The 57,671-nt window shown below is 37.9% G+C and carries 55 protein-coding genes (2 of these 55 only partly in view); 29 read left to right on the top strand and 26 right to left on the bottom strand.

Annotated elements, in window-relative coordinates; all coding sequences use genetic code 11:
• Positions 1 to 778, bottom strand: the 5' portion of a protein-coding gene (locus OQX64_RS06995; protein ID WP_265818181.1) for a sensor histidine kinase. Its footprint begins 284 nt before the window's first position; only the first 778 of its 1,062 coding nucleotides appear in the window; the start codon lies at positions 776 to 778; its stop codon lies off the left edge, out of view.
• A 186-nt stretch (positions 779 to 964) separates the two neighbouring features.
• On the opposite strand from OQX64_RS06995, the gene OQX64_RS06990 reads away from it, so the two are divergent.
• The 4 genes from OQX64_RS06990 to OQX64_RS06975 all read left to right on the top strand — a co-directional run bounded on the left by OQX64_RS06990 (position 965) and on the right by OQX64_RS06975 (position 4,259).
• Entirely contained in the window at positions 965 to 2,065 is a 1,101-nt protein-coding gene (locus OQX64_RS06990) for an acyltransferase family protein (protein ID WP_265818180.1), read from the top strand.
• An 11-nt stretch (positions 2,066 to 2,076) separates the two neighbouring features.
• Positions 2,077 to 2,298, top strand: coding sequence for a hypothetical protein (locus OQX64_RS06985; protein WP_265818179.1), 222 nt, complete (start codon positions 2,077 to 2,079; stop codon positions 2,296 to 2,298).
• A gap of 101 nt (positions 2,299 to 2,399) precedes the next feature.
• Complete coding sequence (locus OQX64_RS06980; protein ID WP_265818178.1) at positions 2,400 to 3,539, top strand: AraC family transcriptional regulator; 1,140 nt, start codon at positions 2,400 to 2,402, stop codon at positions 3,537 to 3,539.
• 78 nt (positions 3,540 to 3,617) lie between these two features.
• Positions 3,618 to 4,259 (top strand): DUF2306 domain-containing protein, encoded by a 642-nt coding sequence (locus OQX64_RS06975; protein WP_265818177.1) that lies wholly within the window; start codon positions 3,618 to 3,620, stop codon positions 4,257 to 4,259.
• 183 nt (positions 4,260 to 4,442) lie between these two features.
• Here OQX64_RS06975 and OQX64_RS06970 read toward each other — a convergent pair whose 3' ends face one another.
• The 3 genes from OQX64_RS06970 to OQX64_RS06960 all read right to left on the bottom strand — a co-directional run bounded on the left by OQX64_RS06970 (position 4,443) and on the right by OQX64_RS06960 (position 9,066).
• On the bottom strand, positions 4,443 to 7,097 hold the full coding sequence (locus OQX64_RS06970) for an outer membrane beta-barrel protein (RefSeq protein WP_265818176.1): 2,655 nt from the start codon (positions 7,095 to 7,097) through the stop codon (positions 4,443 to 4,445).
• A gap of 307 nt (positions 7,098 to 7,404) precedes the next feature.
• Positions 7,405 to 8,385, bottom strand: a complete 981-nt coding sequence (locus tag OQX64_RS06965; protein ID WP_265818175.1) for a FecR family protein — start codon at positions 8,383 to 8,385, stop codon at positions 7,405 to 7,407.
• A gap of 93 nt (positions 8,386 to 8,478) precedes the next feature.
• Positions 8,479 to 9,066, bottom strand: a complete 588-nt coding sequence (locus OQX64_RS06960) for an RNA polymerase sigma factor (protein ID WP_265818174.1) — start codon at positions 9,064 to 9,066, stop codon at positions 8,479 to 8,481.
• A gap of 299 nt (positions 9,067 to 9,365) precedes the next feature.
• On the opposite strand from OQX64_RS06960, the gene OQX64_RS06955 reads away from it, so the two are divergent.
• Both OQX64_RS06955 and OQX64_RS06950 read left to right on the top strand, forming a co-directional pair.
• Entirely contained in the window at positions 9,366 to 10,061 is a 696-nt protein-coding gene (locus OQX64_RS06955; RefSeq protein ID WP_265818173.1) for a DUF92 domain-containing protein, read from the top strand.
• Positions 10,062 to 10,239: 178 nt separating this feature from the next.
• Positions 10,240 to 11,340, top strand: a complete 1,101-nt coding sequence (locus tag OQX64_RS06950) for a serine hydrolase domain-containing protein (protein WP_265818172.1) — start codon at positions 10,240 to 10,242, stop codon at positions 11,338 to 11,340.
• A 472-nt stretch (positions 11,341 to 11,812) separates the two neighbouring features.
• On the opposite strand, the gene OQX64_RS06945 is transcribed toward OQX64_RS06950, so the two are convergent.
• From OQX64_RS06945 to OQX64_RS06935, 3 genes are all read right to left on the bottom strand, one after another.
• Complete coding sequence (locus tag OQX64_RS06945) at positions 11,813 to 12,937, bottom strand: CofH family radical SAM protein (RefSeq protein WP_265818171.1); 1,125 nt, start codon at positions 12,935 to 12,937, stop codon at positions 11,813 to 11,815.
• A gap of 63 nt (positions 12,938 to 13,000) precedes the next feature.
• Positions 13,001 to 13,678, bottom strand: a complete 678-nt coding sequence (locus tag OQX64_RS06940; RefSeq protein WP_265818170.1) for a hypothetical protein — start codon at positions 13,676 to 13,678, stop codon at positions 13,001 to 13,003.
• A gap of 1 nt (position 13,679) precedes the next feature.
• Positions 13,680 to 14,309, bottom strand: a complete 630-nt coding sequence (locus tag OQX64_RS06935; protein ID WP_265818169.1) for a hypothetical protein — start codon at positions 14,307 to 14,309, stop codon at positions 13,680 to 13,682.
• Between the two features lie 165 nt (positions 14,310 to 14,474).
• Between OQX64_RS06935 and OQX64_RS06930 the strand changes: the two genes are divergently transcribed.
• Positions 14,475 to 15,719, top strand: a complete 1,245-nt coding sequence (locus OQX64_RS06930; protein WP_265818168.1) for a M16 family metallopeptidase — start codon at positions 14,475 to 14,477, stop codon at positions 15,717 to 15,719.
• Positions 15,712 to 16,983, top strand: a complete 1,272-nt coding sequence (locus OQX64_RS06925; protein WP_265818167.1) for a M16 family metallopeptidase — start codon at positions 15,712 to 15,714, stop codon at positions 16,981 to 16,983. The genes OQX64_RS06930 and OQX64_RS06925 overlap by 8 nt, the downstream gene beginning before the upstream one ends.
• Positions 16,984 to 17,043: 60 nt before the next feature.
• Here OQX64_RS06925 and OQX64_RS06920 read toward each other — a convergent pair whose 3' ends face one another.
• From OQX64_RS06920 to OQX64_RS06910, 3 genes are all read right to left on the bottom strand, one after another.
• The gene (locus OQX64_RS06920) at positions 17,044 to 17,325 is read right to left on the bottom strand and encodes a pyrimidine/purine nucleoside phosphorylase (RefSeq protein ID WP_265818166.1); all 282 of its coding nucleotides are present in this window, start codon (positions 17,323 to 17,325) and stop codon (positions 17,044 to 17,046) included.
• Positions 17,326 to 17,441: 116 nt separating this feature from the next.
• Complete coding sequence (locus tag OQX64_RS06915) at positions 17,442 to 18,515, bottom strand: HmuY family protein (RefSeq protein WP_265818165.1); 1,074 nt, start codon at positions 18,513 to 18,515, stop codon at positions 17,442 to 17,444.
• An 11-nt stretch (positions 18,516 to 18,526) separates the two neighbouring features.
• Entirely contained in the window at positions 18,527 to 20,605 is a 2,079-nt protein-coding gene (locus OQX64_RS06910) for a TonB-dependent receptor plug domain-containing protein (RefSeq protein ID WP_265818164.1), read from the bottom strand.
• Between the two features lie 153 nt (positions 20,606 to 20,758).
• On the opposite strand from OQX64_RS06910, the gene OQX64_RS06905 reads away from it, so the two are divergent.
• From OQX64_RS06905 to OQX64_RS06865, 9 genes are all read left to right on the top strand, one after another.
• A complete protein-coding gene (locus OQX64_RS06905; protein WP_265818163.1) occupies positions 20,759 to 21,709 on the top strand; it encodes a helix-turn-helix domain-containing protein in 951 nt (316 codons plus the stop codon).
• A gap of 100 nt (positions 21,710 to 21,809) precedes the next feature.
• Positions 21,810 to 22,904: an MBL fold metallo-hydrolase gene (locus OQX64_RS06900; protein ID WP_265818162.1), complete on the top strand. Its 1,095-nt coding sequence runs from the start codon at positions 21,810 to 21,812 to the stop codon at positions 22,902 to 22,904.
• A 49-nt stretch (positions 22,905 to 22,953) separates the two neighbouring features.
• On the top strand, positions 22,954 to 23,316 hold the full coding sequence (locus tag OQX64_RS06895) for a hypothetical protein (RefSeq protein ID WP_088301459.1): 363 nt from the start codon (positions 22,954 to 22,956) through the stop codon (positions 23,314 to 23,316).
• A gap of 52 nt (positions 23,317 to 23,368) precedes the next feature.
• A complete protein-coding gene (locus tag OQX64_RS06890; protein ID WP_265818161.1) occupies positions 23,369 to 24,166 on the top strand; it encodes a hypothetical protein in 798 nt (265 codons plus the stop codon).
• Between the two features lies 1 nt (position 24,167).
• Complete coding sequence (miaA, locus tag OQX64_RS06885; protein WP_265818160.1) at positions 24,168 to 25,094, top strand: tRNA (adenosine(37)-N6)-dimethylallyltransferase MiaA; 927 nt, start codon at positions 24,168 to 24,170, stop codon at positions 25,092 to 25,094.
• Positions 25,095 to 25,210: 116 nt separating this feature from the next.
• The gene (locus OQX64_RS06880) at positions 25,211 to 25,732 is read left to right on the top strand and encodes an outer membrane beta-barrel protein (RefSeq protein ID WP_265818159.1); all 522 of its coding nucleotides are present in this window, start codon (positions 25,211 to 25,213) and stop codon (positions 25,730 to 25,732) included.
• Positions 25,733 to 25,883: 151 nt separating this feature from the next.
• Positions 25,884 to 26,432, top strand: coding sequence for a hypothetical protein (locus OQX64_RS06875; protein ID WP_265818158.1), 549 nt, complete (start codon positions 25,884 to 25,886; stop codon positions 26,430 to 26,432).
• 96 nt (positions 26,433 to 26,528) lie between these two features.
• Positions 26,529 to 27,059, top strand: coding sequence for a DUF3347 domain-containing protein (locus OQX64_RS06870; protein ID WP_088301561.1), 531 nt, complete (start codon positions 26,529 to 26,531; stop codon positions 27,057 to 27,059).
• A gap of 134 nt (positions 27,060 to 27,193) precedes the next feature.
• Positions 27,194 to 28,483: a citrate synthase gene (locus OQX64_RS06865; RefSeq protein ID WP_088301454.1), complete on the top strand. Its 1,290-nt coding sequence runs from the start codon at positions 27,194 to 27,196 to the stop codon at positions 28,481 to 28,483.
• 157 nt (positions 28,484 to 28,640) lie between these two features.
• Here the strand turns inward: OQX64_RS06865 and OQX64_RS06860 are convergent, their stop codons facing one another.
• The 5 genes from OQX64_RS06860 to OQX64_RS06840 all read right to left on the bottom strand — a co-directional run bounded on the left by OQX64_RS06860 (position 28,641) and on the right by OQX64_RS06840 (position 33,799).
• Positions 28,641 to 29,762, bottom strand: coding sequence for a DUF3667 domain-containing protein (locus tag OQX64_RS06860; RefSeq protein ID WP_265818157.1), 1,122 nt, complete (start codon positions 29,760 to 29,762; stop codon positions 28,641 to 28,643).
• A 19-nt stretch (positions 29,763 to 29,781) separates the two neighbouring features.
• Complete coding sequence (locus OQX64_RS06855; RefSeq protein ID WP_088301452.1) at positions 29,782 to 31,167, bottom strand: nucleoside permease; 1,386 nt, start codon at positions 31,165 to 31,167, stop codon at positions 29,782 to 29,784.
• A 156-nt stretch (positions 31,168 to 31,323) separates the two neighbouring features.
• Complete coding sequence (locus OQX64_RS06850; RefSeq protein ID WP_265818156.1) at positions 31,324 to 31,938, bottom strand: bifunctional nuclease family protein; 615 nt, start codon at positions 31,936 to 31,938, stop codon at positions 31,324 to 31,326.
• A 75-nt stretch (positions 31,939 to 32,013) separates the two neighbouring features.
• The gene (locus OQX64_RS06845) at positions 32,014 to 32,982 is read right to left on the bottom strand and encodes an electron transfer flavoprotein subunit alpha/FixB family protein (RefSeq protein WP_265818155.1); all 969 of its coding nucleotides are present in this window, start codon (positions 32,980 to 32,982) and stop codon (positions 32,014 to 32,016) included.
• A 79-nt stretch (positions 32,983 to 33,061) separates the two neighbouring features.
• A complete protein-coding gene (locus OQX64_RS06840) occupies positions 33,062 to 33,799 on the bottom strand; it encodes an electron transfer flavoprotein subunit beta/FixA family protein (RefSeq protein WP_029284248.1) in 738 nt (245 codons plus the stop codon).
• 62 nt (positions 33,800 to 33,861) lie between these two features.
• On the opposite strand from OQX64_RS06840, the gene OQX64_RS06835 reads away from it, so the two are divergent.
• Together OQX64_RS06835 and chrA are read left to right on the top strand one after the other, a co-directional pair.
• A complete protein-coding gene (locus OQX64_RS06835) occupies positions 33,862 to 34,197 on the top strand; it encodes a tetratricopeptide repeat protein (RefSeq protein ID WP_088301450.1) in 336 nt (111 codons plus the stop codon).
• A 41-nt stretch (positions 34,198 to 34,238) separates the two neighbouring features.
• Positions 34,239 to 35,456 carry a chromate efflux transporter gene (chrA, locus tag OQX64_RS06830; RefSeq protein ID WP_088301449.1) on the top strand — a complete coding sequence of 406 codons (1,218 nt, stop codon included), beginning with the start codon at positions 34,239 to 34,241 and terminating at the stop codon, positions 35,454 to 35,456.
• A 194-nt stretch (positions 35,457 to 35,650) separates the two neighbouring features.
• Here chrA and dnaB read toward each other — a convergent pair whose 3' ends face one another.
• Positions 35,651 to 37,231 (bottom strand): replicative DNA helicase, encoded by a 1,581-nt coding sequence (gene dnaB, locus OQX64_RS06825; protein WP_265818154.1) that lies wholly within the window; start codon positions 37,229 to 37,231, stop codon positions 35,651 to 35,653.
• Between the two features lie 346 nt (positions 37,232 to 37,577).
• On the opposite strand from dnaB, the gene rlmB reads away from it, so the two are divergent.
• On the top strand, positions 37,578 to 38,348 hold the full coding sequence (gene rlmB, locus OQX64_RS06820; RefSeq protein ID WP_265818153.1) for a 23S rRNA (guanosine(2251)-2'-O)-methyltransferase RlmB: 771 nt from the start codon (positions 37,578 to 37,580) through the stop codon (positions 38,346 to 38,348).
• Positions 38,349 to 38,450: 102 nt separating this feature from the next.
• On the opposite strand, the gene OQX64_RS06815 is transcribed toward rlmB, so the two are convergent.
• On the bottom strand, positions 38,451 to 39,542 hold the full coding sequence (locus OQX64_RS06815; RefSeq protein ID WP_088301446.1) for a mannose-1-phosphate guanylyltransferase: 1,092 nt from the start codon (positions 39,540 to 39,542) through the stop codon (positions 38,451 to 38,453).
• Between the two features lie 14 nt (positions 39,543 to 39,556).
• Positions 39,557 to 40,525, bottom strand: a complete 969-nt coding sequence (locus tag OQX64_RS06810; RefSeq protein ID WP_265818152.1) for a KpsF/GutQ family sugar-phosphate isomerase — start codon at positions 40,523 to 40,525, stop codon at positions 39,557 to 39,559.
• A gap of 91 nt (positions 40,526 to 40,616) precedes the next feature.
• Between OQX64_RS06810 and recQ the strand changes: the two genes are divergently transcribed.
• The 3 genes from recQ (at position 40,617) to OQX64_RS06795 (ending at position 44,420) form a co-directional block, all read left to right on the top strand.
• On the top strand, positions 40,617 to 42,806 hold the full coding sequence (gene recQ / locus OQX64_RS06805; protein WP_088301444.1) for a DNA helicase RecQ: 2,190 nt from the start codon (positions 40,617 to 40,619) through the stop codon (positions 42,804 to 42,806).
• 82 nt (positions 42,807 to 42,888) lie between these two features.
• The gene (kdsA, locus tag OQX64_RS06800) at positions 42,889 to 43,701 is read left to right on the top strand and encodes a 3-deoxy-8-phosphooctulonate synthase (RefSeq protein WP_265818151.1); all 813 of its coding nucleotides are present in this window, start codon (positions 42,889 to 42,891) and stop codon (positions 43,699 to 43,701) included.
• Between the two features lie 2 nt (positions 43,702 to 43,703).
• On the top strand, positions 43,704 to 44,420 hold the full coding sequence (locus OQX64_RS06795; RefSeq protein ID WP_265818150.1) for a YqjF family protein: 717 nt from the start codon (positions 43,704 to 43,706) through the stop codon (positions 44,418 to 44,420).
• Between the two features lie 28 nt (positions 44,421 to 44,448).
• Here OQX64_RS06795 and OQX64_RS06790 read toward each other — a convergent pair whose 3' ends face one another.
• Together OQX64_RS06790 and OQX64_RS06785 are read right to left on the bottom strand one after the other, a co-directional pair.
• The gene (locus tag OQX64_RS06790; protein WP_265818149.1) at positions 44,449 to 46,335 is read right to left on the bottom strand and encodes an OmpA family protein; all 1,887 of its coding nucleotides are present in this window, start codon (positions 46,333 to 46,335) and stop codon (positions 44,449 to 44,451) included.
• Positions 46,336 to 46,372: 37 nt separating this feature from the next.
• Positions 46,373 to 46,996: a 7-carboxy-7-deazaguanine synthase QueE gene (locus tag OQX64_RS06785; RefSeq protein WP_088301440.1), complete on the bottom strand. Its 624-nt coding sequence runs from the start codon at positions 46,994 to 46,996 to the stop codon at positions 46,373 to 46,375.
• Between the two features lie 105 nt (positions 46,997 to 47,101).
• Between OQX64_RS06785 and OQX64_RS06780 the strand changes: the two genes are divergently transcribed.
• Positions 47,102 to 47,437, top strand: a complete 336-nt coding sequence (locus OQX64_RS06780; protein WP_265818148.1) for a Rieske (2Fe-2S) protein — start codon at positions 47,102 to 47,104, stop codon at positions 47,435 to 47,437.
• A gap of 235 nt (positions 47,438 to 47,672) precedes the next feature.
• Here OQX64_RS06780 and OQX64_RS22540 read toward each other — a convergent pair whose 3' ends face one another.
• The 6 genes from OQX64_RS22540 to OQX64_RS06755 form a co-directional block, all read right to left on the bottom strand.
• Complete coding sequence (locus OQX64_RS22540) at positions 47,673 to 47,918, bottom strand: PIN domain-containing protein (RefSeq protein WP_416240468.1); 246 nt, start codon at positions 47,916 to 47,918, stop codon at positions 47,673 to 47,675.
• A 15-nt stretch (positions 47,919 to 47,933) separates the two neighbouring features.
• Positions 47,934 to 48,194: a DUF6364 family protein gene (locus OQX64_RS06775; protein WP_265818147.1), complete on the bottom strand. Its 261-nt coding sequence runs from the start codon at positions 48,192 to 48,194 to the stop codon at positions 47,934 to 47,936.
• Between the two features lie 147 nt (positions 48,195 to 48,341).
• Complete coding sequence (locus OQX64_RS06770; protein WP_265818146.1) at positions 48,342 to 49,223, bottom strand: bifunctional 5,10-methylenetetrahydrofolate dehydrogenase/5,10-methenyltetrahydrofolate cyclohydrolase; 882 nt, start codon at positions 49,221 to 49,223, stop codon at positions 48,342 to 48,344.
• A gap of 86 nt (positions 49,224 to 49,309) precedes the next feature.
• Positions 49,310 to 51,097: a translation elongation factor 4 gene (gene lepA / locus OQX64_RS06765; protein ID WP_088301437.1), complete on the bottom strand. Its 1,788-nt coding sequence runs from the start codon at positions 51,095 to 51,097 to the stop codon at positions 49,310 to 49,312.
• Between the two features lie 239 nt (positions 51,098 to 51,336).
• A complete protein-coding gene (locus OQX64_RS06760; RefSeq protein WP_265818145.1) occupies positions 51,337 to 52,761 on the bottom strand; it encodes an MATE family efflux transporter in 1,425 nt (474 codons plus the stop codon).
• Positions 52,762 to 53,096: 335 nt separating this feature from the next.
• Entirely contained in the window at positions 53,097 to 53,516 is a 420-nt protein-coding gene (locus OQX64_RS06755; protein ID WP_265818144.1) for an acyl-CoA thioesterase, read from the bottom strand.
• Positions 53,517 to 53,598: 82 nt separating this feature from the next.
• On the opposite strand from OQX64_RS06755, the gene OQX64_RS06750 reads away from it, so the two are divergent.
• The 5 genes from OQX64_RS06750 to rpe form a co-directional block, all read left to right on the top strand.
• Positions 53,599 to 53,802 carry a hypothetical protein gene (locus OQX64_RS06750; RefSeq protein ID WP_265818143.1) on the top strand — a complete coding sequence of 68 codons (204 nt, stop codon included), beginning with the start codon at positions 53,599 to 53,601 and terminating at the stop codon, positions 53,800 to 53,802.
• 9 nt (positions 53,803 to 53,811) lie between these two features.
• Complete coding sequence (locus OQX64_RS06745; protein ID WP_265818142.1) at positions 53,812 to 54,288, top strand: hypothetical protein; 477 nt, start codon at positions 53,812 to 53,814, stop codon at positions 54,286 to 54,288.
• A gap of 286 nt (positions 54,289 to 54,574) precedes the next feature.
• Entirely contained in the window at positions 54,575 to 54,859 is a 285-nt protein-coding gene (gene rpsO, locus OQX64_RS06740; RefSeq protein ID WP_029285581.1) for a 30S ribosomal protein S15, read from the top strand.
• A 176-nt stretch (positions 54,860 to 55,035) separates the two neighbouring features.
• Positions 55,036 to 57,171 (top strand): polyribonucleotide nucleotidyltransferase, encoded by a 2,136-nt coding sequence (pnp, locus tag OQX64_RS06735; RefSeq protein WP_265818141.1) that lies wholly within the window; start codon positions 55,036 to 55,038, stop codon positions 57,169 to 57,171.
• A gap of 296 nt (positions 57,172 to 57,467) precedes the next feature.
• On the top strand, positions 57,468 to 57,671 hold the start of the coding sequence (gene rpe, locus OQX64_RS06730; protein ID WP_265818140.1) for a ribulose-phosphate 3-epimerase. The gene runs 468 nt beyond the window's last position; the window shows 204 of its 672 coding nt (coding positions 1-204); it begins with the start codon at positions 57,468 to 57,470; its stop codon lies beyond the right edge, outside the window.

The following is a 57,671-nucleotide window of genomic DNA, read 5'->3' as shown; positions in this document are numbered from 1 at the left end:
GCGGGATGGTATTGCTGCGGGTGATATTTTCCGTTTTTGTAATCTTTAGCCGGTCATCATACCTCAGTTTTTCCAGGCCAATGTAATCATCAATGATGCTAAGTTCATCTTCAATGGGTACCAGTTTTTTCTGTCCTTTATGAAGGATATAATCCAGGATATCAGAAAGCCTGCTGATCGACGCCGAAGTATATTCAGAATTGCGGATGGCGAGTGAATAAATATTATTAAGGGTATTAAATAAAAAATGTGGATTTAGCTGGGTTTTTAAAACCTTCAATTCCAGTACCGATTTTTCTTGTTGAAGTTGTAGCACATTTTGCTTTTCATACTGGTACTGCAACATGTACATGATGGCTATAAAAATGAATGATCCCGTTACGATAGGGAAAATATAAACAAACAGCAGGTATCTCAGATCTGTGAAAATCGCGATCATGCTATCCTTGGGTTGATTGATGAAAAAAGGTTCCGCCAGGTAGATCACAAAAATACGATTGAATACCCCCAGTAAGTATAGACTGCAGAGCAAAGACACCAAAAAAGTCATGTATTTTTTGCAATCAAAAAGCTTTCTGATCAATACAAAAAAAATAAAATTGGCACCAATCACCTGAAAAATCATGTGGCACAATTCATAACAAAATATTTCCTTTACAATGGGTTCCTGGTACTCACCGGATGTTTTGGCCAATCCAAAGGCGAAAAGCGCTGTCCAAAATACGATCTGATAGCCAATGTCTTTTCTGAAATGACGGTTTGCGTCTGTTTTCACCATCTTCAAAACTAGCGATTAAATCATTTAAATGCCCGGATAAATGCAAATGACAAGATTTTACATGCGAACGACATCATTTAGCATTTAAAGGGGGCATGTGGTTATCCGCATTTAAAATCATGGCGTATAAACGCAGTTGTTCCGAAACATTTTGAAAAGCAGAATCTTTGCTGGAAAAAGAAACGAATGGAAGAAAAGAAATTTCATGGACTGGATCATTTGAGGGCTCTAGCCATTTTAATGGTACTGACGTATCATTACCGGGCTTTTAAGCATCCTGCATGGATTGATACCATCGGATCGGTAGGGTGGACTGGTGTAGACCTGTTTTTTGTATTAAGCGGATTTTTAATTTCGAATCAATTATTTAAAGAATTTAAAAAAACTGGTGCCATAAAAATGAATCTTTTTCTATTAAAAAGGTTCTTCAGGATTCTTCCACCTTATCTATTTACCCTGCTGCTATATATCTACATTCCTGTTTTCAGAGAAAAAGAAACTTTACCACCCATCTGGAAATTTTTGACTTTTACTCAGAATTATGGATTAGACGTGATACATAAAGGAACTTTTTCTCATGCATGGTCGCTATGTATAGAAGAACAGTTTTATCTTTTGTTGCCCTTATCATTAGGCGTTTTAATCAGAATCAAAGGATTTTCTTATTTAAAGTTAGGCATTATGCTGCTGCTGCTGATTTCCATTTTTATCCGGGCCTTTTCCTGGTATGAAATTATCTTACCTCACCTTAATTCTCCAGATTTTTGGAAACAGTGGTATCAGTATATTTACTATCCCACCTATACGCGATTGGATGGATTGGCCATTGGTGTTTTAATCGGGCATTTATATCAATATTCCAAGCCGTTCAAAAAAATGCTTGATACCAAAGGAAATCTATTACTGTTAACCGGAATGATCGCTATCTCATTTTCTTTCTGGTTTTGCCAAGATCAAACTTTAGCAAGTGCTTCTATTTTGGGCTTCTCTTTAGTCGCCATCAGTTACGGCATCATTTTAATGGGGGCTATATCCAGCTCATCTTTCCTGGCGAAAAATAAATCTGTTATTACCTCACAACTGGCAATGCTTTCTTATGCTATCTATTTATCGCATAAAGGGGTAATACACCTCACACAACGGTTCGTAGAAAAAAACCATATGGTTATTTCTGATGGTGTGTTGCTGTTATGCTGTTTTCTACTGTGTCTGGCGGTGGCTGTTTTTTATCGGTTTTTTATCGAAAAACCAGCCAGTATATTTAAAAATAGAATAATAAACCTTTAAAAATAAATCCGATGAGAATTATTATTATGATGATCTTTTTACTTCAACTGTTCAAGCCGTCGTTTGCTCAAGATCACCATCAGGAAAAAATTAAAATTAAAGAAGTGGTACAGCAATTTATGCAGAGTACCCCTACAAAAGATTCGGCTACCTTTAACAGTTTATTTCATGAACAGCCAGTATTATGGGTGGGTGTATTAAAGGATAAAACCCAGGGCAAAATCTTGGAGTAGCATCCTGGTAATACCTTGAAATAGGAAAAAACAGCATACCAAAGCGAATTCTATATGTTGTCATTTTCCTTTATATTTACGGATATTTTAGCAGTTAGCGCATGTGGCATCTCATAGGGATCATTATTTCTTTTTTCCTTTCCATCCTTCTTTTTACCAAAAGGGGCAAATCTACAGCAGATTTGGTGCTGGCCTGTTGGTTATTTCTCATTTCATTTCACCTGCTCACTTATTACTTGCTTGCTACAGGAAAGTTTCTTGAATTTCCATATTTATTGGGTCTTGAAATTGCGGTTCCATTTGTTCACGGTCCTTTTTTATATCTGTATACTGCATTATTAACCGGAAAAAAAATCGCTACACTACCGGGTGTTTTTCATTTTATTCCAACTGTTTTAATCTATGGGATTTTATCACCATTTTTTCTGCTGCCCGTATCAGAAAAAATTCTGGTTTATGAAAATAATGGTGCCGGTTATACCACTATACTCAAAATCATCCATTTTGCAGTTATACCATCAGGAGTGGTATATATCGTGCTTTCCTTATTTTTATTAAAAGAACATCAACAAACCATTTCCAATCAGCTGTCGGATATAGAAAAAATCAATTTAAACTGGTTAAATAAACTAATGGTTGGCATGGGCTTAATCTGGTTGTCTGTTCTTTTTGGCAAGGACACCACTACTTTTACCTGTGTTGATCTTTTTATTCTGTATATTGGCTATTTTGGTATAAAACAAGCGGGCATCTTTAACGATAAAATTGAGATTCATTCCCCGTACAATGAAGCGATCACATTCCCGGTTAAATATCAGAAATCTGCAATAGGGGAAGGGCACTTATCAGAGATACACTTGGAGCTTTTAACACTCATGGATCAAAAAAAACTTTTTAAAGATCCGGCACTATCTTTAAGCGAGCTGGCCAGGCAGTTGAACATTCATTCCAATAGCTTATCTCAGGTCATCAATAGATTAGAGCATAAAAATTTTTATGATTATGTCAACGCGTTAAGGATTGATGAATTTAAAACAATTGTCGCTTTTCCTGAAAACCAAAAGTTCACCTTGCTGTCACTGGCTTATGAGGTGGGCTTTAATTCTAAAACATCCTTTAACAGGAATTTCAAAAAAATAACGGGATTATCACCCACAACCTATTTAAAACAACATAAGATTGAACTTCAGGCACAGTTTGATCAAGAAATGAGTGCCACCTTACATAGTGGAACCATTTAAAGGCCACTATCATGCATTTTTGTGCATCATACCGGGCAGATGATGGATGGCCCGTTTGGTTTTCAATGATGAATTAAAATGAAAAAAAAGATTTTCCAGTTGCTGTTCGCTGTATTCGCTATTCTGATCGGATTATATCCGCTTAAATATTTATTAAATCATGGGAAAACAGGAATATTAAGTGGCAAGCCAGATTGGCTGCTGCATAGTGAGGTCTGGCAATTTTCCTTTTATAGCCATATTGTTTTTGGTGGAGTAGCTTTATTAATTGGATGGATTCAGTTTAATGCAAAGCTCAGGCACAATAAACCTCGTATTCATCAGTTTATTGGCAAAATTTATGTGGTATCCGCTTTAATGAGTTCTTTTTCGGGCTTTTATATTGCGTTGTTTGCAGACCAGGGATTTTGGGCTTCGCTTGGTTTTTGCTGCCTGGCCATCATTTGGTTTTGTGTTACTTTGATCGCTTACCTGACTATCAGGAAAAAACAAATTTTAAAACATCAACATATGATGATCTATAGCTATGCCGCCTGTTTTGCTGCTGTAACACTGAGAATATGGTTGCCTGTTCTCATTGTGATTATTGGCCATTATGGTACCGCTTATCTTATGGTAGCCTGGTTATCGTGGATTCCTAATTTGTTCGTTGCACACTTCATCATTATAAAAGGTGAAGTCCTACATGAAGGAGAGACTAGGCAGGTGCCGGCAAACTGAATTTTAAAGGAGTAATAGGAGACATTTATTAAAAGGGAGACAGAAGTGAAGTGACAGTATCATTCGAACACTATTCATCCTGGAAATATTTATGGTGATTTATTTTCCTTTGTGAAACATAGAAATTCATCGGCATCTGTTTTGAAATGCCGATGAGAAAAGGTTTTGCCTTTTCAACTATTGCTATTGGCCTTTTATCCGTGCTTTCTCAATATCGGCACTGCCAACGGCTCTCTTTTTATTTGTATTGTTACTACCAAAGTTATAATTAAAGCCAATGGAAAAGGTTCGCTGATAAAATCTATTTTTAAAGGTTGAATTGGCGTTAGGTATAAAATTGGTCATTCCATCTGCAGTATAAGTATTTAATATATCTCTGGCACTGAGTTTTATAGCTCCTTTATTGGCCCATATTTTTTTCTGCAAACCGGCATTCAGTTGTCCGGTAGCATAGTTTATGAATTGTCCTCCAGCTCTTCTGGTAATTCCCCAGCCGCTTATCTCTGCGCTCCATCCGCGGCCAAGTGTAAATTGATTGGTCATATTCATTTCTCCAAATGTAGAAGACTGATCAAGTGCATTTCCAAACAAATCACCCTGAAACCTATTGTTAAATACCTGAAGGTAGGTAGAAAAAAACCACCATTTGGCTGGTGAAAGGTTTGCGTTCACTGAAGCACCAAAATAGGTTGCTTTTCCAATATTGCCTGTTCCATCTATAAAAATATCTTCCTGCTGACGGATTACCTCATTCTGGAGGTCGTTCACGTAGAAATAATAGAGTGAGGCACTGAATGCACTTTTGTAATGGTAAGACAATTTATAGTTATTGGAAAATTGCGGCCTGAGATAGGGATTTCCGGAAGAATAGGTAAAAGGGTCTGAAATCGTAATAAAGGGATTGAGATCCTGATAATATGCACGACCAATTCTTTTACTATATGAAAGAATTAGCAGGCTATTTCCAGCGCTATCCAGCTTATAGGACATATATGCCGTAGGAAACAGGTTGGTGTAATGATTCCTGAAAGCTGAATCCGGCACTACCGCGTTGCCCAGCTGATGCCCGCTCGCATTGGTGTTTTCCAGGCGAAGGCCAGCCTGAAAAGCAAATCTATTCAGGCTTTTGTTTAAATTGAGATATATGGCATTGATGTTTTCCCCATAAAGAAACTGGTTGGACAATGTGTTGTCTACTGTTCTAATACCTTTATTAACATTGAAATAATTGGCAGCATTATCGGTATTGACATAACTGGTTTTAAATCCGGCTTCTATCTTTGCCTTACCTGTAAGCGGCTGTGAATAATCCGTTTTAAGGGAATAAATATGGATGTCGGTTGGCAGATGGCTGATCATATTTCCGGATCCGGTTAAATTTCCTGTTGAAGAAAAAGATTGATTAAAAAAGGATTGATTTGTTTTAGAATCGTATTTCAGATAATCGATGTCAACACTGATTGATCTTCCAATACTATCAAACTGATGCATATAATTCAGGTTTATGCCATGATTTCTAAAATTTCCCGTACTATAGTTGTCTGCAATAACGGTATTTGTTAATGCTGCCTGACCATCAAAAAGACTGTTCACAGAGGGGTTTCCGGTTTGGTTTGCCGTATTAAGGCCGGTAAGAACGATTCCCCAGGTGGTCCTGGCTGAACTAAAATAGTCCATCCCCAATTTAATATTAAAGGCATTGGCTACCGGCTTTATATACTGAACCTGTGAGAATATGGATTTTAATGAACCATCAGTTTCAAAGTAATGTCTATCCAGATCGAGTTTTCTAAACCCTTGATTCAGGCTATAGGACAGGTTGCTGAATAGGTTTACTTTTCCTGTTCTGTAGTTGAGATTTGCACTCTCACTGGTTTGCGCTTTATGTGCCTGTGCAAAACTGGCCGCAATCGAGCCGTTGAGGCCTATAGCTTTTGATTTCTTTGTTTTGATGTTGATCACTCCGGAATTACCGCCGGCATCGTATCTGGCCGGAGGATTATCCATGAGCTCAATCTGGTCAAGCGTGGAAGAGGGAAGTGATTTGAGGTATCCGGCAAGGTTGTTTCCGGAAAGATAAGTCTGTTTACCATCAATTAAAACCATTACACCAGATTTTCCTTTGAAAGTGATGTTGCCATTGGCATCTACCACTACGCCAGGTGATTTTTCCAATACCTCCAAAGCGTTGGCACCTTCATTTGAAATCAGGGCACCAACATTAATAACTGTGCGATCAATTTTTTGTTCGATATATGCTTTTTTGCCTACAATAACCACCTCAGCAAGATGATTGGCATGGGTACTCAATACGATATCTTCCAGTGAGACCCTTATTTGATCAGAAAGCGTGAGGCTTATCGTTAGGCTATCCATACCAAGGGCAGAAACTGCAATGATATATTTGCCTTTTTCCGGAACCCGGAGCATGAAATAGCCGGTACTATCGGACTTGGCTTCCTGCACAATATTTGTGGCATCTGCCAAGCGGATACGCACTGTAGCATGGTCAATGGGTATCCTATCCATTCCGATAACACGCCCCTTTATCTGATAATGGCTTTGATTTTTTTTCTCAATAAGGATACTGCCTTCAATTTGTCGAAAGGTGAGTTCCGTTTCCTTCAGCAATGCTGTAAGTACCTGTTCAATAGTTCTGGTCTGTAAACTCAGGTTCAAACCGGTCATGGATTTGATATCTGCATTCCTGTAGAAAAATCTAAATGTAGTTTTAGATTCTATTTTTTTGATCGCCTGATGCAGGCTTTCATGCTGAAGTCCGATCGTAATTTTTTCAGTGACTATAGACTGGGCATTTCCACTCGTAGCATGAAGCATCTGGAGAAAGCAAAGTAAAATAGAAAATGAAAGCAAGCTTACGCGCATGAATGGAATAGATAAGAGGTGTGTAATATAGAGCTTCTTGCTAAAATTTATACATAGCTGTTTCAGCCACTGCATTGATGCAGAAAAATTCATACTTTTAAACGTTTAATTGATTGTCAGATTGATTATACAGCCCGGATGATCCAGGCACCCTGCAGACCGGTTGCACCCGGTTTGCAGCTTTTTCGCTATCCCCATCCGCCTTGCAGACGGGTAGCCATTCACTTTTGATTAGCTCATGTTTATTGCCAATGTTTTTTTATTTGCAGCCATTTCCAGTAATGATGAACTGACCGTTTGAGTTTTTGCTGTAGCCCGCCTGATTAATGGCACATATCATGGTTAAAATTTCATCTAGACTTTTATCTCCTAAAGCGGTTCCGGAGAAACGGCATCCTTTTATGTTTTCATTGGCAAAAGCAATCCTGACATTAAACCGTTGTTCTAAACGTTTTGCAGCCTCTTCGAAGGTTGTATCATCGAAATATAAATCGTCCCGCCAGCTAATGGTCTTTTGGGCATCTACTGTTAATTTTTCATTATCAGCTTTTGAGATGTGATAAATTAACTGCTGATTAGGAGTAACATAAGCCAGAAGATGATTCTGGTCAGCAACTCCCACCTTTCCGCGGGTAACGGTTACGATGATCCGGTTGGCAGCTTTCAGGGCTTTAATGTTAAATGCAGTTCCAAGTACGGTGGTTGTAATATTTCCTGTCCGCACAATGAAGGGCTTATTCTGTTGATGCTGAATATCAAAATATGCTTCTCCGGTCAGGTGTACTTCCCGCGTTTTTCCATCAAATGATTTCGGATACTGCAGTTCTGATGATGCATTGATCCACACGGTGCTGCCATCTGGCAATAGTATTCTTTTAGTCTGGTGTTCGGAAACGTTTAACGTGGAGAAATTTCTGGCTTCAATCTTATCTTTTATGGAAGTCCAGTTGATGGTTACATAAAAAATGATGGCGATTAAAGCGGCGGCGGCGGTAAGTTTTCTCCACTGTATGATTCTCACTGACCGCGAAGGGACTACGGTTTTTGACCTTATACTTTTCTGGATATCATTTCTTAGCTCCGTGATCCATAATTCACGACCAGTATTATCCAGGTGGTTCCATTGGGTATCCTCGGGCTTCATTTTGGCGAGCCAAATTTCTACCTGTTCATTTTCCGTAACGCTGGTTTCACCACGTTGATAGCGGTTTAGCAATTCATCAAAATTTGGATAATCCATAATAGCTCAATTTCTCAGTTGTCGTATAACTGCGGAGATGGTACTACAAAAAAAAAATAAATTTTAAATGGCAAGCCTAAAGGTTTTCATTGCCTAATGAAACCATAGGTATACCAGGGCACCCGCAAGTAGATTGTTGTTAATGGATGTCCGCAAGTGCTTAAGTGCCGAACTTAATTGATTTTTTACAGTCTGCTCTGATAGGTTAAGTATTTTGGCAATTTCAGAAATGCTTCGGTGCTCAGTTCTGCTTAGCAAAAAGATTTGCCTGGTGCGGCGGGGTAGTGCTTCTAAAGACTTATCAATGGATTTTTGCAGTTCCTCCGCCTCCAGCTGATCCTGTGCGGTGTATTGTTGTGTTGTTTTATTAACCTGCTCTTTGGCTGCATGTTTTTCCCTGATCAGGTTCTCTCTGATTTTATCAATTACCTTATACCTGACAGCTGAATATAAATAGGTCTTTAGGTTTGTGTTAATTTCAATGGAATGCCTATCCTCCCAAAGTTTGACAAACAAATCATGTAGCAGATCCCTGGCCACCTCCAGATGATACAATCTGGAGCCTGCAAATGCTGCAAGCGTGACCGCATATCGATCATAAATTTCGGTAAACGCGTGGTGATCATCTTGTTTTAACAAAATAAACAGTTCATTGTCGCTTAGGAGTTTTATATCAATCATTTTATCCGTGACGAATATACTAATACCAATGATATAGTTTTGGACTTAAGTTTTAGATTGAATTTACTGCATCTGATTCACATGACGAAATTTTACAAACAATATGAAGCCAGAGATGCCATCTCTTATTGTTTCCTGTTCATAGATAAAAATTAAAAATTTAGCTTGCTGCAACATTATCATTGGTTTTAGGCAACAAGCCGGTTTTTATCAGCTTGTTAAGACTTAAATACGCCCATGGTTTTTTGCATGAATACAAATTCGGATATATTTGCACTATGTTTAATAGCGGCATCTTGATGCCTATCATCATTGTATTCGGTATGGCCTACAGTATTCTGGCCAGAAAGCTGACTGTTTCAGCCGCTTTTACCGGCGCCTTACTGGCCATTATTATTTTTAGTGCTGCCGGTTATACCGGACTAGCCATGATGACCACATTTTTTATCTTGGGTTCTGCCGCCACATCCTGGCAAAAGCATCAGAAAATGGTTTTTGACAGCGGTGAGGGAACCGAAAAAGGCCGCAGTATGCTACAGGTGCTGGCCAATGCTGGTACGGCTGGGCTTGCAGGTCTGGTGGTTATTTTGTGTCCCCGGCTAGCCCATCTGTTATTGCCTGCGGTGGCTGCGGCTTTTGCCTCCGCAACAGCAGATACGCTCTCCTCTGAGCTGGGGATGGTTTACGGAAGAAAATTTTTTAATATTATTTCTTTTAAGCCTGACACTTGCGGTAAGGATGGTGTGATCAGTCTGGAAGGTACCCTGATCGGTATTTTGGGAAGTTGCATAATAGCCGGCATTTATGCGCTTGGATGGGGCTGGGGCATCAGCGTTTTGTTTATCGTGCTTTCAGGAACAATAGGTAACATGACCGATTCTGTATTGGGGGCTTTGCTGGAGCGGAAAGGGTTGATCGGAAATAATGCGGTTAATTTTTTGAATACGTTGCTTGCAGCGGGCGTGATGTTGGCACTCGAAGGGATTTTTGATTAGTATCTATCTTTGGTATAATGTTGCCTTTCTGTACTGAGACATAACCAAAAGACGGATTGAAGTGTTAAGTTGAACTTTTGTGCTTCTATCAAAAATTTTTATATTTACTGAACTGAGGGAACCAAATCCCGTCCTTCGGCAATAACTGCCCTGCTAAGGCAATTCTAAAGAAGATACCATGAGAAGAACATTTTTACTGATTACAATTGGGCTTTTAGTATTTAATTTCACATTTGGTCAATCAGTGAAATATAAGCAACTTGACAGCTTATTTAATGCTCTTTTTAAGCAGAAAATGTTTAATGGAAATGTGTTGATTGCAGACCAAGGGAAAATCATATTTGAAAAAAGTTATGGCTTTGCCAATGAGAAAACCGAGCAAAAAAATAATAACCAAACCATATTTGAGTTGGCATCTGTTTCCAAACAATTTACTGCTATGGGAATTGTTTTGTTGGAAAAACAAGGAAAACTGAACTATGACGACAAAATTTCTAAATATATTCCTGAACTGGCTTTCTACGGAAACATCAGCATAAGAAATTTACTTAACCACACTGGCGGGCTTCCTGACTATATAGAGATTTTTGAAGAAAAGTGGGATAAAACAAAATTTGCTACCAATCAGGATATTGTAAATGTTTTTGCGAAATACAGGCCAAAAGTTATTTTTCAGCCTGGCGAAAAATACCAGTACAGCGATACAGGTTATACTTTATTAGCATTGATAATAGAAAAAGTATCAGATAAGACATTTGGACAATTTTTAAGTGAAAACATCTTTCAACCATTAAAAATGAGAAATACGTTTATCTATAGACGTAGATTTGAACCAAAAGAAATAAAGAATTATGCTCTTGGTTATGTTACAGATAGCTTAGGATATAAAGTGCTTCCTGATAGTTTTGGAAAAGAATTTTACACTTATTATCTAGATGGAATCGTGGGCGACGGAACCGTAAACGCTACAACAGAGGATTTATTTAAATGGGACAGAGCACTTTATACCGATAAATTGATAGATTCAAAAGATAAAGAACTCATATTTAATTCTGTAAAAACCAAAGATGGCAAAGAAACTCATTATGGATTTGGGTGGTTCGTAGGGAATTCAACAAAAAATGGCAAAATCGTATATCATACCGGAGGTTGGCCAGGGTATTCTACTTATATAGAAAGGCATTTGGACAGTGATAAAACGATAATAATCCTGCAAAATCATTCTGAAGCCAAAATAAATTCATCTTTGCAAAAAGTAAGAACGATATTATATAATTAATCTTAAAAAAAGATGTATTCTTTTTAAGGGGAGGCTATGATTGTTGTTAGATCTAAATTTTAGCTTTTAAACTTTTCAAATACCCAGTGTTTTTTTGTGCTTGAAAAGTTTTAAAATTCAACACGATATCCATAGTTTACTATATTCATCAAATAATATGCTCTTTATATGGCTTATCATTTTGCCCATTCTGCTTTTTTTAATTCTGGCATATCTCTGAGTAGTTCTAATGCTTTTATGCCCGATATTTACTCACATCTTAAAGTGGAATTTAATATATTCAATATCAAGACATCTACATTGCGGTCGAGGTGACGAGGTGTGCTTTGCCAAGGTTTATTTTTCCTTTACAAGTTAGCTTAAACCTCGTGTCTCACCATCTCCTATAACATACCCTTTCCCTTCCGGGGGATATATGCCAATTTCACATCGGTAAAGGTGCCAATAGGTGCGTAGGGACTTTTACCAGTTTTTAATAAGTAATTACCTGTTCTTCTAAATGTTCAGGTAAATCACGATAATTATATTTTTGTCCACGTAATTGTGGTTCAAACCCAGCAGCTTTAATAGATTGCTGAATGCCATTTGCTGTAAAACGATGCGGTGCACCTGCAGCAGAAACCACATTTTCCTCTATCATGATTGATCCAAAATCATTTGCGCCGGCATGTAAACACAATTGGGCAGTTGTTTTACCAACTGTTAACCAGCTTGCCTGAATATTTTTAATGTTCGGCAGCATGATTCTGCTTAAAGCGATCATCCTGATGTATTCATCAGCAGTTACATTATTACTAATACCACGTAATCTTTTTAACAAAGTGCCATCATCCTGAAAAGGCCATGGAATAAAGGCCAGAAAACCATTGGCATCAGCAGGCTTTTCACTTTGAACCTGACGAATCCAAACCAGGTGTTCAAATCGTTCTTCAATGGTTTCTACATGGCCAAACATCATGGTTGCAGAAGTGGTAATATCCAGCTGGTGACAGGCCCGCATCACATCCAGCCATTCCTGTCCACCACATTTTCCTTTAGAGATTAAGCGGCGAACACGGTCGTTCAGAATTTCAGCACCCGCACCAGGAAGCGAATCCATCCCGGCTTCTTTTAATACACTTAAAACTTCGGTATGGCTAATGCCTTCTAATTTCGCTACGTGGGCAATTTCCGGCGGGCCTAAAGCGTGAAGTTTTAAATCGGGATATAATTCTTTTAACTTTCTAAATAAATCAGCATAAAAATTCAACCCTAAATCCGGGTGATGGCCACCTTGAAGTAATAACTGATCGCCACCTAAACGAAAAGTTTCTTCAATTTTTACTTTATAAGTTTCAATGTCAGTGATGTAACTTTCATCATGACCAGGTCTTCTGAAAAAGTTACAGAATTTACAGTTCGCAATACAAACGTTGGTGGTGTTAACATTTCTATCTATCTGCCAGGTTACTTTACCACTCGGAACCTGAATTTTTCTCAGTTCATTGGCTACAAACATCAATGATGAAGTATCGGCATGGTGGTATAGGTATACGCCTTCCTCTTGCGTTAAAAAATCAAAATGTAGCGCCCGTTGCAGTAAATCGGCTGTATTCATGAAGCAAAAATACTCGAAATAAGTAGCACTATAATCACAGTTTTATAAAAAAACAATGTAGCCTTAATTATTTTTAGTTGTATCTGCTTTACGTTTAAACAGGTTTCGCAAATTGTTTCCTTGGTTTTTTAATTCTTCTAAACGTTTTTTTGCGCTGTCGTTAACTTTTGTTAAACTTTCATTGGCCTTAATTACATTGTTTTTAACTGTATTTTGCCCGGTAGTAACCGCATCAGAAACTTGTTTAACCGTTTGCTCACCAGTTTTTATAGCGCCCGAAACTTGTTTTATTTTTTTATTGGCATTTACTTTACCACTGTCTATAAACTTTTTAGCTGCAACAGCCATTGGCGTTTGTTCTAAATTACTCAATGGTTTAGAGGTTGTTACAGGTGGTGGTAAGGCTATAGTGGTTGTATCATCAACAGGTTTACCTAAAGCAGTATTTGTTTTACCAAGTAATTGCTCATCTTCCGGTTTTACTATGCCACCATTTGCGGTATAATAGGTTTTACTTTTTAAATAAGTTGTTTTGGCGGTTTCTAACTGTACTTTTGCGGCTGCTATTCTTGCGGCATCGTTACTTGCAACAGCTGCATCATAATTTAACTGGGCATCGGTAAGTGCGAGGGCCGCAGCTTCATAAGATTTAGTAAAGTCAATTTTTTCTTCGTTCTTTGTTGCGGTATTACATGCTGTTAGACTGAAGGTTAACAGACAAATTAAAAATATATTTTTCATATTATTTTGAGGTAGTAAATTGGCTAACTATTTTCTTTAAAGAACTGGTTTCCTGATCTTCTGTTATGTTCCCACCCAGTCTTTCAATCTCTAAATTGTTAATACTCTTAGCGAATTCCAAATATTTTAAGTATCTGCTAAGGATTTCTATTTTCGTTCCATTGTTGGTTTGTTCAGTATTGCTAAGGTTTTTAACGAAGGTTTCCATGTTATCTATACAAACAATATAAGCTTGAAAAGCATTTGGTGTAAAGTAATCATTAACCAAATTATTGGTTTCGAGTTGTGGGTATAATTTCGGCAATGTAACAGGTGTTTTCTTCAAGGTTTCAGTCAAGTTGACTCCGAAATTTGAAGTGTTTAAATACATTCCCTTGGTTTTCATCTGGCAATTTTCGATGGCTAAATTGGTGGTGTTAAGTAGCTTAATTAAGTTATTCTTTTGGTTGATGTTATCCAGAAAAGTATTTACAGCTAATGCAATAAATAATCCTGTAAAAGTAGAAATAAGGGAGATAATAAAACTAAACGTATCATTATTGTTTTTACGCCAAGGGCTATTTCTTTTAAAATTGAGTAAAAAAAGACTTATAGCAACTAAAATGAGCGATATTATCACATATGTCAGCATATTTTTTTTGGTTTAATTTTTCAATAAATTTAAAGAATTAAATGTAATAAAGAAATTACAAATGGTGTTTTCATCATTTAACAAATCATAAAAATTAATCATCCATTGGCTGTTTAAGTGATTAAACAATTCAGCAATTCAACAATTCGTCTATCTTTGTTGGCTATGGTAGATTTTAATCGTTTTACACTGGCTAACGGATTAAAGGTTTTGGTTCACGAAGATCCGACCACTCCAATGGCAGTTTTAAATATTTTGTATGATGTGGGTGCCCGTGATGAGGACCCTGATAAAACTGGTTTTGCTCACTTATTTGAACATTTAATGTTCGGTGGATCGGTTAACATTCCCAGTTATGATGAACCTTTACAAAGGGTAGGTGGTGAAAATAATGCTTTTACCAGTAATGATATCACCAATTATTACATTACACTCCCTGCAGAAAATATAGAAACGGCATTCTGGCTGGAAAGCGACCGTATGTTAAGCTTAGCTTTTTCTGAGAAAAGCCTGGAAACACAAAGGAACGTGGTTTGTGAAGAATTTAAACAGCGTTATCTTAATCAACCATATGGTGATGTTTGGTTAAAATTACGCCCTTTAGCATATAAAAAACATGCTTATCGGTGGGCCACCATTGGAAAAGAACTTTCGCACATCGAAAATGCAACCATGGATGATGTGAAGGCTTTCTTTAAAAAACATTATACACCCCAGAATGCTATTTTAGTGGTTGGTGGAAATGTAAAAACGGAAGATGTTAAAAAACTGGCAGAAAAATGGTTTGAACCTATTCCGGCTGGAGAGAAATATGTCAGAAACCTGGTACAGGAAGATGTTCAAACTGAGGCCAGAACTGAAACTGTAAAAGCCAGTGTACCCTTAAATGCTATTTATATGGCTTTTAAGATGCCAGGAAGGCTTAATTCCAACTACTACGCATTTGATTTGCTCTCAGATATTTTATCGCGCGGACAATCTTCACGTTTATACAACAGCCTTTTAAAGGAGCAAAAATTATTTAGTGATATCAATGCTTATATTTCCAGCAGTCTGGATGCCGGATTATTTATTGTAGAGGGCAAACTGGTAGAGGGGGTGGCGATGGAAACTGCCGAGAAAGCCATCTGGAAAGAATTGGATCAGCTTAAAGCCGAACTCGTATCTGCAAATGAATTAACGAAGGTCAAGAATAAGGTAGAGTCGGTATTGGTGTTTTCTGAAATGAGCTTACTGGATAAAGCCATGAACCTGGCCTATTATGAGCTATTGGGCGATGCTACCCTATTGAATCAGGAGGCAGGAGAATTTTTAAAAGTAACAGACGAAGATATTAAAAGAATCGCAAACGAGACTTTTGGCAGGGAACAATCATCAACTTTATATTATTTAACTGAAAAAGATGCTTAACAGACAATTAGCGCCTGATTTTAAGCAGGTATCAACCATCAATTTTATACAGCCCATTCATCACAAATTGGATAATAGTATTCCGGTTTATACCGTTTATTCTGGTGAGCAGGATTTGGTACGTATAGAATTTATTTTCAATAACGTAAACTGGAATATTGAAAAACCGCTGCAGGCCATTGCCGTTAGTGCCATGTTAAATAATGGAACCAGTAAACTTTCATCAAAAGAAATTGCAGAACAAATTGATTTTTACGGTGCATTTTTTCAAACGGAATATGTACAGGATCAATCAACGGTGACACTTTATACCTTAAACAAGCACCTGGCAGCTGTATTGCCCATTTTAAAAGATGTAATTACTGACAGCCAGTTTCCGCAGGCTGAAATGGATATTTATATTCAGAATCAGAAGCAAAAACTGCAGGTAAACCTGCAAAAGAATGATATTGTCGCCAGAAAGGAATTTGCACAGGCACTTTTTGCAGATACGGCTTATGGTGTAAACATTGAAGAGCGGCATTATGACGAACTGAAAAGGGAAGATTTAATTGCTTATTTCAAGGCTGCCTACGCACCGGATAACTGTATGATTGTAGTGTCGGGTAAATTTGAAAACGAAAGCTTTAACCAGCTAAATGAACAATTTGGTCATCATTGGGAAAATGGCAAGGCTGTGAAAAATAATTTTAAATTCAACATCCTGCCCCGTAAAGTTATTTATAAAGAGCGTCCTGATGCTTTACAATCTGCCATTAGAATAGGAAAGCTGGCCGTCAATCGTACGCATGAAGATTTTCCGGGCTTACAGATTTTAAATACCATTTTAGGCGGATATTTCGGTTCACGCCTGATGAACAATATCCGTGAAGATAAAGGATATACTTATGGTATCGGTTCTGGAATATCATCCCTGCAGGATGCAGGTTACCTGTTTATCGCAACTGAAGTAGGTGCTGAAGTTTGTGCTGATGCCCTGGTTGAAATTTATAAAGAGATTGAATTGCTTAAAAACGAGCTTGTTATGGAAGAGGAGCTTATGCTTGTTAAAAATTATATGCTCGGGTCAATGCTGGGTAGTCTTGAAAATGTTTTTTCTCACGCAGATAAGTTCAAAAACATTCATTTATTTGGTTTGGGTTATGATTATTATGAAAACTACATTAAAAAAGTAAAGTCAATAACGGCCGAAGAAATCCGTTCTTTAGCCAATCAGTATTTTAATCTGGAAGATTTTACAGAAGTGGTAGTAGGGAAGAAGTAATTAATTTAGAAAGCTATATCTAAACCTATAAGGTGTTTAAGACCTTATAGGTTTTTTTTATTATCTGTACTGGCAAAGATAAGCTGTAGGAACCTCTGTTTTAACTTTGAACCTGGAATTGGCCGGAACTTCGAAACTATTTCCAGGTTCAAAATGCTGCCAGTCGGTTTGATCGGGCAGCAATGCTGATAGTTTTCCTTCCACAATATGCATAATTTCTTTGTCCGCCGTCCCAAATTCATATTCACCGGGATTTATAATTCCTAGAGTAGATTTTCCTTCTGCGGTTTCGTAACCAAGAGATTTAACGTTTCCGTTAAAATAAGTATTTTCTATTATCATCGTTTGATCTTTTTGTAAAGCTATAAAATTTGAGATAATGGTAAAGCCTGTAAAAAGATAAAGCTCCCCATCGCGGGGAGCATCTATCCAACTAACAAAACATATTTTTTAGGTTACTATCCTTTTTTAACTAATTTGTATTCAATTACGGGTTTGCCGCGTTCGCCGCCATCGCTACCAACACCCATGCTTACAAATCTTAATTTGTAAATGTTACCTGCACTGTCTTTTATTAAATAAAAGTATTTTTTAATGATTCCCGTACCTGTTGTTATTCTCCAGTTGCTCCCAATAACATCTCTTGAAGTTAAAAATGTCAGTCCAGCCAGGTTAGCTTCAGTAAAATTTGTATATGTTATTGAGGCTGTTTCTTCAAATTGAAGTGCGCTTACGCCACCTAAATTATTGGTCGTGATAAAGTCCTGGTAAAAATATGGATTGGATTCCGGGTCACTGGCTAAAGATCTATAGGTACTGAAGCTCCAATGAAAATCCCACTCTGCTTTTTTAGGCTCTGCGTTGACTACAACTCCATCATTATTATTTCCGAGAGAGACAAACGACAAATTAAAATCGGCATTTTTTGAAATACTTACAGTTTTAAAAGTAGTTTCCTGAACTTTTGCATATTGTAACGTATAGCCAGTTGTGCCATTTCTTAATACCCTCACTTTGTAAAGATTTGGTTCTGTATAAGTTCCGTTTAAACCTAAAATATATACTTTATTTTCGGCATCAGTTGCAGATACTGCAGCTATAGCAGTGCGATTTAAGCTCCCGTTATAACTATCAACTAAACTAACCGCATTTACCAATGGGGGAGATGCTTGTAAACTCATATTATAAACCATTGAGGCTTTAGCATCATTCAATGTTACGGCATTAATATCAGTTTTATTAACAACCTGGGCTAGCGCCTGAAAGGATTGATTAAGTACGACTTTAAAATCAGCGCCGTTATAAAATCCTAAAGCCCAGCTTTTTCTATTAACCGACGTTGATTTATCTGTACTTAAATCTGCATACACAATGTTAGCATAATTAGACTCAGCGGTTTTACCACTTAAAGTTAGCGTACTTCCACCTGATGGTGGTACAACAATTAGAGGTTCATCGTTATCTTTTTTACAAGCAGTAAAAGTGATCGCCAAAACGGCGATTGCAATCATAGAGTGAAGTTTATTCATCATTTTTTGTTTTATTATTTGTTCCAGTTAAAAGTTATTCCGAGTACATAAGAGCGACCATAGCTGTAGGGCACCGCACCACCGCCTGTGCTATGGGCACCGCCTGATGCCGTAGAAGAATTGGTGAGTTGAGTAACATCAAACATATTTTTTACCCCTGCATTAATCGTGAAGTATTTATAAAGACTTTTGTTAAACATTAAATCGGCTAAACTAAAATCACCGATTTCAACCAGCTTATAATCTGCTGCATTGGCACCATTGTTTTGATAGCTGGGTAACTTGCCGGTGTATTTGTAAAATAAGCTGATGTTTCCTTTAAGCTGAGGCAGGTTATACATTATTGTTGCCGTAATTTCGGGAGACCATGAGAATGCTGGAATAGTCAGGCTTGGGTTTTCCACCAATTGTTCGTTATATCGGCCAATGTAAGAAGCACCAATAGTGGCATTGATATTTTTATAAATGACTGTATTATCTACGGTAAAGCCTGTAGTTTTAAATTTTGATAAATTGAATAATGTGGTGATTGTTGCATTTTGCACTGATTGTGCAAATGTGATGCGGTTTTTGAACAGGTTATAAAAGGCAGCTAAAGTTGTACGAAGTTTAAATTCGGAGGTATTATGGGCTTCCCATGTTAATGAACCGTTAAAACTGTTTGATTCTTCTGCCTTTAAATCCGGATTGCCGAGAATATTATGACTGGCATCTACAAAATCATAATACAATTCGCGCAAAGCTGGAGCCCTGAAGCCGCGTGCATATGCCAATCTTAAATCTAATTTTCTACCTAATGCAAACTTGGTATTGATTGATGGAATGACTGGTGGCGCAGTGTAAACAGAATTTTTAATGATCCTTAATCCTGGTCTGATATTAATGCCAGCTATTGGTTTGATTTCTGATGATATAAAGAAAGCATAATCATTGATTACGGGTGTACCATTAATTCTTTGTCCGCCGGCTGCATCCCTGTTGTATTCCATCCCGGGCTGAAAGGATACTTTATCGTTCAGGATATACTGAGCAGTAGCCCTGAAAATTGCCGAATTGAATTTAGCAGTATCCTGTTTACCCTGATCTGTACCTAAAATGTCTGTTCCGGTGCTAAAATTATGGTTGACTGTTTTGGTTAATCTTTTTAAGTCAGAATAGCCTGCAATTGCCGTAATTTGAAGAGAAGGACTTAATTTCCATTCCGATTGTAACTGGTTAGTATAACGGGTAGTTTTATAGGTTTGCCATTCTGCAATATAATTTAAAGGATTCATCCCTCCGCGACTGATAATTTCTTCCTTTAAACCATCCAGCCTGTACCAGATATTAAAATTTTCATTGCGATAGCCGAATTTAGTATTGGCCAGCCATTGTTCTTTTGGCTTCCAGCGGTTTCCATTGGCCAGATCCTGATCTACGATATCTCTTGGCGTGGTACTGGGTTTAATATTCCAGCCGCCAAAATCATTATGCGTAACACCAGCCAAAGCACTCCATCCCTTATTTTGCCAGCTCAAACCAATGTTTTGAACATGATTGCCTTTACCAGAAAATGGAGTATATTCTTTCCCTACTGTTTCTTCCTGTACTCTTGCTGTAACATTTAAGTTCGATTTTCCGGCTCCCTTCGTGATGATATTGATCACTCCGGCCAAAGCGTCTGATCCATACACGACTGACATCGGGCCTTCTACTATTTCTATTCGCTCAATGGTATTGATATCAATTTGATTCAAGCTTTCTCTGGTATCAGACCGGTCAATCATCGGAACACCATCCAGCAATACTTTTACGTTCCGGCCACTCATGCCCATTACAGTAACATCAGCGGTGCCTAAAGTCAGGTCATTGCTGAACCTGAAGCCTAGTTCTGTATTTAAAACCTGTTGAATATTCAGCGCACCCCGCAGTCTGATTTTTTCTGCACTTATCGTTCTTACCTGGTAAACTGAATTTTTTATCGATTGTGGTCCATACTGACCGGTTACCACAACTTCCTTTAAATCATTTACCCCCAAGGTATCAACTTTAGCATGCTGAGCTACAGCTGATAATCCACATAAAACGAAGGCAAACGACAGATATATTTTCATTTATTTAGACTAATTATAAATAATTATGCAAATTTGTACATAATCACAAAATGGAGATAACGCAAGGCGGATAATTAATGCCGTTATACGGATTAAAAACAGCATATGATAAAGACGCTAATGCCTGTGATAACCTTTATAAAATTTAACTAAATGAAAATTAAACTCTCAGCGTATGCATCACAACATACCATCCATGAACAGGTTTACAAGGATAACTTCCAGATCAAGGAGGATATAGAAGAAATGGAGAAGCAAATTCAAACCCATAATTATCAGATTAAATTAAAGGAAAAATGGTTTGACGGAGTTCACATCAGCAGGGTTGAAATAGCCAATCAGGGCGTTGAAGATTTTTTATATGAATCTTCAGCTCATCATATCGGCTTCCTTTTTTGTATAGACGGTAAGATAAGTTTTAATAAGTCCACCAATACCGGTTATTTACTCAACATAGCTAAAAACCAGTATTATGTTTTATCAGGCCGGCTTGAACCCCTGGTAATTCGTGCTGTCAAAAAGGCTTGTTACGTATATGTTCAGCTAACAACATCTTATTTTCAAAATCTTACCAATCAGGAGTTAAAAGATCATCAAACGATTCAACAACATCTATTAACCCCAGAAGTAGGCTTGTGGCTTAATCGTTTAGAAAGTTATTCATACCAGGGACGGGTGGAGCGGATTTTTCTGGAATCCAGAATGTTCGAATTGATTATTTTTTACCTGCAGAAAAAAGAGCCTGCAGCTGTACCAATTAAGGAAGATGATATGATGAAAATTATGTTTGCCAAACAGCTGGTTGAAAATAATTTGCAGCGTCCGGGTTCATTGATTGAGCTATCCCGTCGGGCCGGGATTAATGATTTTAAACTCAAGAAAGGTTTTAAAATACTGACTGGCTATACTGTTTTTGGTTATCTCTATAAATTAAGGATGGAAAAAGCACAGCACCTGCTCCTGCAGGAGAAGAAAACAGTAAACGAGGTTGCTTTTCTGGTAGGATATAAAAATGCACAACATTTTATTACGGCTTTTAAAAGACAGTATGGAATTTCGCCGGGAAGCCTGAATAAAAATAATCTGATCCAAATAGATGAATAACTAGTTTTTTGTAAGAATAAAGTGAAAAAGCACTGAACGATCAGCTTGTTGTACATAATACTTTTCTGCAATAACTACATTTACGGATTAATTATAGAACATGATCATCCTTTATATTATTGTAGCCATTGCCATATTGGTTTTAATTGTTATCAATCTACCTGTTTTCGGAAGCTTACCCAGTGGTTTAAGGCTAGATAAAATTCGTCATTTACCGAATTACCGCAATGGTGCCTTACAAAACTTATCTGTTACCCCCATGCAGCCGGAAGGGATTAGTTTCTTTACCATAATGAAAGCATTTTTCTTTGAAGATCATCCCAATAAAATTCCAGTTAAAGCATTAAAATCTGTTAAGCCTGATATAGATGCTGTACCGGATCAACATTTGCCGGAAGTGATCTGGTTTGGACATTCGTCTTACCTGATTAAAATAAATGATCTCCGCATTTTGGTCGATCCTGTGTTTAGTAAAGTACCCTCACCTTTTTCATTTATAGGAAGTAAGGCTTTCCCGGGAACAGATTTTGTGAAGGCCGCGCAATTTAAAAATATTGATGTCTTGCTCATCACGCATGATCATTATGATCATATGGATTTTCAAACAATCTCAACCCTTGTACCTCATGTTAAAAAATTCGTCACTTCCATTGGTGTGGGTTCGCATTTACAAAGATGGGGGATATCTGCTGATCAAATCCATGAACTTTGCTGGCATGAAACGGTTTCATTAGCTGAAGACCTAAAGTTTACAGCAGTGCCTGCCAGGCATTTTACAGGAAGGAAGTTTAAACGAAATCAAACCCTGTGGTCTGCATTTGTATTGGAAACCTCCCAATCAAAACTGTTCCTTGGTGGAGATTCCGGATACGATACCCATTTTACTGAAATAGGTAAAGCGCATGGTCCGTTTGACCTGGCGATTTTAGAATGCGGGCAATATGACGCCTATTGGCCATATATTCATATGTTTCCGGAGGAAACGGTGAAAGCTGCAATTGATCTTCAGGCTAAAGTTTTATTACCGGTGCATTGGGGAAAATTTAGTTTGTCCATGCATCCCTGGAACGATCCGATAAACAGGGTGGTAAAGGCCGCAAAGGAAAATGGATTGCGTTTGGTGACACCGAGGCTGGGTGAAACCATCCGGTTAAATAGCTATCTGCCTGATACAAATTGGTGGCAGGAAGAATAAATTAAACAATAATGCTCACACTGTGTTTAATTTTAAACGCAGCTAAATTATGAAAACAGACCTTATAGAAATTTTTCAAACCATTAGGGCCGGAGTACAACCTTATGCCACACGCGGTTATACCGTTCATGAAAATTCTGAAACCGGATATGACCTCTACAGCGAAAAAAATATCGAAACTTCTGAAGGAAAAATCACAGAACGTTTCTTTATAGGCATTTATATCAATGGAGATCAAGTTGAAGTGAAGCTGAATACAGCAGAATTTACGGCTGATATATCTGGCTTGCACCAGTTCGATGATCATAAAACCGGATTTCAAATTACTGCTTTAGACGATCATAAATTAAGTGAGGTACAAAACTTTATTGAAATTATTCACACGAACTTTAAAGAAAAAGAGTGGATTTAATGATTTGATAGCTAAATTTGCTGACACATTATTGTTGCATAAAATAGCATCTTTGAATTACCTTTCATCTAAAAATAACATCGAATGGCATGATCAACTGAAATCCAGATTAGAGGATTCGGGATTGAAATGCCATTTTTTTGTTGAAGATAATTTCAGCTTAATTTTATTCAGCGAAAATCACATTGCCATTCATCTAATCAATCTTAAGAATCATTTTCGGCCTGCTGACCTTATTCAGTTGCAGGAAAAATACAATAATTCCGGAATGAAACTCATCCACCTTTGGGAAGATATCTGGATAAGCCGGCCAGCACAGGTATTGGCCAGAATAAAATCATTGCTTGGGCTAAATGAACGGATTCATGGCAGAAAAACAAAGGTGAATAAAATTGCAAAGCCAATTGCTGATCATTTTATCAATGAAAATCATTTGCAGGGCGCAGTGAGCAGCCGGTATAAGCTGGGCTTATTTGAAGGGGGACACCTGGTTGCAGTAGCTACTTTTTCGGCACTGCGGAGAATGAACCACACCGAAAATTATCAGTCAGCGGAGTTAATCAGGTTTGCCGTAAAAGCGGGTTATACAGTTACAGGTGGTTTAAGTAAGCTGATCTCGCATTTTCATGCCATTCAAAAACCCAATGATTTAATGACTTATGCCGACAGAGACTGGTCGGCGGGTGAGGCTTATGCAACACTTGGTTTTAAACCAACTGGTTTACTTGAACCTCAGGAATTTCTATTGGATGAACACCTGAACCGGAAACTCAGGAAGGACCAGGTGTCTGTTTCATTTCATCCTTTGGTTTTTAATACGGGTAGTTATAAATTTATCCTAGAGTTTTAAAATGGCAGATTATAATTTAATCATTATTCTGGGTGCAACGGCATCAGGAAAAACCAGGCTCGCCGTACAGGTAGCCGGTCAGTTAAACGGCGAGGTGATCAGTGCAGATAGTCGCCAGGTTTTCAGAAAAATGAATATTGGAACCGGAAAGGATCTCCATGAATATGAAATCAACAATAAAATTATTCCGCATCACCTGATTGATATCCTGGATCCTGGCGAACGTTATCATGTAGATGCATTCAAAAATGATTTTTATCGTGCATTTGAAAAGATTAAATCAAAAAATAAATGGCCAATTCTATGTGGTGGAACCGGAATGTATATCCACAGCTTGCTGCAAAATCAGCCATATACTGCTATCCCCATAAATGATGCCTTAAGAAGTGAATTGTTATCTTTTGAAAAGGATCGACTGGTGGAGCTGTTAAGCAATTATCCGGAAGCACATACAGCTCATGCAGACCGATCTTCCAGAAAGAGATTGATCAGGGCAGTAGAAATTGCAGCTTACTTAAAAAACCATGATATTAAAGAGAAGATAACACCTGAAATTAGGCCCGTTATTTTTGGTTTAAAAAATCAAATTGAAATTACCAGGGCAAAGATTTTATCGCGTCTGGATCACCGGCTTGAAAATGGGATGATAGAAGAAGTGGAGTCGTTAATAGCCGGTGGTGTTCCGAAAGATATTTTAGTCTTTTATGGTTTAGAATATAAATTTATAACCAATTATCTGGATGGACTGCTCAACTATCAGGAATTAAAGTCTGCACTTGGCATAGCCATTTGCCAATATGCCAAGAGGCAAAATACTTTTTTCAGAAAGATGGAGAAGGATCAGGTGAACATTCACTGGCTTGATGCATCTTTTCCTGCCCAGGTGCTCACACAGCAAATTACGGATAAAATCTACTCAAAAGTATAAATATCTTAAAATAAGGATGTTTGGTCTTTAAATTCCTAAAAGTTGTTTTGACATTGCTTTTGGCATAGGTTTTGTAACTATGATGATATATTTATTTAACTTAAAAATAATATTTCATGAAAACATTTACTAAAATTATTGCTACTTCAGCAGCTGTAGTGGCATTATTTTTCTCGACTAATGCAAATGCACAATCACAAAAATTAGGAATAGGACTAACTGCAGGTATCCCAACAAATGATGCTTATAATTTTGTTGGTGGGGTGGATGTTCGTTATCAGTTCGATGTTGATAAGCAATTATCAATTCCTGTTACTGCTGGTTATACTCGCATGTTTGCTAAAGACTTCACAGTAGGTAATGCAACTGTTGATGGTCCGGATTTTGGTTATATCCCTGTAAAAGTTGGTGCAAAGTACTTTTTTAATGATTCTGGGGCAGGTGTTTACGGTTTAGCAGAACTGGGTGCTGGTTTTGGTACTAATTCTGGAAGCAAGACCTCATTCGTATATTCTCCAGCTGTAGGTTATGCTTGGAGTAATGGTTTAGATTTAGGCGTTAAATATGAAGGTTTATCAAGAGACGGTGGTAGCATTGGTTTCTTTGGCTTACGTTTAGCTTATGGATTTAATTTGTAAGATCATATAATTCATTACAGAAAGCCCCGGCAACAGTCGGGGCTTTTTTTATTTATCATCATTTCTGAAAAAAATGAAAATAAATAAATCTGGATGAAATTATTTTACGTATATCTATCAAAACCTTATTAATAACTTAAATTTATCTGATATGAAAACGATTACTAAAATCTTCGCAACAGCAGCAACAGCTGTTGCAATTTTTGCTTCAACAAGCTTAAGTGCCCAAACAATGACAGAACCTGATCCAAATCCGGCTCCGAAGGGTATGGCCTTCAAAGTGGGTGTGGGGATTAATGGCGGTGTTTTTCGCGATAAATCGCCAATGGATTATGCATATGGAGCAGATCTGAAATTACAATGGGACTTATCTCCTTACGTAGCAGTTACTGCATCAGGTGGTTACACTAAATTAATTGCTAAAGACAATGCGGTAGATGCTGATTTCATTCCGGCAAAAGGCGGTGTAAAAGTATTTCCTATTAAAAGAATGTATCTGGCTACTGAAGCTGGTGCAGGTTTCGCTATCCAGGATGGTGCTAAAACAAACTTTATCTACTCTGGTGGTTTAGGCTATGAATTTGGCGGTTTTGATGCCGGCATCAGGTATGAAGGTTATGTTAATGACAGCGCTTCAACAACCTATTTCAGAAAAACAGGTCAGTATGCTTTAAGACTGGCTTATAATTTCAAATTATAATTAAAACATCATATAATTTGAAAGCCTCGCAATTTGCGGGGCTTTTTTCGTTTATTTAATATTAAATTACCTATTTTGAACCCAAAACCAAATACCATGAAACAAATATTCGGACTTGCCATACTCTTCACTTTTATTGCTTGCAACCAATCAGAAAAAAAGTCGGCAGGTAGAACTGATTCTATACAATCAGATACATTGAGTAAAAATAACCAGGTTTCTATTAAAGATAAAAAGAAAGAAGATATCCTGATCAAGTATGTGAATCTAAAAAATGCCCTGGTTAAATCAGATGAGAAGCTTACTCAAAAAAATGCCGCAGATTTACAGAAGAGCCTGGCTGATTTTGAAGGGTGTGAACCTACAGCTGAGGTTGCCGGTAAAATAGCAGGCAGTGGAAATCTTATTGATCAGCGGAAAGGTTTTACCATTTTAAGTTCTGACCTGATTGCATTGATGAAAAGTGCAGAAATAGAAAAAGGAACAATTTTTGTTCAACACTGCCCTATGGCTAATAAAGGAGATGGCGGCGATTGGCTATCTACAGAAAAGGAAATCAGAAACCCGTATTATGGAAATGAAATGCTGGAATGTGGTAGGGTTACAGAAGAATTAAAAGCAAATTAGAAAATCGGTTTTATATTAAATTAAGCATGATTGTTACGTCTTTCTGACTAATTGTTCATATTAATTTAACAGATTTGTTATGCACGTATATTAATTTTATATAATTTAGAAAGCTATAAACACAATACAATAATATGTCAGATATTGCAGAGATTAAAGTTGATGGTAAGACGTTAGAATTGCCAGTAATTACAGGAACTGAGGATGAAAAAGCCATAGATATTTCGAAATTAAGGGATCTTTCTGGTTTTGTAACCTTAGATACTGGTTTTAAAAATACAGGTTCAACTAAAAGTAAAATCACATTTTTAGACGGTGAAAAAGGTATTCTTAAATACAGGGGCTATTCAATTGAAGAGCTTGCCGCAAAATCCAGTTTCTTAGAAGTAATTTATTTGATCATATACGGAGATCTTCCAACACAAACACAGGTAGAAGATTTTCAGGCAGAAATTAACAGGCATACCCTCATCCATGAGGATATGAAGAAATTTTTTGACGGATATCCATCACGATCTCATCCCATGGGGCAGCTGGGCTCATTAATATTCTCGTTATCAACTTTTTATCCGGAATGTTTAAAGCCAAATCAGACTGCAGAAGAGCAAAACCTGACCATCATTAAGCTTTTAGCTAAATTTCCGACGATAGTTTCGTTTGTTTATAAAAAATCGTTGGGTCACCCGCTGATTTATCCGAAAAATAAATATGATTATGTAACCAATTTTCTTTGGATGACTTTCGGACAACGTACGGAAGATTATGATGTAAACCCAATCGTGGTAAATGCCATGAATAAATTGCTGATTCTACATGCTGATCATGAACAAAATTGTTCTGCATCAACTGTTCGGATCGTTGGTTCATCAGATTGTAATTTATACGCATCTATTGCTGCAGGTATCGCTGCATTGTGGGGTCCGCTTCACGGTGGCGCAAACCAAGCTGTTATTGACATGTTGGAGTTAATTAAAGCTGACGGTGGAGATACAGAAAAATGGATTAACAAAGCTAAAGATAAAAACGATCCTTTCCGCATGATGGGATTCGGACACCGGGTTTATAAGAACTTTGACCCGCGTGCTAAAATTATTAAAAAAGCCTGTGATGATATTCTAGAAAACCTGGGAATTGATGATCCAATTTTAGAGATTGCGAAGAAGCTGGAAGAAGCTGCTTTAACTGATCAATACTTTATTGATAGAAAGCTTTATCCGAATGTAGATTTCTATTCAGGTATTATTTACCGTGCGTTAGGTTTCCCTTCCGAAATGTTTACGGTATTATTTGCCTTAGGCCGTTTACCTGGATGGATTGCACAATGGAAAGAAATGCATGAAAACAAAGAGCCAATTGGTCGTCCACGTCAGATTTACGTTGGTGAAACCGATAGAGAATTTGTTGAATTGAAAGACAGAAAATAATTATGATAAATCATAAAAAACCCACTTGATAATGTCGAGTGGGTTTTTTTATGACGTTAAATCTTGAACAGTCGTCTCTCTGAATTTATTTCAGGGTCTTATTATATATGTTGTACAGCATAAAAGATGCTGAAACAGTTCAGCACGAATATTAAGTCTAAGTAGCTACATAATAAATTAAATTAATCATCGCCATTTCTGATAGCTTAAAGGCAACTGCATAAAGAATTAAAATCCAAAAGATTTTAAAGACTGTGCTCCACGTTTTACGCTGATAAAAAACGGTAAGTGCTTTAAACATATACCAAAATAAATAAATGGTCACGCCGATCTCCATAATTTTAGTTAAAAAAGAATCCTCTCCAAATACCTGTATCATGATTGGCTTGGTTATAATGGAGACGATAAAATAAACCATCATTCCGTGGATAGTAAAAATCAGGTGATCTAAATAGTAAATATGATTTTTTCTAAAATTGAGCATGATGAACCCTGCCAGCAAAGGCATCAATAAAAAATATTGTTTTGGCCTGTTATGTTCTAAAGTCTCCTGGATAACTTCAGATTTCTCGCCAATAGTAATTGCCCTTTTTTTAATCAGTTTTTCATACCAACTGTCTTGCTCGGCTAAAGACATTTTTTTCTGTCGTAGAAGATAGGCAGCATAGGTACTGTCGTTCCTTTCAATATGGATCTCATTAAAATCTTCAATCCTATTTGCTATAGAATCAGATTTTAACCTGGTATTTTCTGCTTTTAGTCTGTTTAATTCTTTTTCCTGATCGGCAAAGCCCAATGCAATAAATTCTTCTTTCTTGATTGCCTCATCAATCGATTTAGTGGCTTTATTAGCAATTTTTTTAGGTATTCCAGTAAGTTTTAATGCTTTGTTTACACTGTCTGTTACATTTTGATTCTTTTTCTTTTCAATATTAACATGAACATTGTCCGTATCTTTTTCGCCATGTTTTGGAGAATATACCACCAAAAAATATACAATAGATACGAAAATGTACATACTTACCGGATTGATGTACCGGGCTCTTTTCCCAGCTAAATAATCAAGTGTAACCTGACCTGGCTTTGTTAAGAGAGGGGAGAGTGTTTGGAAAAACTTATTATCAAAATGGAAATAGTGTGCAATACTGTGGCTAATGAAGCCCCAGAAACTTTCTTTAAGTTCTAAATTGGGTTGGCCACATTGGCTACAATAGTGTTTCTCTACATGTGCGCCACAATTGAGGCAATCATGTTCTTTTCTATACTTACCAGATGACATATGTAATTTTGAGCGTTAATTAATGACTAATGGCCTCAATAGCTTTCTCTTCAGCTTTGGTATGTTTGTGTTTAAAAATAAGTACAAAAACAATGGCAATGACCAGTACATATATAGTGAAAGCAAGCCAGATATTATGCCAGTCTTTAACATCTAATGACCTGCTTAAATCGCCATTTTTTAAAACACTGATCCCTTTGTCTTTTAAAAATTTAAGCAAGTGAATGTTGTCTTCATTACTTTTTACATACCTGGAAAGTGAACCAATATTGCTGTAATAGGTTGTAAAATATTTATTAATCATCCAGCCGGAAACCAGGCTTCCGAATACAGCTCCAAAACCATTGGTCATCATCATAAATAAACCTTGCGCAGATGAACGGTTTTTAGGCGTGGTAGAAGTTTCTACGAATAATGATCCTGAGATATTAAAGAAGTCGAAGGCCATGCCATAGACCACGCAAGAGGTAATGATCATCCATAAGTTGGCCGACGGATCACCAAATGCAAACAAACCAAAGCGTAACACCCAGGCAAACATCGCAATTGCAATTACCCATTTAATTCCGAATCTTTTCAAAAAGAATGGAATAGCCAGAATGAAGAGTGTTTCTGATATTTGTGAAATGGATAAAATAATGGTGGAATAACGGATGACAAAAGATTCTGCAAAAACAGGAAATAATTTAAATTCATCCAAAAAAACATCGCCATAGGCATTGGTTAATTGTAAAGCAGCACCCAAAAACATGGAAAAGATAAAAAACAAAGCCATTTTATAATCTGCAAAAAGCCTGAATGATTCCAGTCCTAATTTTTGGGCGAATGTTTTTTTCTCACTAATCAGATTCAATGGTTTACAGGCCGGGAGTGTGAATGAATAAATACCCAGAAACAAAGCACTTATGCCTGCAATGTAGAATTGATTTGCGCTGGCTTTATTGCCTGTTAAGTTCGTAATCCACATGGCTACGATAAAACCCACTGTTCCCCATACACGAATGGGCGGAAAGTGCTTTACCACATCGAAATTTCCATTTTTTAGGGTAGTATAACTGATGGAATTACTTAATGCAATGGTTGGCATATAAAAACACATGGCCACCAATATCACCCAAAAAAATGTATGGGGATCATTTACCTGCGGAAGGTAAAACATGGTAGCAGCGTAGAGAAGATGTAAAATGGCATACAGTTTTTCTGCGTTGATCCATTTATCGGCCAGGATGCCTGTGATGGTTGGCATAAACAGCGATGCAATACCCATTGTAGAAAAAATAATTCCAAAATTAGCACCATCCCATTGTTTGGTACCAAACCAGTAATTTGCAATGGTAATTAACCAGGCAGCCCACACAAAAAATTGCATGAAACTCATTATAGTTAAGCGAAACTTAACGTTCATAATAATAGTTTAGTTTGATTTTTTAAAGTAAAGGCTGAATATAGAACTAATTTGAAACATTATTCAAAAATAAACCCAAATTATTTAAAATAATCTGGGCAATTTTAACTTTTGGTTATTTTATGAAAAATACCGGATTTACTGTCATCATGCGAGTTATGATGTACCTCTTTTATTCAATTCGTCTCTTAACCTTGCCGCTTTTTCATAAGCTTCATCAGCTATGGCTTCCTGTAATTTTTGCTGCAGTTCTTCCACTGATAAATCATTGAAGCCCTGTTGTTTGTTTATGGTTGGTGTGCTATCTGCTTCAGGTTCTTTGGCGATGGAATCCATATTCTCCAGAAACAAAAAGTCATTGCCTTCAATAACAATCCCTGCAGAAGAAAGGATAAACTCATAGGTGTAAATCATGGCATCAAAACGAACAGCCAAAGCAATGGCATCTGATGTTCTCGCATCTATCTCATGCTTGTTTTTACCGTCATTGCAGATCAACTTGGCATAAAAAACACCATCAACCAGGTTATAAATGATAATTTCCTCGATGTTGATATGAAAAGTATTGGCCATTGACTTAAATAAATCATGTGTTAAGGGCCTGCTGGGTGTCATCTTCTCAATCTCTATCGCAATGGCTTGCGCTTCAAATGCACCAATAATGATGGGCAAACGTCTCCGTCCATTTACTTCTCCTAAAACAAGGGCATAGGCACCAGATTGGGTCTGGCTGTAAGATAAACCTACGATATCTAACTTAACTTTTTTCATATTTGCTGATGTCATGTTGAGCTTGTCGAAACATTTTGGATAATCCTTCGACAGGCTCAGGATGACATGATTGGATTATCCCTTATGGGCTTTTAAAGCTTCAATTAATTTAGGTACTACTTCAAAAGCATCACCAACAATGCCATAATCCGCTACTTTAAAGAAAGGTGCCTCCGGATCTTTGTTGATCACTACAATCACTTTAGATGAACTTACACCTGCAAGGTGCTGAATCGCACCGGAAATCCCGATAGCAATGTACAAATTCGGACTAATAGAAATTCCGGTCTGACCAACGTGCTCAGAGTGAGGTCTCCAGTCTGCATCAGATACTGGTTTTGAACAAGCTGTTGCTGCCCCCAGTAAGCCTGCTAATTCTTCAATCATTCCCCAGTTTTCAGGTGCTTTTAAGCCTCTTCCTGCAGAAACCACTAATTCTGCATCCGGCAATGAAACTTTATCAGTAGCCCTAACAATCTCCTTGATAACAGTTCCGAGGTCTGATTGTTTAATGTCTGCAGCAAAGTTTTCAACTGTCACTTCTGTTGGATTTTCTTTTACTCCAAATGCATTCGGGTTCAGTGCAATCACTTTATTGGCAGAAGTCAGTTCTGTAACGGCGAAAGCCTTTCCGGAAAAGGCTGTTTTCTTAACCGAAAATTTACCATCATTACTGGGTAGTTCAACGGCACCATCAGCCAATCCAGCTTTAAGTTTTACTGCAATCCTGGGAGCCAAACCTTTTCCGGAGAATGAGTTGGATAATACGATAATATCAGCACTTTCTTTTTCAGCCGCGGCAGCGATTACACTGGCATAAGCCTGATTAACAAAAGTTTTTAACTGGTCTACACTTACATTTAATACTTTAGCAGCACCGTACTTTCCCAATTCTTTTAATTCACTTTCAGCCACATCACCAATGGAAATAGCAGTTAAATTTGTTGACTGTTGATCGGCAATGGCTTTGGCATAAGAAACTGCTTCAAAAACAGATTTTTTAAATTTACCTTCAGCCTGTTCTACATATACTAATACTGACATATATTTATTTCTTGATCCTTATTCGGATGTGTGTAAACGATTTGATTATTTAACTAAGTTCCTTTTCGGGCTTTAGGCATTAAATGACTTTAGCTTCGCTGTGCAATAAGCCAATCAGCGATTCTACCTGATCTGCAGGAACTAATTTAACAGAGCCGCGTGGGGCAGGGGTTTCATATTTGGCAACTTTAGTTACCTCTTCAATCGCTACGGCTTCTACTACATTTAAGGGTTTGGTTCTGGCGCTCATGATTCCACGCATGGTTGGAATTTTTGGCTCGGCAACACCCTCGGCGCAGCTTGCCACAAATTTGCCTGAAACGGTCACGACTTCTTTACCACCTTCAATTTCTCTTTCAATGGTAGCCGAGCTTCCATCATAATCCAGTTTCTTGATGATGGAAACAGAAGGGATATCTAAAAACTCACCCACCATTGCTGCAACCTGGTTCCCGTTGTAGTCAATAGATTCACGACCAGTTAAGATCATGTCGAAATCTTTATCTTTGGCATATTCTGCAATTTGTTTTGCAACAAAGTAAGCATCACGCGGCGCGGCATTTACACGAACAGCATCATCAGCACCAATGGCAAGTGCTTTTCTAACCGTTGGATCATTAGCTGCTTCACCAACATTGATCACGGTTACTGTACCTTTGCCACCTTCAGTTAGTTCAATTGCTCTTGATAAAGCGATTTCATCGTAAGGATTAACAATATATTGCACTCCTGCCGTATTGAATTCGGTATTATCGTTGGTAAAAGTTATTTTTGTCGTCGTGTCGGGCACGTTACTGATACAAACTAATATTTTCATATTTATTGAGATTTATATATAAGGTCTTTCTGCAAATTTAATTAAAAAAGCAAGGAAATAAAATGTCATCAACCCGTTTAGTCAAGTTATTGGAGTTTTTAGAAAGTGAACCTAATGATCCATTTATCCTATATGCCTTAGCCACAGAGTATAACAACCAGAATGATAAGGAAAAGGCCTATTCTTTTTACCTTCAGTTAACGGATAAACACCCTGATTATGTGGGGACTTATTACCATTTAGGGAAACTATATGAAAAAGACGGGCAAAAAGAGAAAGCAATCGAAGTGTATCAGAAAGGAATGGTAACTGCCAGAAATAAACGTGATATGCATGCTTTTTCGGAACTTCAGGGTGCTTATAATTCTGCTGCAGGCCTGGATTATGAAGATGATTAGTTTTTGCAATAAACCATCTTCACATTTATTAATCTCTTCAAATGCAACTTAAACCCATCTCAGCTAAGAAGCAATGGTTATTTATCCGTAATGTATTGTTTTTTACTTTTACCTCCTTTGGTGGCGCACAGGCACACCTGGCGCTTTTATTAAAATATTTTGTGCACAGCACCAGGTTTATTTCAGAGGAGGAATTATTAGAATTAAATGCACTGGCGCAGGTTTTACCAGGCCCGGCATCTACGCAGACTTTGGTTGGTATTGCCTGGAAAGTAGGTAAGCTGAAACTGGCTATTATTACCTTCCTTATCTGGATTTTACCCACTGCTGCAATCATGACCTTTGCAGCGATAAGCTATGCCTTGCTTGATCAGAAGCAAAAGTTTAATGACGTACTGGAATATATCCAACCTATTGCTTTAGGTATTGTAGCCTATGGTGCCTGGAAACTAGGCAGAAAAGTATTAACCTCACAAGTGTCACTGTTTTTAGCTGTCGGATCGGTAGTGGCTACATTTGTATTAAGAAATGCTTATGTATTTCCTCTAGCCATTTTGGTAGGCGGAATCATTTCTTCTGCCGTAGAAACGCCAAAAGAAGAAGCGGAATTGAGGGTGAAGCTATTTGCTAACTTAAATCCTAAAAAGATGATTTATTTTTTAGGTGCATTGCTATTGTTTGCTTTGGTGGGCGCAATCATCAACCGGACGTCTCCCTTCAGTTTGCCTATTCGTTTACTGGAGAATTTTTACCGTAACGGTATCCTGGTTTTTGGCGGTGGTCAGGTGCTTGTTCCATTGATGTTTACTGAGTTTGTTGATATGAAGCATTATTTGGCTGCACCTGGTTTTTTATCGGGTTTTGCATTACAGCAAGCACTCCCGGGACCAACATTTTCATTTACCAGTTATCTGGGGGCATTAAGCATGAAAAATTTTGGTTATGGCTTGTCAGGACAAATTTTGGGTGGTTTGATCGGAGTGGTGGGGATTAACCTGCCGGGATTAATTCTGGTATTGTTTATAGTTCCATTCTGGGATGACCTGAAGAAAATTTCCAGGATACGGCATAGTCTTAGTGGAATCAATGCGGTTAGTGTAGGTTTTATCATCGCCGCATTTATTTTATTGCTGGTTCCTATGGCAACAAACTGGCTCTTTTTAATAATTATGTTAATTACATTTTGCCTGCTGAATTTCACGAAAATTAGTCCGCCGGTAATTGTTTTGGCTGGAATTTTAATCGGGTATATTTTTTGAGAAGTAATTCTTCAAAAAAAATGATACTGAATATGAACGGGAGATTCTGTTCTGCAGATCAATATAAACAGCGTAGATTATGACATTTGCTTCTACAGATATCAGCTAAATCTGCGCGGGATAATGTTTGACTCAAGGTTATTCGGCTATACAGGATTTGCAGTAGCTAAGTACAACAGGCTAAGTTCTTAAACTTAAAACGGTGGATCATCATCATCATGCATATCATTACCTCTTGAAGGCATAATGATGGTATTTCCCTGTGGTCTGGGATTGTTGAAGTTATCGAACGATTGTGATGGCATCATCCCGGCACTAGAATCTCCTGATCCTAACATTGGAGAATTGAAGTCTTCTTCCAGATCGGTGAACTTTACAAATTTACCCACGAAACGAAGCGGAACAATTCCTGTTTCACCATTCCGGTGTTTGGCGATAATTACTTCCCCTATACCAGCCTGCGAACGTCCTTGCTCATCTTCGGTAATTCCATAATATTCAGGACGGTACAAAAACAGTACCATATCCGCATCCTGTTCGATAGATCCCGATTCCCTCAAATCGGACAGCATGGGGCGTTTACCCTGTAAACCCGGCCTGCTTTCCACTGCACGACTCAACTGTGATAGTGCCAGTACCGGTACATCCAGTTCTTTTGCCACTGATTTTAAAGCCCTTGAAATACTACCAATTTCCTGTTCACGGTTACCACCACCTTTTCCTTCGCCTTTGCCGTGCATCAGCTGCAGGTAATCCACAATAACCAGCTGGATATCGTATTGTGATTTAAGTCTGCGGCATTTTGCCCTGAATTCAAAAATATTTAGTGCAGGCGTATCATCAATTAATAAAGGTGCTTCTGTTAAACGGCCAATTTTACTGTGCAGCTGCTGCCATTCCCATTCCTGTAAATTTCCTTTTCTGATTTTTTCCTGCTCAATTTCTGCTTCTCCTGAAATTAGACGATTTACGAGCTGAACCGATGACATCTCTAGAGAGAAAACCACTGTTGGCTTTGCAAAATCTACAGTCGCATTTCTGGCACAGGTTAAAACGAATGCGGTTTTTCCCATCGCCGGACGGGCAGCAATAATCACTAAATCCTGTTTCTGCCAACCGCCGGTGATCCGGTCAAGGCCCGTAAAACCAGTTGGTACCCCCGTTAAACCATCTGTTTTGGTTCGGAGTTCTTCCAGTGTGGCCAAAGACTGCTTAATGATATCGTCCATTTTCTGTGTATCTCTACGCAAGTTATTTTGGGCAATATCAAATAAACCTTTCTCTGCATGATCCAGCAAATCAAAGATATCTGCAGTATCCTCGTAAGCTGTAGTGATGATATCGGTAGAAATACGGATCAATTCCCTTTGAATATATTTCTGGGAGATGATCCGCGCATGAAACTCAATGTTGGCTGCTGATGCAACACGATTGGTAAGGTTGGTAATATAATAGGCACCTCCAACCATTTCAAGCGAACCCGTCTGGCGAAGCTCTGCAGTAACCGTTAGAATATCAACGGGTTTAGATTTTTCAAAAAGCATGTGAATGGCTTCAAAAATCTTCTGGTGCGCTTCCTGGTAAAAAACTTCTGGCTTTAAAATATCAATTACAGCAGATAGGGCATCTTTTTCAAGCATTAGCGCACCTAAAACCGCTTCTTCTAAATCCAAAGCCTGTGGGGGTAATTTCCCCATGGTACTTACTGTGCTGGTTAGCCGGGCCTTCCTCGCTGTTAAACTGTTTTTTCCACCTTGTCCGTTATCGATACTCATTTTACAAAAGTAGTTAAAAGTTTATCGGAATGTTTTAACAAGTTACTAGCACTTTGTTAACAAATTGGGTCTTAATAAATTTATTTTTTAAAATTTTTAATGTTTGAAGCAGACAGTGAAGAGAGAGATGGAGAATCTTAAATAGAGGAGAAAGAAAGAATTGTAAAAGTAATAGAAAATAGGGCATGGAGAATAGGAAGATGCCATACCAGTCAATTCCTAATTATCAATTTCCAGTTACCATGCTTAGATTGTAGGTGGTATCGGACTGATCTATTTATTCAATTAAAAATATATTTCCTCTCCTTTGCCTTAAAACAGTTACTTTTGCAAACAATTTCGAAACATGGATAATTTTAGAAGGCCACAGCGCGTAAAAGAAAATAATGAGTTTGTATTCGGCATCAGGGCCGTTATAGAAGCGGTGAAAGCAGGAAGGGATATTGAAACGATTTATCAGCAACGTGGCTTAGGTGGAGAACTTTTTCTTGAACTGAAAGCACTTCTAAAAGATACCTTAATTCCCTTAAACTCGGTTCCTGTTGAGAAATTGAACCGCATGTCGCAGAAAAACCACCAGGGCGTAATTGCAGTGATTTCACCAATTACTTACCAAAATATTGAAGATATTGTTCCAGCGATATTTGAAAAAGGAGAGGTGCCATTAATTTTGGTGTTGGATAGTGTAACTGATGTGCGTAATATGGGTGCTATTGCCCGTACAGCTGCCTGCGTTGGTGTACATGCCATTGTTGTCCCCTTAAAAAATGCGGCTCAAATCAATGCCGACGCTATTAAAACATCAGCTGGTGCTTTATTTAGTATTCCCATATGCCGGCATGCCAATCTTCATAAAACCTGTTTGTATTTACAAGACAGTGGCTTACAAATTGTAGCTTGTACTGAAAAAACGAGTGATTTGATTTATGCACCAGACTATACCATGCCAACCGCAATTGTAATGGGATCAGAAGATGAAGGTATTTCCAACGATCTTTTGCGTGTAGCTGATCATTTGGCCAAGATTCCAATGTCTGGGAAAATAGAATCACTTAACGTTTCAGTTTCTGCCGGTGTGATTTTGTATGAGGCAGTAAGGCAAAGAACCATTTTCTAGAAGCTTCAATTAGGCATCTGCCAGATAAAGAATTGTTAAACAAAAAAATCCTAACGGCTATATAGCCGTTAGGATTTTTTGTTTATTCATTTACTTTTTAGCTTAAATGAATTTGTTACCGAATCTTGATTTCACCTCGGCTACAAATTCTTTCACCTTTTGCTCTTCATTTCTTGGACAGATCATCAACATATTGTTGTTTTCTACCACAATATAATCATGTAATCCGTTTAAAATAACCAGCTTTTCTTTCGGCACGTTCACCATACAATTAGAAGAGTCAAACATAATTACCTGCTCAGAAGGGATCACGGCATTGCCAACATAATCCTTATCGGCCATTTCATAGATGGAAGCCCAGGTGCCTAAATCAGACCAGCCAAAATCGGATGGCAATACATAAACGTTATCTGCCTTTTCCATAATCCCAAAATCAATAGAAATATTGGTGCATTGGAAATAGGCATTGTTGATAAATTCCTTTTCACCACCTTTATTTAACTCGGATCTGCCAACGTTGAAAATTTCATACATATCGGGCAGGTGCCTTTCAAAAGCACTTAATATGGCACGTGCCGACCAGATGAAAATGCCCGCATTCCATAAAAAATCTCCGCTTTGTATAAAGGATTTTGCAAGCTCCAGGTTTGGTTTTTCAGTAAAAGTTTTCACCTTGTGTAAATCAGTATCTGTATTCAGTACGTGATCGGTATGCTGAATATAACCATAACCAGTATCCGGACGGTTAGGTTTAATGCCTAAAGTAATCAGGCAATCATTTTTTGATGCCGCTTCCAGTGATTGTTCAATAGATGCAATAAATCCATCCATATCTGCAATGGTATGATCAGATGGTGCCACCACGATGGTTGCATTTGGATTCAATTGGGCAATTTTAAAACTTCCATAAGCAATACAAGGTCCTGTATTTCTCATTAAAGGCTCAGCAAGAATCTGATTATCGCTTAATTGAGGAAGTTGTTCCTTGATCAGATCTGAATAGATATCGTTGGTAACAATAAAAATATTTTCCGGTGGGCAGATCTTTAAGAATCTTTCATATGTACTTTGAATCAGCGTTTTGCCAACGCCGAAGAAATCTATAAACTGTTTAGGGTATTCTGTTCTACTTACCGGCCAAAAGCGACTTCCAACACCGCCTGCCATAATTAATGCATAGTAATCTTTATTCATTATATATTTAAATGTTACACAATACCTTCGTTCAGGAGATCGTGCATGTGGATTATTCCAAAGTAAGTATTTTGTTCTAACACTAACAACTGTGTAATGTTATTTTCCTTAATTATGTGTAGCGCATCAACTGCAAGTGAGTCATACTGTATACTTTTGGGCTGCCTGCCCATAATATCTTCTGCTTTTAATCCTGCTATTGAATTATTGTTCTCAAGCATTCTCCTGATGTCGCCATCTGTAATTACACCAAGCACATGATGCTCGGTATCTACAACAGCCACAGCACCCAAACGGTTTTTACTAATTTCGATTAAAACATCTTTTACTGAAGCATCCGGATGGATAGCAGGTTTTTCATTGGTTAAAGCTAAATCACCTGCTTTCAGGTACAATTTTTTACCAAGTGAGCCGCCAGGATGATACCTGGCAAAATCAGCAGCATTAAATTCCCTGCATTCTAAAAGACAAATGGCCAGGGCATCGCCTAAGGCCAATTGGGCTGTTGTACTGGTGGTAGGTGCCAGGTTATGCGGACAGGCCTCTTTTTCAAACACGGTATTTAGAATCAGGTGTGCCTGTTCGGCTAAAAAAGAACCCAGTTCTCCAACCATACCAATTAAAATATTTCCTGCAGCTTTAAGCAGCGGAACCAATACTTTTATTTCAGGAGTGTTACCACTTTTGGATAAACAAATAATGACATCATGTTGCTGGATCATGCCCAGATCTCCATGGATGGCATCAGCAGCATGCATAAATATAGCCGGCGTACCGGTAGAATTTAAAGTGGCCACAATTTTTTGCGCAATGATGGCACTTTTGCCTATTCCGGTAACAATTACACGGCCATTGCAATTTAAAATAGTGGATACTACCTTCTCAAAATCATCGTTTAGATTTTTAGCAACATTTAATATTGCCGCCGCTTCGAGTGCTAATGTGTTTAAAGCTGACTGGAGAATATATTTTTTACTTTTCAAAGAGAAAAAAATTGTTTGTGGATACTTGAATTTCTTGTAAAATTATGTTATTTTGGATAGAAAAATAGCATCGCATATTTTATTACACAAAATGGACGTGAAAAAGTCGTTATTTGATAACCTGCAAAATTTCTTTGGGTTTGATAATTTCAAAGGTGATCAGGAGTCGATCATAACAAATATTTTAGAAGGCAACAACACTTTTGTGATTATGCCAACGGGCGGAGGGAAGTCTATTTGCTATCAGTTGCCAGCGCTAATGAGTGAAGGAACGGCAATTGTGATTTCGCCTCTTATTGCATTAATGAAAAACCAGGTGGACCAGTTAAGGGCATTTGGAGGAAATGACAGCATTGCGCATTTCCTGAATTCATCCTTAAACAAATCCGAAATTACACAAGTTAAATCTGATCTGCTCAGCGGGCAAACCAAGTTATTGTATGTGGCACCTGAATCTCTGGCCAAGCAAGATAATATTGAGTTTCTAAACCTGATTAAAATTTCTTTTGTTGCAGTTGATGAGGCACATTGTATTTCTGAATGGGGTCATGATTTCAGGCCGGAATACCGCAAAATTAAGCAGGTAATTGCTGGCCTGGGTAATAACATTCCCATTATTGCACTTACGGCTACAGCCACGCCAAAGGTTCAGCAGGATATTATGAAGAATCTGGGGATGTCTGAAGCCACACTTTTCAAATCATCTTTTAACCGCCCCAACCTTTTTTATGAAATCCGTCCCAAGCGCGATATCAATAAGGAAATCATAAAGTATATCAAATCCAATCCGGGTAAATCCGGTATTATTTATTGCCTCAGTCGTAAAAAGGTAGAGGAAGTGGCCGAAGCTTTAAACTTAAATGGTATCAGTGCTTTACCTTATCATGCAGGATTAGACCCTAAAGTGAGGGCAGAAACGCAGGACAAATTCCTGATGGAAGATGCAGAAGTGATTGTGGCTACCATCGCATTTGGTATGGGGATCGATAAACCGGACGTTCGTTTTGTAATTCATCACGATGTTCCGAAGAGTATGGAAGGTTATTACCAGGAAACGGGAAGAGCTGGTCGTGATGGCGGAGAAGGCATCTGTATTGCATTTTATGCGCAGAAAGACGTAGATAAGCTGGCCAAGTTTATGAAAGATAAGCCGGTTTCTGAGCGTGAAATTGGTACACAAATATTAAAAGAGGTTATTGATTACGCCGAGTCAGGGGTTTGTCGCCGGAAACAAATCCTGCATTATTTTGGAGAAAATTTCAATGAAACAGGCTGCAATTGCATGTGTGATAATTGTAAAAAACCCAAAAAACAATTTGATGCCGAAGCACAACTTACAACCCTGCTTAAATTTATTGAAAAAACCGGAGAAAAGTTTGATGATGCGCATTTGCTAAATGTTTTCTTAGGCTTGGAAACCGCGCAAACTATTGCCTATGAACATAGTAAGGTGCCTGAGTTTGGAATTGGTAAGGAAGAAGGGATATTGCTCTGGAAATCTGTGATCAGACAGGCCGTGCTGAATAACTTCCTTTTCAAAGACATTGATAATTATGGATTATTAAAACTAACCAAACAGGGAAAAGATTTTATTATCAATCCTTATAGTTTAAAGTTTGTTCTGAATGAACCTATTGAAACAGGTACAGACGATGATGACGATGATGTAAAACAAGGTTCCGGTGCTTTGGATACACACTTACTGCAGTTGCTGAAAGATTTGCGTAAAAAAATTGCCAAGCAAAAGAATGTTCCGCCATTTGTCGTTTTTCAGGATCCGTCTTTAGAAGAGATGTGTACGCACTATCCCATCACTACGGAGGAAATCAAACAAATATCCGGCGTTGGTTCCGGTAAAGCCATGAAATTTGGTACGCCTTTTATTGAGCTGATCAAAAAGTATGTAGAGGATAATGACATTGAACGGCCGATTGATCTAATTATTAAAACGCAGGCGAATAAATCGCAAATGAAAGTTTCCATCATACAGAATATTGACCGTCAAATTGGTCTGGAAGACATTGCCGATTCAAAAGGGATTACTTATGAAGAAATTTTGAAAGAGGTAGAATCTATTGTAAACTCCGGGACAAAACTTAACCTCAATTATTTCATTGATGAAGTGATTGATGATGACCGGCAGGATGAAGTATATGATTATTTCAGGGCAGCCGAAAGTGACTCAATTGATGAGGCACTGAATGAGCTGGGTGAAACAGATTATACCCGCGAAGAAATTCAGTTGATGCGAATTAAATTTATGTCAGAATTAGGAAACTAAAAAATAGATGTGAGATAGGAGAAGCCAGATTTGAGATAAACTCACATCTCACATCTCACATCTCACATCTCACATCTCAAAAATGATAAACTATCTAGATAATATAAAAAATACCGATTCCGGAAATTTCTTTTTAATGGCTGGTCCATGCGCTATCGAAGGCGAAGACATTGCCATGCGCATTGCCGAAAAAATAATTACCATTACTGATCAACTTCGGATTCCCTATATTTTTAAAGGTTCATACCGTAAAGCAAACAGAAGTAAAGGAAGCTCTTTTACCGGAATCGGAGATGAAAAAGCCCTTCGGATTTTGGAAAGAATCGGCCGTGAATTTGGTGTGCCAACTGTTACAGACATTCATGAAAGTGATGAAGCCGCAATGGCAGCCGCTTATGTAGATGTATTGCAGATTCCCGCATTTCTTTGTCGCCAGACTGATTTGTTAATTGCTGCTGCTCAAACCGGAAAAGTGGTTAACGTAAAAAAAGGTCAGTTTCTTTCTGCGGGCTCTATGAAATTTGCAGTAGAAAAAATTAAAGAAGCCGGAAATGATAAGGTCATATTAACGGATAGGGGCAATACTTTTGGCTATCAGGATCTGATTGTGGATTACCGTGGTTTACCTGAAATGCAAAGTTTTGGTGTTCCGGTAGTGATGGACTGTACACATTCCTTACAGCAACCCAATCAAAGTAGTGGTGTTACAGGAGGGAAGCCTGAATTGATATCAACCATAGCTAAAGCGGCAATTGCAGTTGGTGCTGATGGTTTGTTTATTGAAACGCATCCTGATCCGGCCAATGCAAAATCAGATGGTGCGAACATGCTGCACTTAGATTTACTGGAAGAAACATTAGTTAAGCTGATTCGTATCAGACAAGCCATTTTATAATTTTGAGTAAATCTAAAGTATTCCTTACCGCAGAATGGAGAAAGCTTGCTTTGGCACAGTATGAGGTAGATCAGGCGATTCTTGAAAAATACCTGCCACCAAATACTATACTGGATGACTGGCAGGGAAAATTCTATGTTAGCCTGGTAGGTTTTATGTTTGTAGACGTAAAATTGCGTGGATTAAATATTCCTTTTCATACCAATTTTGAAGAAGTTAATCTGAGATTTTACGTCAAGTTTAAAGATGGTAATGAATGGAAACGGGGTGTCGTTTTTATCAAGGAAATTGTTCCCTTGCCCGCCATTACTTTTGTTGCGAATACCCTTTACAAGGAAAATTATCAAACTCTGCCCATGAAGCATGTTTGGACAGCTAAAGAAAATCAGCTTCAGGTGGAGTACCTCTGGAAGGCTAAAAATTGGAATAGTTTCTCTATTACAGCATCTTCAAAAACAGTAGATATCCTGATGGGTAGTGAAGAAGAATTTATTACTGAACACTATTGGGGTTATACCAAAATTGGTCCGGATAAAACTTCTGAATATGGCGTGGAACATCCCCGCTGGGAAGTTTACCCGATTAAACATTATGCTATACATGTAGATTTTAAGGCAAATTACGGTGAGGATTTTGCTTTTCTAAATGGTGCCGAACCGAATTCAGTGATGCTGGCTGAAGGATCTGAAATCAGGGTCATGAAAGGAAAGAAATTTTAATCGGAATGCCTGATGACACCTGTTTCATTTAAATTTTAGTAATTAAAAAAGAAGTACGTCGATTGCTTTTCCTACCCATTTCCGTTTTATTATCCTGAAGCGGTTTGTCAGCCCCAAAACCTTTAAAAGTGAGGCGATCAGCTCCAATGTCATTCTTAATCAGGTAATTATATACAGCATTTGCCCGGTCAAAGGATAGTTTTTCGTTTAATTTACTATCGCCAACATTATCCGTATGCCCCTGGATTTCGATGTGAACACTTGCGTTTTGCTGTAGGAAATCAATCAATAAATTCAATTCGCGTATGGATGCTGGTAGGAGATTATATTTGTTTGTATCGAAGAAGATATTTTTGAGCGTAACGTTTCCTCCAGGTTTAATTTTTTCGATGTAAACTTCAACCTCATAAGGTTTGCTCATATCACCTTGCTTTAACTCAAAATTTTCTGAATAAAACAGATAGCCTTCTGCATTTACGTTAAAAAGGTAATTGCTCCCAACAGGCATTACGGCTAAAAACTGACCTGTTTCGGGATCTGTATCATCATCAAAAACAGCGCGGTTAGTTTTCAGGTCAATTACCTGAACATTGCTTTCAATTGTTTTTTTGGTGTCCTTATCTCTTACAATTCCTTTAACATAAGAAACTTTCAGGGGTTTTGCAGTTTCCGGAATTCCGAAACGATAAATATCCTGAAGGCCGAAACCATTGCTTAAATTAGAAGAAAACATGCCAAAACTGCCGTCTGCACTTACAATAAGTCCATTTTCATCTTCGAATGAATTAATCGGATACCCCATATTAACAGGCTTTTCAAACCGTCCCTGTTCATTCATCCTGCTGTAGAAGATATCTTTATGGCCAAAGCCTGGCCAGCCATCTGATGAAAAGTATAGTGTCCGGCCATCCGCGTGCAGAAATGGTGTGTTTTCATCATCAGGTGTATTGATGCTTGGTCCCAGATTAATAGCAGGTCCCCATTTTGCTTCATCAGTAATGTTGCATTTCCAGATGTCATATCCGCCCGACCCACCAGGGCGATTACTGATAAAGTACAGTGTTTTTCCATCCGGACTGATGGCAGGTTGTGATTCCCAATATTCTGAGTTAACAGGCTTTCCCAAATTGTATGGTTCGCCCCAATCATTTCCTTCCCGATGGGAAACGTAAATATCACATCGGCCTAATCCATCGGGGCGGTTACAGCCTGTAAAGAATAAATATTTTCCATCGGGAGATATGGTCTGTGCGCCCTCATTATACTTTAAAGTATTAATTTTAGGAGATAATGGTACTGCTTCATTCCATGTATGATTTTTAAACTGCGAAGTCCAGAAGTCTTCATTGCCGCCTATTTGTCTTGTAAAAATTAATGTTTCTCCGTCTGCCGTTAGTGCAGGAAAATATTCAGCATTATTCGTATTCACCCCCTGACCCAGATTGGCAGGAACAAAGTTTACAGGTTTTTTAATGGCTAAGGAAGCAAAATCACAGTCAAGCAGGTATTTTCTCGCTTTTTTTGCCCTGTCTGAAGAAGCATCCAACATTAAAAAAGCATTGAAATGTATTTTCGCCTGTTCAAATTCCTGTGTTGCAAATTCAGTTTCAGCAAGGTTGTAAATCACTGCCGGAGCGACGTTTTTATGAATTAAAACCGACTTTTGATACGCCGCTTTTGCTTCCACATATTTTTTTTGCAGTTTCTGCACATTGGCCAGAAGAATATAAGCTTCCTGAAATAATGGGTCAGCATCTACAGCACTTTTAAGTACCCGTTCTGCTTCAGCATAATCTGATTTTTCAATAAACGGACCAGCATTTTCAAATAACTGCTGCGCTTTTTTATGATTTGAAGCCTGAGAAAAAACACGGAGACTAATAGCAATGAAAAGAAGGGTAAAGTAAAGCCTCATAAACAACATATTGGTTATTAAGCTAATGTATTGTTTTTTAAGGGATATTTAAAAATTTATGCGTTTGAAGTGAAATTTCCCATCTTGGATTAGCCATTACGTATTCAATAATCAATGGGGTAATTTCTTTTGATTTCGACCACTCCGGCTGCAGGTATAATTTGCAGGTTGGAGATACCATTGCCGCATATTCTTCGGCCCATTTGAAATCACTTTTATTGAAAACGATAACTTTTAATTCGTGCGCAAAAGGGGTGATATCTGGTCGTGGGGCTTTAAATTTCTTTGGCGATAAACAAATCCAATCCCAGTTTCCGGAAAGGGGGTAAGCACCAGAGGTTTCGATAAAAGTTAAAATGCCTCTTTCTTTTAGCTTGTTAGTTAAATAATCCAGGTTATAAATTAACGGTTCACCACCCGTAATAACCACCGCTTTCCCTGGAAACTTGTCTGCATGTTCAACAATCACATCAGCAGGTGTTAACGGGTGCATTTCGGCATCCCAGCTTTCTTTCACATCACACCAATGGCAGCCCACATCGCAGCCACCCAGGCGAATGAAATAAGCCGCTTTGCCAGTATTAAATCCCTCGCCTTGTATCGTGTAGAACTCTTCCATTAAAGGAAGTAATGTGCCGTCTTCTGGTATCTGTTGTTTCATTTTTGAGGATGCAAATATCCTAAAAAATATGGTGGAAATGTTCCTCATCTAAAAATTAATGCAAAGATGAAATAACACTGATATTTAAATTCTTATTTTAGGTCAATGAAGTGGTTTAAAGCGTTGAATAAAGTTCAAATTCCTGCTATTGATTCAATTATAACCGTTGAAGTCAATGGAAAACAGCTTTGTATCATTAATAATGATGATAAAATTACAGCGACACAATCTCATTGTCCGCATGCTGGTGGTCATCTTTCTGGTGGCTGGTGCAAAAATGGTCATCTGATTTGTCCAATTCATCGCTATGAATATGATTTAGAAAGTGGAAGAGGAGCAGAAGGGCAAGGAGATTACATTAATCTTTATCCAACAGAGCTTCGGGAAGATGGATTATATATTGGTTTTGAGGAGAGTTGGTGGAGTAAGCTTTGGGATTGATGAATAAAAGAACAAGGAGCAAATAAAAGAGAAGGTTTGGTTTGAATCCTTGATCTTTGCTCATTTACCTTTGTTCCTACCGCAAATGTTTTTTAAAAAACTCCTGGCAATTTAAAATTTCCAGTTCTGCAAAATAAAAATCTTTAATATCCTCTGTAATGATGCAGGTGCAACCAACTGCTTCCGCTGCATAATATTCCAGGCCATCTTCAACATCGTGGATGGATTTATTTGATCATGTATCAAAAATACCTTTTGATGTATTTCCTGCAATTTTAATATGTTGACAGAGCAAATCGATTTTCTGCTTCGCCAATTGAGGTTTATGTTTCTTTTCAGCAAAGTAAAAAGCAATTGCCAAACAAAGCGGCGAAGTGTAAACTTCAAATTTTGGATGTGATGCCAAACTTAAAATCCTCGAAGAATATGTAAAAAGCGGGTATTCTTTATTTAAAACGGAAATAAGCACATTTGCATCCAAAAATATCTTTATCAATTACTTTTTAGAAGAAAAGAATTCATCTTTTGATGCCTTTCGGCTAGCTTTTACTGTTTTTTTATATTCTACTTCTCCCTCTGCAACCATACTTACCCACTCAGAAATGGGGTAATCTTCAAGGGATTTATAATCACCGGATGTAACTTGGATTAGTAAATGCTCAATTAAGCGGGATAAGCTAATGTTATGATCAGCAGCATATTTTTTAGCTTTTGTAACCACATCCCGGTTAAAGCTTAAGGTAAGTTTCGAATCCATAACATCATGTTTACGAACAAATATAATTGCTTTACGTATAATAAAAAGTATTTACACGTAAAAAAGGCAACTCAAATGTTTGAATTGCCCTTGTGATTTTATAATGATGAGATTTTACCTTACGCCCTCAACCTTTATAGCCTCTACCTAGTTATAGATTTCTTTCCTTGCTGAGGCGAGTGTATTTTTCAGTAAGCCAACAATTGTCATTAAACCAACGCCACCTGGAACAGGCGTGATGTAAGATGAAATCGGCGCTATATTTTCAAAATCTACATCACCATAAAGCTTAAAGCCTGATTTTGTTTCTGTAGACGTTTCACGGTTAATACCTACATCAATGATAATTGCACCTGGTTTCACCATATCAGCAGTGATGAAGTTCTTTTTACCAATGGCTGCGATGATGATATCTGCCTGTAAAACCTGCTCCTTCAAATCTTTTGTACGGGAGTGTGTGAGTGTTACGGTGCAATTTCCGGGATTAGCATTACGCGCCATTAAAATACTCATCGGACTGCCTACAATATTACTTCTACCAACCACAACGCAATGCATCCCGGTGGTGTCAATGTTATATTCCTGCAGCATCAATAAAATGCCATAGGGTGTTGCCGGGATAAAGCACGGTAAATTACGCATCATTCTACCCAGATTAACAGGATGGAAGCCATCCACATCTTTTCTATGGTCAATTTTTTCGGTAACTTTTTCAGGGTCTATATGCTTTGGTAAAGGTAACTGAACAATTAACCCGTCCACATCCTCATCCTGATTAATTTCTTCAATTTTTGCCAGCAATTCAGCTTCTGTCACCGAGGTATCGTATCGGTGTAGTGAAGATTCAAAACCTACCTTTTCACAGTTTTTCATCTTACTAGCTACATAGGTTTCGCTTCCACCATCGTTACCAACTAAGATAGCGACCAAATGAGGTTTGCGTCCGCTTTTATTTAAAAATTCTGCAGCCTCTTCTGCAATCTGAACTTTAACTTTTTCTGATACGTATTTGCCGTCTAATAATTTCATTCTTATGAGATGTGAGATATTGGATATTAGATTTGAGATTAGACGGTTATCATCTCCAATCTCCAATCTAATATCTCCAATCTATTTTAATCCAATTTCAAAACTGCCATAAACGCTGTTTGTGGAATTTCTACATTTCCAACCTGGCGCATGCGTTTTTTACCTTTTTTCTGTTTTTCTAACAACTTACGTTTACGTGAAATATCGCCACCATAACATTTAGCGGTTACATCTTTACGCAAAGCACTAAGCGTTTCGCGTGCGATTACTTTAGCACCGATAGATGCCTGAATTTTAATTTCAAACTGCTGACGGGGAATTAATTCTCTCAGTTTCTCGCAGATTTTTTTTCCGAAATCGTAAGCATTACTGCGGTGGATCAAAGATGATAAAGCGTCAACCGGTTCATCATTCAATAACATATCTAAACGAACCAAATCTGATTTACGGTAACCGGTCTGGTGGTAGTCGAAAGAAGCATAACCTTTAGAAATTGTTTTCAGTTTATCATAGAAATCGAATACAATCTCACCCATTGGCATCTCAAAAATAAGCTCTACCCGATCAGATGTCAAATAAGACTGGTTCACGATAATACCACGTTTCTGTATACAAAGCGACATTACAGGCCCTACAAATTCAGCTTTGGTAATGATATTGGCTTTGATATAAGGTTCTTCAACCGAATCCAGTTTACTTGGATCTGGTAAGTCGGAGGGGTTGTTAACAATAATTTCATCGCCTTTAGTGGTGTGCGCGATGTAAGATACGTTAGGAACCGTAGTGATTACGGTCATATCGAATTCACGCTCCAAACGTTCCTGGATAATCTCCATGTGCAGCATGCCCAGAAATCCGCAACGGAAACCAAAGCCTAAAGCTGCTGAACTTTCCGGTTCGAAAACAATAGAGGCATCATTCAACTGTAACTTGTGCATCGCTTCGCGAAGTTCTTCAAATTCATCAGTGTCAACAGGATAAATACCCGCAAAAACCATTGGTTTAACCTCTTCAAAACCCTGAATAGCATCTAACGATGGTCTTGCAACAGTGGTAATGGTATCTCCAACCTTCACTTCACGGGCTTCTTTGATTCCTGAGATAATATAACCCACATCGCCTGTTTTGACCACGTTACGTGGCGCCATATCCAGTTTTAAAATACCCACTTCATCAGCCAGGTATTCCTTGCCTGTGTTAATAAATTTTACTTTATCTCCTTTTTTAATCTCACCGTTAACTACTTTGTAATAGGCGATAATCCCTCTGAATGAATTAAAAACAGAATCGAAAATCAATGCTTGGAGCGGTGCTTCCGGATCACCGACAGGTGCTGGAACCCGGTCTACAATGGCTTGAATAATATCAGGAATACCCATACCAGTTTTGCCGGATGCGGGAATAATATCCTCACGTTTACAACCAATTAAATCAATAATCTGGTCTTTAACCTCTTCTGGCATGGCACCTGGTAAATCCATTTTATTTAAAATCGGGATGATTTCAAGGTCATGCTCTAAAGCCAGATATAGGTTCGAAATGGTTTGTGCCTGAATACCCTGAGAAGCATCAACAATAAGCAAAGCACCTTCGCATGCTGCAATTGAACGCGAAACTTCATACGAAAAATCGACATGTCCGGGGGTATCAATCAGGTTGAAGTTATATTCAATATCTCCAACTTTATAATTCATTTGTATGGCATGACTTTTAATTGTAATGCCCCGCTCGCGCTCCAAATCCATATTGTCGAGCAATTGCGCCTGCGCTTCACGCTGCGAAATCGTCGCTGTATATTCTAATAACCTATCAGCCAAAGTACTCTTACCATGGTCGATATGTGCAATAATGCAAAAATTACGTATATGCTTCATCTTTGCGCAAAGATATAGTTTTTAATGGAATTTGTAAGATGGAAAAATGGCTGGTTTTTTAAATATTTGAAAAGCAAATTCAGTAGTTTTAAGTGAAGGTCGTTCTGCTTTTTGCTGCTCCTGATGAAAAAAACGCAATATACTTCATCAGGTTTATGTAGCTCAGAGCAGTAATCCTTTTTTTGTTTTCTGTGCAATCCGTGTTTCGGTGGCTGGTTTTATTGGTGGTTAAGTTGATTTTAAACCATCGTTTTCTTCCATTTACCTTTTTTGAATAGAATAAAAGCGGCAATAGCAATACCAATTTCAGCGGTGGGGATGGCTATAAAAACACCTGTTGGCCCCATATCCAGGTATTTAGCAAGGAAGTATGCAAACGGAATCTGGAACAGCCAGAATGCAAAAATATTAATTTTAGTAGGTGTCCAGGTATCGCCTGCACCATTGAAAGCACTGGTCAGCACCATTCCCATCCCATATATAACAAAACCGATACTTAAAATCCTTAGTGCCCTGCTGGCCATATCAATAACCTTTTCATCTGATGTGAAAAACGCAGCGAATAAATGACCGCAGGTTAGGAAAAGTACACTTACCACCGCCATAAAAACCAGGATGTATTTCATGGTTTGATAAACTGATTTTTCAGCGCGATCGATATGACCAGCACCCAGGTTCTGGCCAACTAAAGTGGCGGCAGCATTACTCAATCCCCAGGCTGGTAATAAGAAAAACATCATTAATCTCAGTGCGGTCTGATAGCCAGCTGATCCTTCATCTCCGCCAGTTGTGGCCACTAATTCTGCTAAAAATACCCAGCTGCAGCTTGCTATAACAAACTGGAAGATAGCAGGGGCAGCTATTTTTACAATGGCCTTGATTTGTTCGAAATCAGGAATGAAATGACTGATTCTGATCTTCAAAGCGTTTTTACCATTGAATAAATGGTAAACCTGATAGGTTACGCCTAAACCACGACCAATGGTTGTGGCAATGGCTGCACCTGTTAATCCAAACGCCGGAATAGGACCAAATCCATTAATAAAAAGAGGGCAGAGGATGATGTTGGCAATATTGGCGATCCATAAACTGCGCATGGCGATGGCAGCATTTCCAGCGCCTCTGAAAATACCATTGATTAAGAACAACAAAACAATGATGATACTTCCTGCCATCATGATGCGGATAAAAGTTGTTCCATGATCAGCAGTTTCGGCAGATGCGCCCATGAGCAAAAGAATATCCCTTGCATAAATCAATCCGGCAATGCTGATTAAAATATTTACAGCCACCGCTATAATAATGGTTTGTATTCCGGCCTGAGCTGCAGCTTCCGGATTTTTCTCGCCGATTCTTCGTGATACTACTGCTGTAGCAGCCATGCTTAAACCTATTGCCAAAGAATAAATGATGGTCAGAACGGATTCAGTTAGGCCTACTGTTTGTATAGCATGGCTGCTGTTTTCCAGGTGACCTACAAAATATAAATCAACTAAAGCGAATATAGATTCCATGGCCATTTCCAGCATCATTGGAATGGCTAATAAAATAATTGCCCGTTTTATACTGATTGAGGTTAGATCCACTTCATTTCCCTTTAAGGATTGTACTAATACCTCAAAAAAGGAAGATAGTTTGCCCCGTGTCTTTATTGACTGTGACATATGTAATAATATAAAATGTAATGAATAAATGAATGAAACGCGGCTAAGCGTATGTTCGTGAATTTTAAATGGGAGGGAAATCCTCGGTTAACTAAAACCTCAAACGGATCGCAGATACTATCATGGTTCTGTTCTTTTTGATAAGGCAAAGATAAATAAATTTCCTGTCTGTCAAATTTTAATGGTTGATTTTTAGTAGTTTGATGGATTTATTGCCACAGAACCACTGAAAACATTTAATTATATCATTGAGTTGAGAATGCTGGATTAGGTTTGAGGCTCAGGATATATTTGTGAAAAACTAAATCTTCGGACCTCGGTCTTCTGACGCCCAACTAAATACTATACGCTTTAATCATTTCTTCAGTCACTTTTGTTCCGCGACTGGTGTTTAAATCAATTAAGACATAATCGAAAATTCCATCGGATGCAACTTTGCCCGTTTTTTTATTGATAATTTCGAACTGAACAGCACAACCTTTATCATGCATCTTTAATATGCCTGTTCTGATCAACATTAAATCATTCATCAAAAGCGGGCGTTTAAAGTTAATGTCTACATGGCTCACTACCCAGCCTAAACCTTGTTTAGTGAAGTGCTCCCAAGGCATTCCATAAAATTTTTCCATTTGCTCATAACGGGCTGCCAATACATAATCCAGGTATTTGCTGTTATGTACATGATTAAACATGTCTATGTCGTCAGGGCGTACGCGAAGTTCGCTTTCGAAAATGCTAAATTGATTCTTTTCCAAGGGTAAAAGTGTTTTGTGCAAAAGTATTAAATAACCGTTCCAATGTAAAGTATTAGTTTCTTTTTCGTATTTTTGATATGAAATGGGAAAGCTAATTTTATATGATATTTCAACTTCTCGCGAAATAATTGCGGAAGAGCGTGAAAGTGTTTATTTAAGTCATACTCCGGAGCAACGTTTTCTTAGCGTGTTGCATCTCAATCACATTTCAATGGTTATGAATGGCGGTAGGCCTTTAAAATCTCCTCAAGGCAAAGGCCTGGTCATTCGTAAGCCAGCCATATAATTTCCGTATATGGCTTTTGATAAAGAAAACCCAGAAATGCTTTTGCTGTTAGCAACTTTTCAACAGTTTGATTTACATTATTTAATTGTAGGTGGCTTTGCTGTAAACCGTTATGGTTATAACCGTACTACAGGAGACCTGGATATATATTTAAAAGATACAAAAGAAAACAGGCAAAACTTAATTTATGCACTGGATAAAATGGGTTATGGCAAATACGACATGTTATTGGATGTTCCGATTATTGCAGGGTATTGCGAAGTGATGATGGATGATGGGATGTATGCAGATTTAATGACAGATATTCCCGGATTGGATAAAGATAATTTTGATGAGTATTTTCAAATGGCAACTGTGGATGAAATAAATGGGATCAAAGCCAGATTTCTTCATTATAACCATCTCCTTGATAACAAACGCGCTACGAATAGACCGAAAGATCAATTAGATGTTTTAGAACTGGAGCGTATTAATAAGAAAAACTAATTTTTTTACATAATCTTATTTTTCTAAACCCGATTTAGCGGAAATCCTTTTGCCGCAATTTCAGAATGAGATGGCTTCGTTATTCCTCCTCGCAAATATGACAAATGAACTAAGACAGGCAAAAATATTGCAGGGAGGGTGGCACTGAAGTAACAAACTAAGAAATAGCGTTACTTTTGAAATGATTTAACGATCCAGCAATTAAACAATGCTTTGCTACTATGTAAAAAATCTTTATCTTTGCGGCATTATTAATTAATTTTATACACTTTAATATTATTCAAGAATGTATTTAAGTTCAGAAAAGAAAGCCGAAATTTTCAAAACACACGGCGAAGTAGAAACCAACACGGGTTCTGCTGAAGGTCAGGTAGCGTTGTTTACATACCGTATTGCGCACTTAACAGAACACTTAAAGAAAAATCGTAAAGATTTCTCTACCCAGTTGTCACTTCAAAAATTGGTAGGTAAACGCCGCGGTATTTTGGCTTACTTATACAAAAAAGATATTGAGCGCTATCGTGCTATCATCAAAGCTTTATCGCTTCGTGATATCATTAAACAAAAATAAGCGTAATTTTATCATTAAAAGCCATTCTCTAGAATGGCTTTTTTACTTTCCTGTTAAATATTTTGACGGGATTTATTATAGATAGGGTTTTTTAATCTTATCTTCGTTTGCAAAAACAAAAACATATATAAACAACGGTGTGTAGAAAGAGGAAAACACACCACAATTCTAATTAAATGAATGTAATAAAAAAATCGTTCGATTTGGGCGATGGCAGAACAATTGAAATTGAAACTGGTAAATTAGCCAAACAAGCTGATGGTTCGGTAGTAGTGAAAATGGGCGATACCATGTTGTTGGCAACTGTTGTATCAACTGTTGGTGCTAAACCAGGAACTGATTTCTTACCATTATCAGTTGATTATCAGGAAAAATATGCGGCTACCGGCCGCATTCCAGGTGGATTTTTACGCCGTGAAGCAAGGTTATCAGATTATGAGGTTTTAATTTCCCGTTTGGTAGACAGAGCTTTACGCCCAATGTTCCCTTCTGATTATCACTCTGATACGCAAGTGATGATTTCATTAATTTCTGCTGATAAAAATATCCTTCCTGATTGTTTAGCCGGTTTAGCTGCTTCAGCTGCATTAGCTGTATCAGATATTCCTTTTAACGGTCCGATTTCTGAAGTACGTGTAGCTAAAATTGACGGCAAATTGGTGATCAATCCATATGCAAGTGATTTAGAACGTGCCACATTAGAATTCGTGGTTGCAGGTTCTGCAAACGATATCGGTATGGTTGAAGGTGAGTGCGATGAAATTCAGGAAGATGAAATGGTTGAAGCCTTAAAATTTGCACATGCTGCCATTAAAGTTCAATGTGCGATTCAGGTTGAATTAACTGAAGCAACAGGTAAAACTGTAAAACGTGAATATAGCCATGAAGACCATGATGCTGATTTAAGGGCCAAGGTTTTTGCTGATACTTATGATAAGGTTTATGCAGTAGCGAAATCCGGTTCAAATAAAGATGAGCGTAAAGTTGGCTTTACAGCGATTATCAATGAGTTTTTCGAGGCGATGCCAGAAGATACTGCAGATTTAACCAAAGCAATGGCTAAACATTATTACCATGATGTGCAGTACGATGCGATTAGAAATCTGTTATTAGATGAAGGTATTCGTTTAGACGGTCGTAAAACGACAGAAATTCGTCCGATCTGGAGTGAAGTTGGTTATTTACCTGCTGCTCACGGTTCGGCGGTGTTTACCCGTGGCGAAACCCAATCATTAACATCAGTTACTTTAGGTAGTAAAGATGATGAGCAGATGATTGATGGTGCTTTCTTCAACGGTTACCAGAAATTCTTATTGCACTATAACTTCCCGGGTTTCTCAACAGGTGAGGTTAGACCGAACAGAGGTGCTGGCCGTCGTGAAATTGGTCACGGTGCCTTAGCGCAACGTTCATTGAAAAAAGTATTGCCACAGGGTGATGCCAATCCATATACCATCCGTATCGTTTCTGATATTTTAGAATCAAATGGTTCATCATCAATGGCAACTGTTTGTGCTGGCACACTAGCATTGATGGATGCAGGTATTAAAATCAAATCTCCGGTTTCCGGTATTGCAATGGGTTTAATCACTGATGAAAAAACTGGTAAATATGCCATTCTTTCTGATATTTTAGGTGATGAAGATCACTTGGGAGATATGGATTTTAAAGTAACCGGTACCGAAAATGGTATTGTTGCTTGTCAGATGGATTTGAAAATCAATGGTTTATCTTATGAAGTTTTAACTAAAGCTTTATTGCAGGCTAAAGAAGGTCGTTTACACATCTTAAATGAGATGAAAAAAACCATCAGTCAGCCGAATGAAGATTATAAACCACATGCGCCACGTATCGTTTCTTTAACTATTGAGAAAGAATTTATCGGTGCAATTATCGGCCCTGGAGGAAAAATCATTCAGGAAATGCAACGCGAAACCGGCGCTTCCATCTCTATCGAAGAAGTTGATGGTAAAGGAATCGTAGAAATTTTTGCTGATAATAAAGCAGCTATCGATTCAGCTGTTACCCGTATCCGTAACATCGTGGCTAAACCAGAAATTGGTGAAGTTTACCAGGGTAAAGTAAAATCGATCATGCCATTTGGTGCTTTCGTTGAAGTGATGCCAGGTAAAGATGGGTTATTACACATCTCTGAAATTTCATGGGAGCGTTTAGAGACTATGGATGGTGTATTGAAAGAAGGTGATAAGATCGAGGTTAAGTTATTGGATATCGATAAACAAGGTAAAATGAAACTTTCCCGTAAGGTTTTATTGCCAAGACCAGAGAAACCAGCTGCGCCACAAGCGTAGTTAAAGAGTCCGAAGTCTGTAGTCAGAAGTCGGGAGATATAATTCAAACCCTTTCAATTTCATGTTGAAAGGGTTTTTTGTTGAGATATAATTTTGTTTGAAATGATTTTGTAACTTGCCATTACTAATTAACATATTATGTTTTTAAGGAAAGCGTTAGTCCAATTCGTCATGCTGAATTTATTTCAGCACCTTTCTTGTAATTAAGTCCCTGATATAAATTCAGGGGTGACGATCGCTTTTAGTTGAAATCCTAAACTAAAATAGTATAATATAAAACTGTTATAAATACACTAATGAAATACATCATTGCCCCATCCATACTTTCTGCCGATTTTGGTAATTTACAACGCGATATCGAAATGATTAATCAAAGTGAGGCCAACTGGTTTCATGTGGATGTAATGGATGGTGTTTTTGTGCCAAATATTTCTTTCGGCTTTCCGGTCATGGCTGCAGTTAAAAAGCATGCAACTAAACCTTTAGATGTTCATCTGATG

This window comes from Pedobacter sp. GR22-10 (assembly GCF_026239715.1).
GTDB lineage: Bacteria > Bacteroidota > Bacteroidia > Sphingobacteriales > Sphingobacteriaceae > Pedobacter.
Note: the sequence above shows the minus strand (reverse complement) of the source record. Positions and strands in the feature narration are given on the sequence as shown.

Coding starts and splice junctions, on each gene's coding strand:
- OQX64_RS06910 (WP_265818164.1), bottom strand. CDS start 20,605: ATGAAAATATATCTGTCGTTTGCCTTCGTTTTATGTGGATTATCAGCT.
- OQX64_RS06780 (WP_265818148.1), top strand. CDS start 47,102: ATGAAGTGGTTTAAAGCGTTGAATAAAGTTCAAATTCCTGCTATTGAT.
- OQX64_RS06845 (WP_265818155.1), bottom strand. CDS start 32,982: ATGTCAGTATTAGTATATGTAGAACAGGCTGAAGGTAAATTTAAAAAA.
- OQX64_RS06745 (WP_265818142.1), top strand. CDS start 53,812: ATGGCTTTTGATAAAGAAAACCCAGAAATGCTTTTGCTGTTAGCAACT.
- recQ (WP_088301444.1), top strand. CDS start 40,617: ATGGACGTGAAAAAGTCGTTATTTGATAACCTGCAAAATTTCTTTGGG.
- OQX64_RS06895 (WP_088301459.1), top strand. CDS start 22,954: ATGAAAACAGACCTTATAGAAATTTTTCAAACCATTAGGGCCGGAGTA.
- OQX64_RS06965 (WP_265818175.1), bottom strand. CDS start 8,385: ATGGATTATCCAAATTTTGATGAATTGCTAAACCGCTATCAACGTGGT.
- OQX64_RS06980 (WP_265818178.1), top strand. CDS start 2,400: ATGTGGCATCTCATAGGGATCATTATTTCTTTTTTCCTTTCCATCCTT.
- OQX64_RS06925 (WP_265818167.1), top strand. CDS start 15,712: ATGCTTAACAGACAATTAGCGCCTGATTTTAAGCAGGTATCAACCATC.
- lepA (WP_088301437.1), bottom strand. CDS start 51,097: ATGAAGCATATACGTAATTTTTGCATTATTGCACATATCGACCATGGT.
- OQX64_RS06875 (WP_265818158.1), top strand. CDS start 25,884: ATGAAAACGATTACTAAAATCTTCGCAACAGCAGCAACAGCTGTTGCA.
- pnp (WP_265818141.1), top strand. CDS start 55,036: ATGAATGTAATAAAAAAATCGTTCGATTTGGGCGATGGCAGAACAATT.
- OQX64_RS06850 (WP_265818156.1), bottom strand. CDS start 31,938: ATGAAAAAAGTTAAGTTAGATATCGTAGGTTTATCTTACAGCCAGACC.
- OQX64_RS06865 (WP_088301454.1), top strand. CDS start 27,194: ATGTCAGATATTGCAGAGATTAAAGTTGATGGTAAGACGTTAGAATTG.
- rpsO (WP_029285581.1), top strand. CDS start 54,575: ATGTATTTAAGTTCAGAAAAGAAAGCCGAAATTTTCAAAACACACGGC.
- OQX64_RS06940 (WP_265818170.1), bottom strand. CDS start 13,678: ATGAAAAATATATTTTTAATTTGTCTGTTAACCTTCAGTCTAACAGCA.
- OQX64_RS06935 (WP_265818169.1), bottom strand. CDS start 14,309: ATGCTGACATATGTGATAATATCGCTCATTTTAGTTGCTATAAGTCTT.
- OQX64_RS06760 (WP_265818145.1), bottom strand. CDS start 52,761: ATGTCACAGTCAATAAAGACACGGGGCAAACTATCTTCCTTTTTTGAG.
- OQX64_RS06950 (WP_265818172.1), top strand. CDS start 10,240: ATGAGAAGAACATTTTTACTGATTACAATTGGGCTTTTAGTATTTAAT.
- OQX64_RS06870 (WP_088301561.1), top strand. CDS start 26,529: ATGAAACAAATATTCGGACTTGCCATACTCTTCACTTTTATTGCTTGC.
- OQX64_RS06975 (WP_265818177.1), top strand. CDS start 3,618: ATGAAAAAAAAGATTTTCCAGTTGCTGTTCGCTGTATTCGCTATTCTG.
- OQX64_RS06785 (WP_088301440.1), bottom strand. CDS start 46,996: ATGAAACAACAGATACCAGAAGACGGCACATTACTTCCTTTAATGGAA.
- dnaB (WP_265818154.1), bottom strand. CDS start 37,231: ATGAGTATCGATAACGGACAAGGTGGAAAAAACAGTTTAACAGCGAGG.
- OQX64_RS06750 (WP_265818143.1), top strand. CDS start 53,599: ATGGGAAAGCTAATTTTATATGATATTTCAACTTCTCGCGAAATAATT.
- OQX64_RS06835 (WP_088301450.1), top strand. CDS start 33,862: ATGTCATCAACCCGTTTAGTCAAGTTATTGGAGTTTTTAGAAAGTGAA.
- kdsA (WP_265818151.1), top strand. CDS start 42,889: ATGATAAACTATCTAGATAATATAAAAAATACCGATTCCGGAAATTTC.
- OQX64_RS06915 (WP_265818165.1), bottom strand. CDS start 18,515: ATGATGAATAAACTTCACTCTATGATTGCAATCGCCGTTTTGGCGATC.
- OQX64_RS06775 (WP_265818147.1), bottom strand. CDS start 48,194: ATGGATTCGAAACTTACCTTAAGCTTTAACCGGGATGTGGTTACAAAA.
- OQX64_RS06900 (WP_265818162.1), top strand. CDS start 21,810: ATGATCATCCTTTATATTATTGTAGCCATTGCCATATTGGTTTTAATT.
- OQX64_RS06985 (WP_265818179.1), top strand. CDS start 2,077: ATGAGAATTATTATTATGATGATCTTTTTACTTCAACTGTTCAAGCCG.
- OQX64_RS06815 (WP_088301446.1), bottom strand. CDS start 39,542: ATGAATAAAGATTACTATGCATTAATTATGGCAGGCGGTGTTGGAAGT.
- OQX64_RS06880 (WP_265818159.1), top strand. CDS start 25,211: ATGAAAACATTTACTAAAATTATTGCTACTTCAGCAGCTGTAGTGGCA.
- OQX64_RS06770 (WP_265818146.1), bottom strand. CDS start 49,223: ATGAAATTATTAGACGGCAAATACGTATCAGAAAAAGTTAAAGTTCAG.
- OQX64_RS06840 (WP_029284248.1), bottom strand. CDS start 33,799: ATGAAAATATTAGTTTGTATCAGTAACGTGCCCGACACGACGACAAAA.
- OQX64_RS06945 (WP_265818171.1), bottom strand. CDS start 12,937: ATGAATACAGCCGATTTACTGCAACGGGCGCTACATTTTGATTTTTTA.
- miaA (WP_265818160.1), top strand. CDS start 24,168: ATGGCAGATTATAATTTAATCATTATTCTGGGTGCAACGGCATCAGGA.
- OQX64_RS06905 (WP_265818163.1), top strand. CDS start 20,759: ATGAAAATTAAACTCTCAGCGTATGCATCACAACATACCATCCATGAA.
- OQX64_RS06920 (WP_265818166.1), bottom strand. CDS start 17,325: ATGATAATAGAAAATACTTATTTTAACGGAAACGTTAAATCTCTTGGT.
- chrA (WP_088301449.1), top strand. CDS start 34,239: ATGCAACTTAAACCCATCTCAGCTAAGAAGCAATGGTTATTTATCCGT.
- OQX64_RS06860 (WP_265818157.1), bottom strand. CDS start 29,762: ATGTCATCTGGTAAGTATAGAAAAGAACATGATTGCCTCAATTGTGGC.
- OQX64_RS06970 (WP_265818176.1), bottom strand. CDS start 7,097: ATGCTTCATGCTACGAGTGGAAATGCCCAGTCTATAGTCACTGAAAAA.
- OQX64_RS06960 (WP_265818174.1), bottom strand. CDS start 9,066: ATGATTGATATAAAACTCCTAAGCGACAATGAACTGTTTATTTTGTTA.
- OQX64_RS06955 (WP_265818173.1), top strand. CDS start 9,366: ATGCCTATCATCATTGTATTCGGTATGGCCTACAGTATTCTGGCCAGA.
- rlmB (WP_265818153.1), top strand. CDS start 37,578: ATGGATAATTTTAGAAGGCCACAGCGCGTAAAAGAAAATAATGAGTTT.
- OQX64_RS06930 (WP_265818168.1), top strand. CDS start 14,475: ATGGTAGATTTTAATCGTTTTACACTGGCTAACGGATTAAAGGTTTTG.
- OQX64_RS06990 (WP_265818180.1), top strand. CDS start 965: ATGGAAGAAAAGAAATTTCATGGACTGGATCATTTGAGGGCTCTAGCC.
- OQX64_RS06790 (WP_265818149.1), bottom strand. CDS start 46,335: ATGAGGCTTTACTTTACCCTTCTTTTCATTGCTATTAGTCTCCGTGTT.
- OQX64_RS06855 (WP_088301452.1), bottom strand. CDS start 31,167: ATGAACGTTAAGTTTCGCTTAACTATAATGAGTTTCATGCAATTTTTT.